Source organism: Eleftheria terrae (genome assembly GCF_030419005.1).
GTDB lineage: Bacteria > Pseudomonadota > Gammaproteobacteria > Burkholderiales > Burkholderiaceae_C > Caldimonas > Caldimonas terrae.
The window spans coordinates 1,201,939-1,257,757 of record NZ_CP106951.1 but is presented as its reverse complement, the minus strand read 5'-3'; the positions used below and the strand labels follow the sequence as shown (position 1 = coordinate 1,257,757).

General features: G+C 69.0%; 50 protein-coding genes and 3 tRNA genes (1 of these 53 cut by a window edge). 28 read left to right on the top strand and 25 right to left on the bottom strand.

What is annotated here, in order from left to right:
- Positions 1–899: the 3' portion of a Gfo/Idh/MocA family protein gene (locus N7L95_RS05600; RefSeq protein ID WP_301260079.1), read on the top strand. Its footprint begins 232 nt before the window's first position; the window shows 899 of its 1,131 coding nt (coding positions 233–1,131); the start codon falls outside the window, past its left edge; the stop codon is at positions 897–899.
- 269 nt (positions 900–1,168) lie between these two features.
- Positions 1,169–1,738 (top strand): RNA polymerase sigma factor, encoded by a 570-nt coding sequence (locus N7L95_RS05595; RefSeq protein ID WP_301258831.1) that lies wholly within the window; start codon positions 1,169–1,171, stop codon positions 1,736–1,738.
- Positions 1,739–1,751: 13 nt separating this feature from the next.
- Here the strand turns inward: N7L95_RS05595 and N7L95_RS05590 are convergent, their stop codons facing one another.
- A complete protein-coding gene (locus N7L95_RS05590; RefSeq protein ID WP_301258830.1) occupies positions 1,752–3,737 on the bottom strand; it encodes an ATP-binding protein in 1,986 nt (661 codons plus the stop codon).
- Between the two features lie 125 nt (positions 3,738–3,862).
- On the bottom strand, positions 3,863–5,263 hold the full coding sequence (locus N7L95_RS05585) for a sigma-54-dependent transcriptional regulator (RefSeq protein WP_301258829.1): 1,401 nt from the start codon (positions 5,261–5,263) through the stop codon (positions 3,863–3,865).
- Between the two features lie 359 nt (positions 5,264–5,622).
- Here N7L95_RS05585 and N7L95_RS05580 point away from each other — a divergent pair, with 359 nt between their 5' ends.
- The 8 genes from N7L95_RS05580 (at position 5,623) to N7L95_RS05545 (ending at position 14,819) form a co-directional block, all read left to right on the top strand.
- The gene (locus tag N7L95_RS05580; RefSeq protein WP_301258828.1) at positions 5,623–6,006 is read left to right on the top strand and encodes a DUF3455 domain-containing protein; all 384 of its coding nucleotides are present in this window, start codon (positions 5,623–5,625) and stop codon (positions 6,004–6,006) included.
- A 230-nt stretch (positions 6,007–6,236) separates the two neighbouring features.
- On the top strand, positions 6,237–7,067 hold the full coding sequence (locus N7L95_RS05575) for a response regulator transcription factor (RefSeq protein ID WP_301258827.1): 831 nt from the start codon (positions 6,237–6,239) through the stop codon (positions 7,065–7,067).
- 114 nt (positions 7,068–7,181) lie between these two features.
- Positions 7,182–9,890: a glycoside hydrolase family 3 protein gene (locus N7L95_RS05570; RefSeq protein WP_301258826.1), complete on the top strand. Its 2,709-nt coding sequence runs from the start codon at positions 7,182–7,184 to the stop codon at positions 9,888–9,890.
- A gap of 429 nt (positions 9,891–10,319) precedes the next feature.
- Positions 10,320–11,354 (top strand): LacI family DNA-binding transcriptional regulator, encoded by a 1,035-nt coding sequence (locus tag N7L95_RS05565; RefSeq protein WP_301258825.1) that lies wholly within the window; start codon positions 10,320–10,322, stop codon positions 11,352–11,354.
- A 191-nt stretch (positions 11,355–11,545) separates the two neighbouring features.
- Complete coding sequence (locus N7L95_RS05560) at positions 11,546–12,274, top strand: hypothetical protein (protein ID WP_301258824.1); 729 nt, start codon at positions 11,546–11,548, stop codon at positions 12,272–12,274.
- Positions 12,271–12,906: an RES domain-containing protein gene (locus N7L95_RS05555; protein ID WP_301258823.1), complete on the top strand. Its 636-nt coding sequence runs from the start codon at positions 12,271–12,273 to the stop codon at positions 12,904–12,906. The genes N7L95_RS05560 and N7L95_RS05555 overlap by 4 nt, the downstream gene beginning before the upstream one ends.
- 339 nt (positions 12,907–13,245) lie before the next feature.
- On the top strand, positions 13,246–13,860 hold the full coding sequence (gene trhA, locus N7L95_RS05550) for a PAQR family membrane homeostasis protein TrhA (protein WP_301258822.1): 615 nt from the start codon (positions 13,246–13,248) through the stop codon (positions 13,858–13,860).
- 32 nt (positions 13,861–13,892) lie between these two features.
- Positions 13,893–14,819 (top strand): DHH family phosphoesterase, encoded by a 927-nt coding sequence (locus N7L95_RS05545; protein ID WP_301258821.1) that lies wholly within the window; start codon positions 13,893–13,895, stop codon positions 14,817–14,819.
- On the opposite strand, the gene N7L95_RS05540 is transcribed toward N7L95_RS05545, so the two are convergent.
- Positions 14,801–15,349 (bottom strand): M15 family metallopeptidase, encoded by a 549-nt coding sequence (locus tag N7L95_RS05540; protein ID WP_301258820.1) that lies wholly within the window; start codon positions 15,347–15,349, stop codon positions 14,801–14,803. The genes N7L95_RS05545 and N7L95_RS05540 overlap by 19 nt on opposite strands.
- A 20-nt stretch (positions 15,350–15,369) precedes the next feature.
- A complete protein-coding gene (locus tag N7L95_RS05535) occupies positions 15,370–15,576 on the bottom strand; it encodes a hypothetical protein (RefSeq protein WP_301258819.1) in 207 nt (68 codons plus the stop codon).
- A 317-nt stretch (positions 15,577–15,893) separates the two neighbouring features.
- Here N7L95_RS05535 and N7L95_RS05530 point away from each other — a divergent pair, with 317 nt between their 5' ends.
- Positions 15,894–18,776, top strand: coding sequence for a TonB-dependent receptor (locus N7L95_RS05530; protein ID WP_301258818.1), 2,883 nt, complete (start codon positions 15,894–15,896; stop codon positions 18,774–18,776).
- Between the two features lie 364 nt (positions 18,777–19,140).
- Here N7L95_RS05530 and N7L95_RS05525 read toward each other — a convergent pair whose 3' ends face one another.
- From N7L95_RS05525 to N7L95_RS05495, 7 genes are all read right to left on the bottom strand, one after another.
- Entirely contained in the window at positions 19,141–19,716 is a 576-nt protein-coding gene (locus N7L95_RS05525; RefSeq protein WP_301258817.1) for a hypothetical protein, read from the bottom strand.
- A complete protein-coding gene (locus N7L95_RS05520; protein ID WP_301258816.1) occupies positions 19,713–20,198 on the bottom strand; it encodes a C40 family peptidase in 486 nt (161 codons plus the stop codon). The genes N7L95_RS05525 and N7L95_RS05520 overlap by 4 nt, the downstream gene beginning before the upstream one ends.
- Positions 20,199–20,427: 229 nt before the next feature.
- A complete protein-coding gene (locus N7L95_RS05515; protein WP_301258815.1) occupies positions 20,428–20,952 on the bottom strand; it encodes a tautomerase family protein in 525 nt (174 codons plus the stop codon).
- 179 nt (positions 20,953–21,131) lie between these two features.
- Entirely contained in the window at positions 21,132–22,127 is a 996-nt protein-coding gene (locus tag N7L95_RS05510; RefSeq protein ID WP_301258814.1) for a GlxA family transcriptional regulator, read from the bottom strand.
- Between the two features lie 185 nt (positions 22,128–22,312).
- Positions 22,313–22,388 (bottom strand) — tRNA-Asn (locus N7L95_RS05505).
- 129 nt (positions 22,389–22,517) lie between these two features.
- Positions 22,518–22,593 (bottom strand) — tRNA-Asn (locus N7L95_RS05500).
- A 33-nt stretch (positions 22,594–22,626) separates the two neighbouring features.
- Entirely contained in the window at positions 22,627–24,768 is a 2,142-nt protein-coding gene (locus N7L95_RS05495) for a TonB-dependent siderophore receptor (RefSeq protein WP_301258813.1), read from the bottom strand.
- Between the two features lie 512 nt (positions 24,769–25,280).
- Here N7L95_RS05495 and N7L95_RS05490 point away from each other — a divergent pair.
- Positions 25,281–25,616, top strand: a complete 336-nt coding sequence (locus N7L95_RS05490) for a hypothetical protein (protein ID WP_301258812.1) — start codon at positions 25,281–25,283, stop codon at positions 25,614–25,616.
- 272 nt (positions 25,617–25,888) lie between these two features.
- Here the strand turns inward: N7L95_RS05490 and N7L95_RS05485 are convergent, their stop codons facing one another.
- From N7L95_RS05485 to N7L95_RS05445, 9 genes are all read right to left on the bottom strand, one after another.
- A complete protein-coding gene (locus tag N7L95_RS05485; protein WP_435870062.1) occupies positions 25,889–27,025 on the bottom strand; it encodes an NAD(P)/FAD-dependent oxidoreductase in 1,137 nt (378 codons plus the stop codon).
- Positions 27,026–27,046: 21 nt separating this feature from the next.
- Positions 27,047–27,370 carry a ferredoxin FdxA gene (gene fdxA, locus N7L95_RS05480; RefSeq protein WP_301258810.1) on the bottom strand — a complete coding sequence of 108 codons (324 nt, stop codon included), beginning with the start codon at positions 27,368–27,370 and terminating at the stop codon, positions 27,047–27,049.
- A gap of 118 nt (positions 27,371–27,488) precedes the next feature.
- Complete coding sequence (gene cobA, locus N7L95_RS05475; RefSeq protein WP_301258809.1) at positions 27,489–28,265, bottom strand: uroporphyrinogen-III C-methyltransferase; 777 nt, start codon at positions 28,263–28,265, stop codon at positions 27,489–27,491.
- Between the two features lie 20 nt (positions 28,266–28,285).
- Positions 28,286–29,590 carry a sulfate adenylyltransferase subunit 1 gene (locus tag N7L95_RS05470; RefSeq protein WP_301258808.1) on the bottom strand — a complete coding sequence of 435 codons (1,305 nt, stop codon included), beginning with the start codon at positions 29,588–29,590 and terminating at the stop codon, positions 28,286–28,288.
- A complete protein-coding gene (gene cysD / locus N7L95_RS05465; protein ID WP_301258807.1) occupies positions 29,590–30,549 on the bottom strand; it encodes a sulfate adenylyltransferase subunit CysD in 960 nt (319 codons plus the stop codon). Before cysD ends, N7L95_RS05470 begins: the two co-directional genes overlap by 1 nt.
- Positions 30,546–31,298, bottom strand: a complete 753-nt coding sequence (locus N7L95_RS05460; RefSeq protein WP_301258806.1) for a phosphoadenylyl-sulfate reductase — start codon at positions 31,296–31,298, stop codon at positions 30,546–30,548. Before N7L95_RS05460 ends, cysD begins: the two co-directional genes overlap by 4 nt.
- Positions 31,295–31,780, bottom strand: a complete 486-nt coding sequence (locus N7L95_RS05455; RefSeq protein ID WP_363324862.1) for a DUF934 domain-containing protein — start codon at positions 31,778–31,780, stop codon at positions 31,295–31,297. Before N7L95_RS05455 ends, N7L95_RS05460 begins: the two co-directional genes overlap by 4 nt.
- Positions 31,781–31,790: 10 nt before the next feature.
- On the bottom strand, positions 31,791–33,503 hold the full coding sequence (locus N7L95_RS05450) for a nitrite/sulfite reductase (RefSeq protein ID WP_301258805.1): 1,713 nt from the start codon (positions 33,501–33,503) through the stop codon (positions 31,791–31,793).
- Positions 33,504–33,512: 9 nt separating this feature from the next.
- Complete coding sequence (locus N7L95_RS05445) at positions 33,513–34,280, bottom strand: sulfite exporter TauE/SafE family protein (RefSeq protein WP_301258804.1); 768 nt, start codon at positions 34,278–34,280, stop codon at positions 33,513–33,515.
- Between the two features lie 167 nt (positions 34,281–34,447).
- Here N7L95_RS05445 and N7L95_RS05440 point away from each other — a divergent pair, with 167 nt between their 5' ends.
- Positions 34,448–35,428 carry a patatin-like phospholipase family protein gene (locus N7L95_RS05440; protein ID WP_301258802.1) on the top strand — a complete coding sequence of 327 codons (981 nt, stop codon included), beginning with the start codon at positions 34,448–34,450 and terminating at the stop codon, positions 35,426–35,428.
- Positions 35,429–35,661: 233 nt separating this feature from the next.
- Here the strand turns inward: N7L95_RS05440 and phaP are convergent, their stop codons facing one another.
- A complete protein-coding gene (gene phaP / locus N7L95_RS05435; RefSeq protein WP_301260077.1) occupies positions 35,662–36,216 on the bottom strand; it encodes a TIGR01841 family phasin in 555 nt (184 codons plus the stop codon).
- A 287-nt stretch (positions 36,217–36,503) separates the two neighbouring features.
- On the opposite strand from phaP, the gene N7L95_RS05430 reads away from it, so the two are divergent.
- Genes N7L95_RS05430 through N7L95_RS05405 form a run of 6 tightly spaced genes read left to right on the top strand, consistent with a single transcriptional unit; the run spans position 36,504 to position 41,869 of the window.
- Positions 36,504–37,463 carry a histone deacetylase family protein gene (locus tag N7L95_RS05430; protein ID WP_301258801.1) on the top strand — a complete coding sequence of 320 codons (960 nt, stop codon included), beginning with the start codon at positions 36,504–36,506 and terminating at the stop codon, positions 37,461–37,463.
- Positions 37,444–37,893 (top strand): acyl-CoA thioesterase, encoded by a 450-nt coding sequence (locus N7L95_RS05425; protein WP_301258799.1) that lies wholly within the window; start codon positions 37,444–37,446, stop codon positions 37,891–37,893. The genes N7L95_RS05430 and N7L95_RS05425 overlap by 20 nt, the downstream gene beginning before the upstream one ends.
- Positions 37,894–37,904: 11 nt before the next feature.
- The gene (locus N7L95_RS05420) at positions 37,905–38,336 is read left to right on the top strand and encodes a DnaJ family domain-containing protein (RefSeq protein WP_301258798.1); all 432 of its coding nucleotides are present in this window, start codon (positions 37,905–37,907) and stop codon (positions 38,334–38,336) included.
- Positions 38,305–39,351, top strand: a complete 1,047-nt coding sequence (locus N7L95_RS05415; RefSeq protein ID WP_435870061.1) for a 2-hydroxyacid dehydrogenase — start codon at positions 38,305–38,307, stop codon at positions 39,349–39,351. Before N7L95_RS05420 ends, N7L95_RS05415 begins: the two co-directional genes overlap by 32 nt.
- Positions 39,352–39,391: 40 nt before the next feature.
- Positions 39,392–40,687 carry a DNA recombination protein RmuC gene (locus N7L95_RS05410; protein WP_301258796.1) on the top strand — a complete coding sequence of 432 codons (1,296 nt, stop codon included), beginning with the start codon at positions 39,392–39,394 and terminating at the stop codon, positions 40,685–40,687.
- A gap of 9 nt (positions 40,688–40,696) precedes the next feature.
- Positions 40,697–41,869, top strand: coding sequence for an MFS transporter (locus N7L95_RS05405; protein ID WP_301258795.1), 1,173 nt, complete (start codon positions 40,697–40,699; stop codon positions 41,867–41,869).
- On the opposite strand, the gene mnmC is transcribed toward N7L95_RS05405, so the two are convergent.
- From mnmC to earP, 3 genes are all read right to left on the bottom strand, one after another.
- Positions 41,863–43,797, bottom strand: a complete 1,935-nt coding sequence (mnmC, locus tag N7L95_RS05400) for a bifunctional tRNA (5-methylaminomethyl-2-thiouridine)(34)-methyltransferase MnmC2/FAD-dependent 5-carboxymethylaminomethyl-2-thiouridine(34) oxidoreductase MnmC1 (RefSeq protein WP_301258794.1) — start codon at positions 43,795–43,797, stop codon at positions 41,863–41,865. The genes N7L95_RS05405 and mnmC overlap by 7 nt on opposite strands.
- A gap of 80 nt (positions 43,798–43,877) precedes the next feature.
- Positions 43,878–44,432, bottom strand: a complete 555-nt coding sequence (gene efp, locus N7L95_RS05395) for an elongation factor P (protein WP_301258793.1) — start codon at positions 44,430–44,432, stop codon at positions 43,878–43,880.
- A 230-nt stretch (positions 44,433–44,662) separates the two neighbouring features.
- Positions 44,663–45,739 (bottom strand): elongation factor P maturation arginine rhamnosyltransferase EarP, encoded by a 1,077-nt coding sequence (gene earP / locus N7L95_RS05390; RefSeq protein WP_301258792.1) that lies wholly within the window; start codon positions 45,737–45,739, stop codon positions 44,663–44,665.
- A gap of 76 nt (positions 45,740–45,815) precedes the next feature.
- Here earP and uvrC point away from each other — a divergent pair, with 76 nt between their 5' ends.
- The 4 genes from uvrC (at position 45,816) to N7L95_RS05370 (ending at position 49,994) form a co-directional block, all read left to right on the top strand.
- The gene (gene uvrC / locus N7L95_RS05385) at positions 45,816–47,735 is read left to right on the top strand and encodes an excinuclease ABC subunit UvrC (protein WP_301258791.1); all 1,920 of its coding nucleotides are present in this window, start codon (positions 45,816–45,818) and stop codon (positions 47,733–47,735) included.
- Between the two features lie 33 nt (positions 47,736–47,768).
- Positions 47,769–48,254, top strand: coding sequence for a hypothetical protein (locus N7L95_RS05380; protein ID WP_301258790.1), 486 nt, complete (start codon positions 47,769–47,771; stop codon positions 48,252–48,254).
- A gap of 271 nt (positions 48,255–48,525) precedes the next feature.
- Positions 48,526–49,095, top strand: coding sequence for a CDP-diacylglycerol--glycerol-3-phosphate 3-phosphatidyltransferase (gene pgsA / locus N7L95_RS05375; RefSeq protein ID WP_301258789.1), 570 nt, complete (start codon positions 48,526–48,528; stop codon positions 49,093–49,095).
- Between the two features lie 38 nt (positions 49,096–49,133).
- The gene (locus N7L95_RS05370) at positions 49,134–49,994 is read left to right on the top strand and encodes a DMT family transporter (RefSeq protein ID WP_301260076.1); all 861 of its coding nucleotides are present in this window, start codon (positions 49,134–49,136) and stop codon (positions 49,992–49,994) included.
- Here the strand turns inward: N7L95_RS05370 and N7L95_RS05365 are convergent.
- The gene (locus tag N7L95_RS05365; protein ID WP_301258788.1) at positions 49,977–50,930 is read right to left on the bottom strand and encodes a LysR family transcriptional regulator; all 954 of its coding nucleotides are present in this window, start codon (positions 50,928–50,930) and stop codon (positions 49,977–49,979) included. The genes N7L95_RS05370 and N7L95_RS05365 overlap by 18 nt on opposite strands.
- A 70-nt stretch (positions 50,931–51,000) precedes the next feature.
- Here N7L95_RS05365 and N7L95_RS05360 point away from each other — a divergent pair, with 70 nt between their 5' ends.
- The 5 genes from N7L95_RS05360 (at position 51,001) to N7L95_RS05340 (ending at position 55,776) form a co-directional block, all read left to right on the top strand.
- On the top strand, positions 51,001–51,879 hold the full coding sequence (locus N7L95_RS05360) for an alpha/beta fold hydrolase (protein ID WP_301258787.1): 879 nt from the start codon (positions 51,001–51,003) through the stop codon (positions 51,877–51,879).
- Position 51,880: 1 nt separating this feature from the next.
- Complete coding sequence (locus N7L95_RS05355; protein ID WP_301258786.1) at positions 51,881–52,981, top strand: tartrate dehydrogenase; 1,101 nt, start codon at positions 51,881–51,883, stop codon at positions 52,979–52,981.
- A gap of 234 nt (positions 52,982–53,215) precedes the next feature.
- Entirely contained in the window at positions 53,216–53,488 is a 273-nt protein-coding gene (locus N7L95_RS05350) for an HU family DNA-binding protein (RefSeq protein ID WP_301258785.1), read from the top strand.
- Positions 53,489–53,501: 13 nt separating this feature from the next.
- A tRNA-Val gene (locus N7L95_RS05345) sits at positions 53,502–53,577 on the top strand.
- 291 nt (positions 53,578–53,868) lie between these two features.
- Positions 53,869–55,776 carry a SurA N-terminal domain-containing protein gene (locus N7L95_RS05340; protein ID WP_301258784.1) on the top strand — a complete coding sequence of 636 codons (1,908 nt, stop codon included), beginning with the start codon at positions 53,869–53,871 and terminating at the stop codon, positions 55,774–55,776.
- Positions 55,777–55,819 lie beyond the last annotated feature (43 nt).

Genomic DNA, 55,819 nt, shown 5'->3' with positions numbered 1-55,819 from the left:
TGACCCCCAACCACCTGCACTACCCGGTGGCACGCGCCTTCACCGAAGCCGGTTTCCATGTGGTGTGCGACAAGCCGCTGGCCAACAACAGCGAGCAGGCCCGGCACCTGGTGGCGCTGTGCGAGCGCGAGGGCACTGTGTTTGGCGTCACCTACAACTACACCGGCTACCCGATGGTGCGCCAGGCCAGGGCGCTGGTGCAGGGCGGTGCCATCGGCGAGGTGCGCAAGGTAGTGGTCGAGTACAACCAGGGCTGGCTGGCGCGCGACGTGGAGCGCAGCGGCAACAAGCAGGCCGGCTGGCGCACCGACCCGGAGCGCAGCGGGCGGGCGGGGGCGATCGGGGACATCGGCTCGCATGCCGAGAACCTGGTGGCCACGGTCACCGGGCTGGAGATCGAAGCGGTGTGCGCCGACCTCAGCACCTTTGTGCCGGGCCGTCGGCTGGAGGACGACGGCAACCTGCTGCTGCGCTACAGCAGCGGCGCCTGCGGCGTCTTGATGGCGACGCAGGTGGCGGCCGGCTGCGAGAACGACCTGAGCCTGCGCGTGTTCGGCAGCGAAGGCTCCCTGAGCTGGCGCCAGGAAGAGCCGAACCAGCTGCTGCTGTGCCCGGCCGACGGGCCGCGCCAGCTGTTCACCCGCGGCTCGCCCTGGTTGCATGAAGCGGCACGCCGCGCGACCCGCTTGCCAGCAGGCCATCCCGAGGCCTTCATCGAGGCCTTTGCCAATGTCTACATCGGCGTGGCCGAAGCCATCCAGGCCAGGCGCGAGGGCCGCATTCCTGTGGCGTGGGAGGCCGATCACCCGACGGTGCAGGACGGGGCGCGTGGCGTGTGGTTCATCGAGAAGACCGTCGAATCGTCGCGCTCGGCGCAGAAGTGGACCTTCTGGGAGTGAGCACGGGAGCCGACGTCCGGCCGGGCGCGACCTTTCAAAAATGAAAGATTCCCGACCGGCGCCGCTTGCATCCGTGCCAGGTGCGGCACCGGGTGCCCGCCACCCTGCGGGAAAAAGCGGTTGTGGATCAACGACTTCAAGCGCTCGCGGTGGCCTGGTACGGGCTTCGCTAAGGTCCGTCTCAAGCCGCCCTGCCGCAGCCGATGGTTGCCGGTCGGGCCTCCGGACAGCAGCCCCGGGCTGCCAGCGACCTTGGAAAGACCTGACGCATGACCACCGCTCGCCGCCGTGAAGACGATCCCTCCTGCCGCTGCCGCCGCAATGAATTGCTCGGCTCCCTGTTCGCACAACGCTACCAGCGGCTCTACCACTTCGTGCTGGCCCGTGTGCGCGACGCAGACGATGCCGCCGAGATCGCCCAGCAGGCCTTCACCGAGGCGCTGCAGTCGTACCAGGACTTCCGCGGCGACTCCGAGATCCATACCTGGGTTTACAGCATCGCCCTCAACCTGACGCGCAACTACCTGTCGCGCTCGCCACGCCGCCGCTACCAGTTCGACGGCGAGGAGGTGCTGGCCGAGCACCCCGCGCAGCATGCGGACCCCCTGGATCAGCTGGATGCACAGCAATGCATCACCATGCTGCAGCGCCACCTCGGGCAGCTGCCACAGGAGATGCGCGAGACCTTGCTCTATGTGACGCTGGACGACAATTCCTACGGCGAGGCGGCCGAGGCGTTTGCGGTGCCGGTGGGCACGGTGCGCAGCCGCGTCTCGCGGGCGCGCTCCATCCTGCGCCACCAGCTGTCGCAGGACGGCCTGGCCCTGCAGGCTGCCTGAGGCGTCGCTGCGCTCAGTCGCCCTGGCCGCCGGGCTGCGGCGGCACGGCCTCGGGTCGCGCGTCCGGCTGTGCGCGCGGCAAGCGCAAGGTGAACTCCGCACCACCGTCGGGATGGTTGCGCCCGCTCAGCTCGCCCCCCATCTCGCGGGCGAGCTTGGCGGAGAGTGCCAGCCCCATGCCCAGCCCCTGGCCGGCCGCCTTGGTGGTCACGAAGATCTCGAACAGGTGCGCCTGGGCCTCGGCATTCAAGCCCGGCCCATGGTCGCGCACCCGCACCAGCACCGACCGGCTGTCCTTGTCGCGCAGCGAGACGTGGATGCGGCGGTCGGCCGCGCCGGCGGTCGCCTCGATCGCATTGCTGAGCAGGTTCACCAGGATCAGCCGCACCCGCTGCGCATCCACCAGGGCCCAGGCATCGTTGCCATGGACCAGCACCCGGTGCGTGCCACCATGCAGCTGCGGCTCCAGCACCCGCAGCGCCTGCCGCAGGCAGTCGCGCAGGCGCTCGGGCAGCGGGTGGTAGGGCTGCTTGCGCGCGAAGTCCTCCAGCGAGCGGGTGAGCTCCGTCAATTGGTCGGCCAGCTGCACCAGGTCATGCAGGTTGCGGCGCACACGCTCGGTCTCGCCGCGCTGCAGCAGGGTATCGCTCAGCTCCGCCAGCATGCGCATGCTGGCCAGCGGGCGCTTCACTTCATGGTTGACGCCGGCCACCATGCGACCCAGTGCCGCCATCTTGCCGGTGTGGAAGGCCGCTTCGGCATTGCGCCTGCGCTCTTCCTCCATGTCGAGTTCTGCAGTCAGCTGGCGCACGCGGCGCTCCACTGCACTGCCTTGCGCACGCTCGGCCAGGGCCTGGGCATGCCTGCGCCAGCGCGCGGCCGGCTCCGGCAGGCCCAGGCGATCACAGGCCTGCAGCAGCTTCTGGCACAGCCGGCGTGCCTCCTCCGGCATGCCACCGTCTTCGAAACCCGCCATCGAACGCTGCCAATGCACCAGGGCGCGGTCTTCGCGACCCTGGCCATGGCGGATGTCGCCGAGGCATTCGTGGGCGGCCGCCATGTGGCGTGGCAGCCGCCAGCGGCGCGCTGCGGCCAGTGCCTGCAGCGCCAGCTTCACCGCCTCACCGGCATTGCCCAGCGCGCTCTGCATGGCGCTGGCCCGCAGCGACAGCGCGGCATGGGTGTGGTCGGCGCTGCGCCGTGCGCTGCGCGCATCGCGCCACAGCCAGTAGCCCACCAGCATCACGCCGGCGAAGGACGTCGCCAGCACGAACAGCAGCGTCAGGTGGGCCTGCGACTCGGCCAGCGCATCGACCCGGTCCACCGGCACATGCACCTCCACCGCACCCAGCAGCTGGTGCAGCTTGAAGACACGGCCTTGCTCGACGCCGTCCGACACCCGGCGGGCCAGCACCTCCGGCAGGCGCTCCATGCCGTTGTGGCAGGCAACGCAGCCTTGCTCGGAGGCGGGGTCGGCCCGCATGTAGCGCAGGGTGCGGCGGCCGCCGAGCGTCTCGAAGCGCCAGGCCGGCTTCCATTCGATGGGCCGCGGCGGGTCGGGCCGGTCCTGCGCCTGCAGCTGCTGCCAGGCCCAGCGCTGGAAGTCGTCGCGCAGGCCCTGGCTGGCCTCGAGGTTCCAGCGGCTCAGCGGCCGGTAGCTGTAGAGGCCGCTGTTGTGCCGGGTGATGTCGCGGCCCACATACTTGAGGAACTGGGCCGGAATGGGCGCGAAGCCGGGGTGGACCTTGTAGTCCGGCGTGCTGCCGAAGCCGTCGCCGGCCAGCTTGGCCACCACCTCGCGGGAGTACACGCTGCGCGCCACCAGGGCCTGGCTCGCCACGATCTCGGCAACACGGACCGCCTCATGCTCGATGATGTGTTCCTGCGAGCGCACCAGGATGGCGTAGTGCGCGGCCCCCAGCACCAGCAACACGCCCAGCAGGATCAGCACCTTGTAGCGCGCCGGGCGCCCGACGCGCGCGCGGATCCACTTCGTCATCCGCTCACCTCCCTTTGCTGCGATGGCGCCGTTTCGGCCAACCGGCTCTCCTTGTCGGCGCGCAGCGATGTTAGGTGCGGCCTGCCGGCCGATTGTTATGAGGTGTAGGGTCGTGCGGCGGCCGTTCAGGCGCTGCGGCGGAAGCGGGCCAGGTCGATGTTGTGCGCCTTCATCTTGCGGTAGAGCGCCGAATAGTTGATGCCCAGTGCCTTGCAGGCCTCGCTGGCCGAGCCGCCGTGGCGGCGCAGCGCGTCTTCGATCAGCCCCTTCTCGACCGAGGCGAGCGTCTGGTCGAGCAGGCGCTCGCCCTCGGCGGCGGCCGCGCAGGCGCCGAGCGAGGGCGCGATGCCCAGCTGCACCTGCTCGGCCACATTGCGCAGCTCCCTGACGTTGCCGGGCCACTCGTAGCCAAGCAGCCGTTGCATCAGCTCGGGCTGCGGGCTCGCCACCGGCTGGTCGAAGCGTTGTGCCGCTTCCTGCAGGAAGTGGGCGAACAAGGCCGGGATGTCGTCGCGCCGCTCGCGCAGCGGCGGGTTGCGCAGCGGCGCCACGCTGAGGCGGTAGACCAGGTCGAGCCGGAAGCCGCCCTGGTCGCTCAGGGCCTTCAGGTCCACCTTGGTGGCGGCCACCACCCGCAGGTCGACCGGGATGGGCTGGTTGGAGCCGAGCCGTTCCACCTGGCGTTCCTGCAACACCCGCAGCAGCTTGGCCTGCAGGTGCAGCGGCATCGCCTCGATCTCGTCGAGGAAGAGCGTGCCGCCGCTGGCGAACTCGATCTTGCCGATGCGTGCCTTGGTGGCTCCGGTGTAGGCCCCGGCCTCGTGGCCGAACAGCTCGCTCTCGAACAAGGCCTCGGGTATCGCGGCACAGTTGATCGCCACGAAGTTGCCCTTGCGGGTGCCGAACTGGTGCAGCGAGCGGGCCACCAGTTCCTTGCCGGTGCCCGTCTCGCCGAGCACCAGCACGTCCACCGGTGCCGGGGCGATGCGCAGGATCGCTTCGCGCAGCTCCCGCACCGGGGTGCTGTCGCCACGGATCACCGAGGCGATGCCCAGCGCCTCGGCCAGCCGGCCCTTGAGCGCCCGGTTCTCGCTGGCGAGGCGGCGCTGCTGCACCGCCCGGCCGAGCAGGGTGACCAGCTTCTCGATCGGAAACGGCTTCTCGAGGAAGTCGTAGGCGCCGTTGCGGATGGCGTCGATCGCCATCGGGATGTTGCCGCGCGCACTCAGCACCACCACCGGCAGGCCGGGGTCCAGGGCCCGGCATTCCGCCAGCACGTCGAGGCCCGACATGCCGGGCATCATCATGTCGGTGAGTACCGCATCCGGCTGCAGCAGCGTCAGCCGTGCCACCGCCTCGCGGGGCTGGCGAAACAGCGAGACCCGGAAGCCATGCACCGACAAGGACTCGGAGAGGATGCGCGAGAAGTCCTTGTCGTCCTCCACCAGCATGACATGGCAGCCGGCCGGCGGAGCCAGCGGCGCAGGGTCGGGCAGGGAAGGGGCGGGGCCGATGGGGTGGGGCATGGACACGCCTTGCGGGCTCGCAGCTGTGAAGGTGCGGCTCATTATCAGGACGCAGTGGGTGTCGCTGCCTGCTCTTGCATCCCGATACACCGCCGCGGGCACTGGCCGTGAACACTCCAGCGGCTGCCGTCACTAAGGCCGGTACGGCGCTGCTGCCGGGCGGGGCGTCCGGGGCGGGCGCTGCTCTGCGGGAGTGCATGATGTTGGACCTTGCTGGCCGGCCCCCTGCCTGTTGCCGCCTTGCCGGGACGCTTGCCCGGGGCGGGGCCGGCCGGCGCTTGCGCACGCTGTGCCTCGCGGCGGCCACCTTCGGCGCGCGGGCGGCCGACGGGCCGGCCCTGCCCGCCGATGCGGTACCCATGCTGAGACTGCAGGCGGGCGGCGTGCTCATCTATGAATGCCGGGGGCGCCCCGCAGGCCATGGCTGGACGGTGCTGGCGCCCGAGGCGGTGCTCTTCAACGAGCAGGGCGCGACCGTCGGCACCCTGCACGCGGGGCCGACGTTCCAATGGGCGGACGGCAGCCTCGTGCGGGTCGCATCCGGGCCCGGGGTGCTGCAGCCGGGGGCCGTCCTGCCGGTGCGGCAGGTGTCGGCCACCGGCAGGCTGGCGTCGGTGACCGCCATCGTCACCCTGCAGTCCTCCGGCGGGGCCGCGCCAGGGCTGCCCTGCGATGCCACGCATGCCGGCCGGCAGGCCCGGGTGGATTTCAGCGCCCTTTACGCGGTACACGGCAGGCCGTAGCCGGGAGCAGGCGCCGGCCGCGTCGCGGCAGACGGGTCAACCCCTGGTTCATACCCCCCTAATCTGTACCCTCTTTGGTGGGAACCTCGGCGAAGTGGGAGTTCCTTAACGGGTACATCAACACGGGAGCCCAGCATGCCGAAGTTCGATTGCAGGATGGATACGGCCGGCCGCCAATTGCCCACTGCCTCCAGGCGCCATGGCCAGCACGGTCTGCCACGGGAGGCAGCATGAAGATCGCACTGCTGTTCGGTCGACGCCTCTCGCATCTCCTGGTCACCGAAGCGCTGCAGCAGGCCGGCATGCAGGCCGCGGCGTTCACCGATGTCCAGGCCCTGTTGGGCGCCCTGCGCCGCGAAGACTTCGATGCGGTGGTGCTCGAAGACGATGAAGAGCAGACCTCGCTGTGGCTGTGCATGCTGCAGATGCAGGGGGCGGCCGGCCTGCCGCGCATCGTGGCCGGTGGGCTGGGCGGCGCCGGGGTGGCCAGCGCGCTCCAGCACGGCGCCAGCGACTACGCCAACATGCAGTCCGGCGCAGCGGAGCTGGTGTCTCGACTTCACGCGCATGTGCTGCTGCGTCGCAACGCCGGTGGACAGCGCCGCCTGTGCACGGCCGGCTTCGTGCTCGATGCCAAGACCCAGGTGCTGGCCGGCGAGGGCGTGGAGGTCTGCCTCACCGGCCGCGAGTTCGCGCTGGCGTGGACCCTGTTCGCCAACGCCGGCCGCGTGGTCAGCCTGCCGGCCCTGGGCGCCCAGGTGTGGGGACGTTCGGTCGACGTCTGCAAGCGCACCATCGAGCAGCATGTGTACAAGCTTCGCCGCAAGCTCGCCAGCGAAGGGATACGGGGCGTGCGCATCCAGGCCGCCTATGCGGTGGGCTACCGGCTCGACCTGGACGAAGCGCCCGCCACCGCCGGCCGCCCCGACCCCGCCGACCATGTGCCGGGCCCGGGCAGCGGGCGAGCGCAGCGCCGCTCGCCCGCCCTTCCAGGAAGGCTCGCGATGGAAACGTCTTCACACGTTTCTCATCAGAAGATAACCGTTCAGCTAGAAAGTTAATGTCTCGTTCAACAAAGTGCTTGTAAACGTTTACACGATTCTTTATGGTGTGCGGGCGCGTGGCGGCCGCTGCGGCGGTCGGCACGGCGCCCCGACAACCATGGAGGATGACAAATGCAGAAGGAACGAGCGACAAGGCGGGCCTGGTCCGCGATCGCGCTGGGCTGCCTGGCGGCATGCCTGGTCACCGCTTGTGGCGGTGGAGGTGGCGGCGACGGTGACGGCGGCCGCCCGGGTGGTGGTGACGGCGGTCCGCCACCCGGCGGCGACACGGTGCTCAAGGACTGGCCCCGGGTGGAAAGCCGCATCCCGCGCGACCCGGCGATCGAGGCCCGGGTGGAAGCCCTGCTCGCCACGATGAGCCTGGAGGAGAAGGTCGGCCAGATGACACAGGTCGAGATCCAGGAAGTGACGCCGGAGGAAATCCGCCAGTACCACATCGGCTCGGTGCTGAACGGCGGCGGCTCCTTCCCCAACCAGGACAAGGGTGCGGCCGTGGAGGACTGGCTGGCGCTGGCCGATCGGCTGTGGGAGGCTTCGATGCATCCCGACAACCCGCATCGCATCCCCTTGATCTGGGGCACCGACGCCGTCCATGGCCACAACAATGTGAAGGGCGCGACGCTGTTCCCGCACAACATCGGCCTCGGGGCGGCGCGCGATCCGGAGCTGATCCGCCGCATCGGCGCGGCGACCGCCCGCGAAGTCGCCCGCACCGGCATCGACTGGGCCTTTGCACCGACGCTGGCGGTGGTGCGTGACGATCGCTGGGGCCGCACCTACGAGGGCTATTCCGAAGACCCGGAGATCGTGGTGTCCTATGCCGGCGCGATGGTCGAGGGCCTGCAGGGCCGGCTGGCGCAAGACAGCCAGCCCAATGAGCGCGTGGTGGCCACCGCCAAGCACTTCCTGGGCGACGGCGGCACCCGGGACGGCAAGGACCAGGGCATCACCCAGGTCACCGAGAGCGAACTGCTGAACCTGCATGCGCGTGGCTACATCCCGGCGCTGGAAGCGGGCGCGCAGACGGTGATGGCCTCCTTCAACAGCTGGCAGGATGCCGCTCAAGGGGAGGGGGCCAAGGCCTACAAGATGCACGGCAACCGCTACCTGCTGACCGGCGCGCTCAAGGAGAAGATGGGCTTCGACGGGCTGGTGGTGTCCGACTGGAACGGCATCGGCCAGGTGACGCGCGACAACAGCGACTCGCCCACCGACTGCAGCAACAGCGACTGTCCGCAGGCCATCAATGCCGGTATCGACATGGTGATGGTGCCCTACCGGGCGGACTGGAAGCCGTTCATCGAGAACACCCTCAAGAGCGTGCGCAGCGGCGTGATACCGCAAGCCCGCATCAACGATGCGGTGCGGCGCATCCTGCGCGTGAAGCTGCGTGCCGGCCTGTTCGACAAGCCCAAGCCGTCGGCCCGCCTCGCTTCTCGAGAGGTGGGGAGCGCCGAGCACCGCGCCCTGGCCCGCGAGGCGGTGCGCAAGTCGCTGGTGCTGCTGAAGAACAACGGCCGGGTGCTGCCGCTGGCGCGCAATGCGCGCGTGCTGGTGGCCGGCAAGAGTGCCGACAGCCTGACCAACCAGACCGGCGGCTGGTCGCTCACCTGGCAGGGCACCGGCAACAGCAACGCCGACTTCGGCGGCGGCACCACGCTGTGGCAGGCGATCCAGAAGATCGCGCCGCAGGCCGAGCTCGACACCAGTGCGGACGGCGCCATGGGCAGCCCGGAGCACGATGCCGCCATCGTCGTGATCGGCGAGACACCGTATGCCGAGGGCGTCGGCGACATCGGCCGCAGCCGCACGCTGGAGCTGAGCAAGCTGCGCCCCGAGGACATCAAGGTGATCCAGGGCCTGCGTGCCCGCGGGGTAAAGAAGATCGTGACGGTGCTGTTGTCGGGCCGGCCGCTTTACGCGAGCAAGGAGATCAATGCCTCGGACGCCTTCGTGGCGGCCTGGTTGCCGGGCAGCGAGGGCGACGGTGTCGCCGATGTGCTGTTCCGTGCGGCCGATGGCAGCGTCAACCAGCCTTTCACCGGCAAGCTCTCGTATGCCTGGCCGCGCTCGGCCTGCCAGACGCCGCTGAACCGCGGCGACGCCGGCCACGATCCGCTCTACCCGTACGGCTACGGCTTGCAGTACGGCAGCGAAGCCGACCAGGGCGTGCACGACGAGACCAGCGGCACCACCGGCTGCGGCCAACAGGACGGTGGAGGCGGTGCGACCGAGCCGCTGCCGCTGTTCGAGGGCGGCGCCGCGCAGGGCGACTGGGTGATGCGCATCGGCGCGCCATCGAACTGGGGCGTGCAGGTCACGCTCAGCAGCAGTGCCGCCACCAGCACGCCGGGCGGCGAGCTGCAGGCAGTGCCGGTGGACGACAAGGGCGGTCGGCAATGGGCGGCCATCAAGGCCACCTGGCGCGACAGCGTGGGGCAGATCTACCTGCAGAGCGCCGACCAGAACAACAAGCGCGACCTGCTGTCCTACCAGGGCTCGGGCGGCGCCCTGGTGTTCGACCTGCGCGTGCTCAGTGCCCCGACGCATGCAGTGAAGCTGCGGGTGGACTGCGGCTATCCCTGCCTGGGCGAGATCGACGTGACACCCATGGTGCAGGCCCTGCCGGCCAACAGCTGGACCGAGGTGGCCGTGCCGCTGCAGTGCTTTGCCGATGCCGGCACCGACATGACGCTGGTCAACACGCCTTTCCTGATGTCCACCGAGGGCCGTTTCGAAGTGGCCCTGGCCAACATGCGCTGGGAGCCGAAGCGCACCGCGACGGTCCAGTGCGACGGCACGCCGGCAGCGGCACCGTAGGCGGCTGAGGGGCCGGCGCAAGGGCCTTGCGAAGGGCCCGGCACGCCGGCCTGCTTCCCGGCGGGAACAGCGGCGCAGGAGCACGCGCCGGCGACCACCGGCAGGCACCGGCAGGGGCCGGCTCCACCTGCCGCAGCCCGATGCTCAGCCGGAAGCCGGACAGCCTGCGGGCGGGCCGCAGGCTGTCCGGTCGCCTCCACGCGCATGTGTTCGGCCTATTCGCGGCTCAAGCGGGACGCGCTCGGGGGCGCCATCGTGGTCGCCAGCCGGCCGAGTTCCGCTTTCGCCGCGAACCGGGCGGTTCTCGCAAACGGCGACGGTTCGCCCGCAACCGCCATGAGCGTCGAGGGCAGGGCGGCCATCGCTCGCACGACGGCCGCCTCTCGACTGCCGGGCCCATCGATACAATCGCGCGGCACCGAGCTGCCCATGAACGCCAGAGCCCCGCGCCGCAAGCCCCCCACCGCCGCTGCTGTCACCACGGTGGAGGTGGCGCGTGCCGCGGGCGTGTCGGTGGCCACCGTATCGCGCTTCCTCAGTGGGGCCACGCCGGTCTCGCCAGCCAAGCGCGAGGCGATCGAGGCCGCCATCGCGCGGCTCGACTTCAAGCCCAACCTGCTGGCCCGCAGCCTCAAGCGGGGCCGCTCGATGACCGTGGGCGTGCTGACGCAGGACGTCAACAGCCCCTTCTTCACCGAGACCGTGCTGGGGGTGGAATCGGCCCTGCAGGGCAGCGGCTACGAGCCGCTGGTGGGCAGCGTGCACTGGAACCCCGCCGAAGAGGCGGACCGCATCCGCCGCTTGATCGCGCGCCAGGTGGACGGGGTCATCGTGCTGGTCGGCAGCCTTGACGATGCGCAGCTGCTGAAGCTGGCCGAAGATGTGCCGATCGTGCTCACCGGTCGCGCCCTCCAGTCAGGCAGGGCCTGGGGGCTGCGGCTGGACAACGAGGCCGGCGGCTACCTGGCCACGCGGCATCTGCTGGAGCTGGGCCACCGCGAAATTGCACACATTCAGGGTCCGGCGCACAGCATGGACACCGTCGAGCGGGTGGCAGGCTGGCGCCGTGCCTTGCAGGAATTCGGCCTGCGGCCCGACAAGCACCTGCTGGTGCAGGGCAATTTCAGCGAGACCGGCGGGCTGCTTGCCATGAACCGGCTGCTCGACAGTGGTCGCAGCTTCAGCGCCGTGTTTGCAGCCAATGACCAGACCGCGTATGGCGCGCGGCTGGCACTCTACCGGCGCGGCGTGCGGGTGCCGGATGATGTGTCGCTGATCGGCCTGGACGACCTGCCTGCCTCGGTCTTCACCACACCACCGCTGACAACCGTGCGCCAGCCGATGTTCGAGGTCGGCCAGCTGGCGGCCCGGGCGCTGCTGCAGTTGATGGATGGCCAGCCGGTGACCGTGCAGGTGCCGCAGCTGAGCCTGGTGGTGCGGGAGACCACGGCGCGGGTGAGATGAGGACCGGGGCTTCGTGCTCGCCCTGCGCGTCACGCTGGCGGCGGAGGCCGCCAGGGTGGCAGGAGCCGTCGCGGTGCTGCCGCCCGAGGGCGCGCGGAAGCTGGACCCGGTCCCGCGGCTGCCACCCTGGGTGGCGGCGGCAGCGCTAGACTGGACCGACCCTGGATTCCACGGCCTGAGCCGTCCTGCTCGTGAAGCTTGCCTCTCCCGCTGCCCCGCCTGCGCCCGGCCGCAAGCGCGCCACGTCCGGGCCGCTGCCCGTGGTGGACAGCCGCGACGCGACCCTCATCGCCGACTTCGCACGCCAGCTGCACCGCCGCCTCGACGCCCCCGGCCGTGCAGTGCTGCGCGCCTGCGTCGAGGACTGGCAGCAGGCCGCCCAGCACCACCGTGACCGCCGGGCACAAGCACTGGCCGCCGCCTTGGCGCAGGCCTTGCCGGCCTCCCGCAGCCGGTCGGCCCGCGCCCGCCCGGCCGCTGCCACGCCACTGCCGGAAGCGCCGCTGCGGCTGTTGGAGTCGGTGTCGGCACGGGAAGCCGCCGGCCGCCTGCAGGCGCCCCTGCCGCAAGTGCAGGAGCGCCTGGCGCAGGGCCGGCTGATGGCCATCCGGCCCTCCGGCAGCGCGCGTGGCGTGCGGCTGCCTTGCTTCCAGTTCGAACTCGCGGTGCCGCCCCGCGCGGTGCCTGCGTTGGTGCAGCTGTTCCGCGAACGTGGCATGGAGCCCTTGCTCTGGAGCTTCGTCCAGGCGGCCGATCCCCAGTTGGCCGGCTTGTCGCCGGCCGAGGTGCTGGCGGCCAAGGCTTTGCGCGCCGCGCAGCTCGACGAAGTCCAGCAGCACCTGCTGGCCGGCACCGGCCCCCGCCGGCAGAAGGCGGTGCTGGAGGCCGCGCGCGCCTACCTGGCCGACCTCGCCGCATGAGCCCCGCCTTCGACGCCCGCTCGCTGCTCGACGCCCAAGGCTGGCTGGGCCGCGGCCGGGTCGACCTGCTGGGCCTGCCCGCCGGCACCCGGCTGCACCGTGTGTGCCGGCCGGGTGCCGCCCCCTTGGAGCCCGCACCGCCTGCCTGGCGAGATGGCCGGCTCGACCCGCCGGCGGGCCACAAGGAGCGCTACGGCGTGCTCTATACCGGCAGCAGCCGGCTCGGCGTGTGCATCGAGGCCCGGCGGCTGGTGCAGGCGCGTGACAGTGACCGGCTGCAGGTCAGCGACCCCCTGCCGCCCGGCCGCCTGTGCACCCTGGCGGCGCGCAAGAGCCTGTTGCTGGTGTACCTCGACACGCTGAACAACGCCCAGCTCTTTCGTTGCCCCGACAGCCAGCGCAGCCACTACGCGCACTGGCAACGGGTGTCGCTGCGCATCTGGACGCTGCTGCAGCGGCATCCCCACCGCTTCGGGCCGGTGGCCGGCATTGCCTACCGCTCCTTCCACCGCAACAGCCCCTGCCTGAACGTCGCTGTCTTCGAGCCGGCCCGCGCGGCGCTGCAGCTGGTGGGCCGCCCGCGCTCCCTCACGCCGGCGTTGCTGCAGCAGGTGCTGGCCGAGGAGGGCTGAGCCGCGGGCAGGGCGCTGTCCGCTACCCGATGGCCGCTACCCGATGGCCGCTACCCGATGGCCGCTACCCGATGGCCGCTACCTGATGGCCGCTACCTGATGGCCGATGACCTGGCACCGGCGCGCGGTTTGCTTCGGCCTTCTTTGACGTCGGTTCAGATGTTCTTCATCGAAACCATGCATCCTGCGCCGGGGCGGGAATCCTTCCAAAGGAGGAGGGATGCCTGCGGGATTCCTGCGTATTGGGGATGTCGGGACGGCAGGGCGCGGCGTAATGTCCGTGCACCGGTGTCGAAACCGGTGCCATCCCCGTCTTCCTTCTTGCGTTCTGGAGCGGTCATGTATCACGGCGAACGATTCAACAGCTGGACCCATCTCGCGGGCTTTGCCCTGGCCTCGGCCGGTGCGGTGGTGCTTGTCGACGCGGCGGCCCGGCAGGGGGACGTCTGGAAGCTGGCGAGCTTCAGCGTGTTCGCCGCGACCATGGTGATCCTCTACGCGGCATCGACCCTCTACCACAGCGTGCGCGGGCGCATCAAGTCGCTGCTGGCCAAGGCCGACCACTGCGCCATCTTCCTGCTCATCGCCGGCACCTACACTCCCTTCACCCTGGTGACGCTGCGCGGACCCTGGGGCTGGACGCTGTTCGCCGCCGTCTGGTCGCTCGCACTGCTGGGAATCGTCATCGAAGTGCGCAAGGGCCGCGACTCCGAGCCCTGGGTGCCGCTCTACCTGATGATGGGCTGGCTGGTGGTGCCGGCCGCGGTGCCCCTGCTGGAGCGGCTGGCCGCCGAAGGGCTGGCCTGGGTGGTGGCCGGGGGCCTGCTCTACAGCGTCGGTGTCATCTTCTATGCGAAGAGCGAAGCGTGGCGCCATGCACATGGCATCTGGCACCTCTTCGTGCTGGGTGGCAGCGCTTGCCACTATGTGGCGGTGCTCAACTTCGTGGGCTAGAGCCAGCGGCTGCGGCCCGCTACCATGGGCACATGAAGCAGTACAGCCATTCCCTCGCAGTGCCGGCGGTGCCGGACCGCCAAGACCCCGCGCCCCTGATCATCTACCACGGCCGTTGCCCCGACGGCTTCGGTGCCGCGCTGGCCGCCTGGCGGTTCTTCGGCGGCCAGGCCGAGTTCCTCGGCTTCGAGCACCGCCAGGAGCCGCCGGACGTGACTGGCCGTGCGGTCTACATCCTCGACTTCTCCTTCCCGCTGGAGGTCATGCTGCGGCTCGATGCGCAGGCGGCCAAGCTGGTGATGCTCGACCACCACAAGAGCGCGGCCGACAAGCTGGGCGGCTTCCGCTGCCGCTGCGGCGCCATTCATTTCGACATGAAGAAGTCGGGCGCCCGGCTGGCCTGGGAGTTCTTCTGCGCCGACGCGCCGCTGCCCGACCTGGTGCGCTACATCGAGGACCGCGACATCTGGAAGTGGGAGTTCCCGGAGAGCCGCGCCTTCCTCGCCGCGCTCGACATGGAGCCGCAGGACTTCGCGCGTTGGTCGGAGATCGCCGCCTTCACGCCCCTGCAGGTGGCTGCCTTCATCGAGCGCGGCCGGGCCATGGACGAGAAGTTCCAGCGCCTGGCGCAGGAGATCGCGTCGGCCGCGCTGCCGATTCGCTTCAACGGTGCCGACGGCCTGATGGTGAACGCCCCGGGCGCCTTCCACAGCGACATCGGCAACCTGCTGGCCGAGCGCTGCGGCAGCTTTGCGCTGCTGTGGAACATCGCCAGCAGCGGCAAGGTCAAGGTGGGCCTGCGCTCGGTGGGCGAGTTCGACACCATCCCGCTGGCCGAAAGCATGGGCGGCGGCGGCCACCGCAACGCCACCGGCTTCGTGATGGAAGTGCAGCGGCTGCCGGAGCTGCTGTCCGGCGTGTTCGAAGCCGTGCCCCGCGCTCAGCCGGACGGCGGCTGACGCTCGGCCTCGCCGTGGTAGCACCAGTGCCACGGCTCGTAGTCGTAGCCGCCGGCATGGCCGCGTGGATAGGACAAGCAGAAGCCGAAGCGTCCGGCATGGCGGCACAGCCAGCCGAAGGCCGGCGTCTGCTCGAAGGCCTCCTGTAAGGGCCTGCTGCCTGGCGTGCCGAGGTCGACCGCGCAGCCACCATGGTGTTCGCTGTAGCCGGGCGGTGCGTTGACCCGCAACACCGCTTCAATGCTGGCGCCTGCCGCCAGCTTGCGCCGGAAGATCTGTGCCTGGCGGTCGATGCTGCGGAAGGCCGATACCAGCTGCAGCTCGATGCCGTCATCGCGCGCGGCGGCCTTCATGCGTCGCCAGGCCTGTGCCGCGGCCGGTAGCAGCCGGTGCTCGCGGCCGTCGTCGCCGCGCTCGACCACCTCGAGCTCGGTGGCTTCCGGGCACACCTGCAGCCCGCGCAGCGCCGGCAGCTGCGGCGAGAAGCCGAGCTCCTCGGCAATGGCCTGCAACTGCTCGGCCAGCGTCATGGTGGTGGCAGGCGGCGGCTTCAGCCGGCCGTGCCGCAGCGCGGCTGGCAGACCTTCTCCACACGCCCCAGCAGGCGGCGCGACATCAAGGCCGCGGCGCTGCGGTGGCGGCCGCACAGAAAACACGAGCGCAACTGGCCCATCCCGCGGAACGGGGAGCCACCGGCCTTGCTGTGATAGCGCAGGCCATCGTCGGCCACCTGAGTGATCTCGGGATTGTTCAACACACGGACCTCCAGCGGATGGTGCCGGAGGGCGGCAGCAGGGGCCGCACCGGCGCCTTGCAGCGTAGCACTGCCGCGTGACAGGCTCGCGGCACGGCGCGCACCGTGGCGTGCGGCTTGGCCCAACAGGAGCGGCACAGCCTGAGCTTCACAGCAGGAGCGGCACAGCAGGAGGGCACTGCGGCAGGGCCTGCAGCGGCACGCGGCCTGGCCACTGTTGCATCGGGAACAGCGCTGAACACAAGGTAACGCCGTCGGCGGTGAGCGGCTCCTAGCATGCCCGAAAGCAGGGGGTGGGCGGGATCTAGAAAGGCTGGAGTGTGAGAGACAACACCCGTTTCCAAGTGCGTGCGCTGGCCGCCGCCGCGCTGGTATGTGCGGCCGCCGGCGCGGTGGCCCAGGTCAGCAGCGCCACGGTGCGCGGCGTGGTGCGGGCCGAGGGCCAGCCGCGGGCCCAGGTCACGGTCACCGCCACCCGGGTGGCCACCGGCCAGGCCACCCGCACCACCAGCCGCAGTGACGGCAGCTACGTGCTCACCGGGCTGGGGCCGGGGGAGTACCGCATCGAGGCACGGGGTGAGGGTTTTCCCGGGACAGTGCAACAGGTTGAGCTTCGGGTGGGGCAGGTGCTGGCCCTCGACCTGGGTCCCACGGCGCAGTCGCAGGTGTCGCTGCAGGCGGTGGTCGTGACCGGCTCCCGGCTGGTGGACAACAAGACATCGGAGGTCGGCACCTATGTGACGCCGCGGCAGATGGAGCGGCTGCCGCAGGTGACGCGCAACTTCCTGAGCTTTGCCGAGCTCGCACCCGGCGTCAGCTTCACCACCGCGGACGAAGGCAGCACCCGGCTGCAGGGGGGCGCGCAGCGCTCCAGCGGCGTGAACGTGTTCATCGACGGCGTGAGCCAGAAGAACTACGTGACCCAGGGCGGCATCAGCGGCCAGGACTCCAGCCGCGGCAATCCCTTCCCGCAATCGGCCATCAGCGAATACCAGGTGCTGACGCAGAACTACAAGGCCGAGTACGACCAGGTGACCAGCGCCGCCATCAGCGCCGTCACCAAGTCCGGCACCAACCGCTTCCAGGGCGAGGTGTTCGTCGACCACACGCGCGGCAGCTGGCGCGCCTCGACCCCGCCCGAGAAGAAGTCCGGCGAGAAGGTCGACAGCAGGCAGACCCAGTACGGCCTGACGCTGGGCGGACCCATCGTGAAGGACAAGCTGCACTACTTCATGGCCTACGAGCGCAAGGACAACCGCGATCCGCAGACGGTGGAGGTCGGCGCCGGCCGTTCGCTGGCCGACCTGCCGCGCCAGTACCACGGGCTGGTGGGGCCGGTGAGCGTGCCTTTCAAGGAAGACCTCCTGTTCGCCAAGCTCGACTGGGCGCTGGACGATGCCCAGCAGGTCGAGCTGTCCTTCAAGTACCGGGACGAGCGCGAGACCACCAACCTGAAGCAGCAGAACAGCGAGCCGTGGTCGACCCACAAGAACAACGACGAGACCCGGCTGGCCCTGAAGCACCAGTACACCGCGGATGCCTGGGTCAACGAGGCCCGGCTGAGCTATGAACGGTCCTACTGGAACCCGGTGGCCGCCCATCGGGGTCCGGGATTCCATTTCACCACGCGCAGCCTGAACGACCAGGGCGAGTTCACCAACGAGCAGTCGGTGCTCAACGTGGGCGGCGGCGAAGACTACCAGCGCAAGGGCCAGAAGGGCTGGGCGCTGCAGGATGATCTGACGCTCACCGACCTGCAGGGACATGGCCGCCACGTGGTGAAGATGGGGGTGAAGCTGAAGTCGATCGAAGTCGACGCGCGCGAACAGCAACCGTACAACCCGCAGTACTACATCGACGTCGCCAATGGCGATCCCAATCCCTACAAGCTCAAGGCCGGCACCGTGCTGCCCGGCTCGGCCAACGGCGGCGCGCGTTCGCGCAACACCCAGATCGGCGTGTACGTGCAGGACGACTGGGACCTCAATGCCCACCTGACGCTCAACCTCGGTATGCGCTACGACTACGAGCGCAGTCCCAGCTACCTCAAGTACCGCACGCCCGACGCCGTCGTGCAGGCCTTGACGCGCGGCGAGTATGCCGAGGCCCTGCGCCGCGGTGGCGTGGACGTCAACGACTACATCAGCGACGGTCGCGAGCGCAAACCCTTCAAGAAGGCCTTCCAGCCGCGCCTCGGCTTCTCCTGGGACCTGGATGCCGACCAGCGCCAGGTCATCTATGGCGGCTATGGCCGGGCCTATGACCGCAACCTGTTCGACTGGCTGCAGCTGGAGCGTACCAAGGGCAGTTTCCCGACCCGGGAGGTGCTGTTCGGCCCCGGCGAATGGAACGACAGCTACCTGACGCCCGAGGGCCTGGCCGGCCTGATCGGCACGCAGTCCAAGCCCGAGATCGTGTTGATGAACAACAAGCTCAAGGTGCCTCACTCCGACCAGTTCAGCCTGGGTTTTCGCAAGGCGCTGGGGCAGTGGAGCACCGACATCGGCCTCTCCCATGTGCGCAGCAAGAACGGCTTTGCCTTCCTGTTGGGCAACCGGCGGCCGGATGGCCGCTTCTTCGCCCCCGGCACCAGCTGGGGGGCCCCCTTCGGCCACCAGCCCGCCAGCTACGGAAGCGTGCTGCTCGGCACCTCCGGCCTGGAGTCTCGCACCACCGCCCTGTATGTGCAGGCGCAGAAGCCCTATACCCGGCTGAGTGGCTGGGGGCTGACGCTGGCCTACACCTATTCCCGTGCGAAGGAGAACCGCGACTTCGAGCAGCACTACGCACTCGACTATCCGGACCTGAAGGGATATGGCTGGAAGCCCTCATCCGCGGTGTCCAAGCACAAGCTGGTGGCGGCGCTGATCCGCGACCTGCCGTGGTGGGGCCTGGAGGGCTCGGTGCGCCTGAGCTATGCCTCGGGCCGGCCCCAGTACTACGTCAACGAGACGCGGGGGGCCAACCACTTCTTCATCGACCAGTTCAAGCGTGGCAGCACCCGACAGGTGGACGTGGCGCTGGGCAAGGAATTCCCGGTGCGCGAAGGCGTGAAGCTGCGGTTGCGGGCTGACGTGCTGAACCTGTTCAACGCCCGCAACTACCACCTGTACAAGACCTCGCAGGCGGAGTTCGGCCGTCCGGATGGCAGCCTGTCCGGGCCGCCGCGGACGGTGAAGCTGTCGCTGGGCGCGAGTTGGTGAGAGAGGAGGGGGCATGTCCTGCGGACACGGGCCCGGATGCGTGGACACCGGCGGAGCCAGCGCATCATCGGGGTGGCCGCAGGCCGCACGGTGTGCGGCCAGGCCCCTGCAGACCTCTCCCGACCCGAGCTGCACGGCCGGCTGGCCGCGGCAGGGAGCAGCGTCCGAGGCGCCATGGCAGGCGGATGATGCCGACCCGTGGCCTGCACACCGCCCGTGCCCCGGGGGGGCGACGCCGCCGTACCGCCGAGTGGATCGGCCGTTGACCCGGCGGCGCTCGAGCGACTGCCGAAGGGCAGGTGCGCAGCTCCAGGCGGCAGCCGGCCTTTGAGCAGGCTTTCAAGCTGCCCAAAGGCCTCGCTGCTTAGCGCAGCTCGATCACCGACTGCTGCTCGAACAGCACCAGCACCCGGCCCGGCTCCACCGACAACAAGGTGGCCAGCGGCGATTCCAGCTTGTCACTGGTGCAGTTCACCGAGCCGGTCTTGACCGGGTCTTGGCGCAAGCCGAGCTGGCGCGGCGTCAGCTTGGCCTTGCGCGGCGGCAGGCCGAGGTTGACACGCTGCGCGACGTCCTTGGCTGGCAGGGACTGCAGGCGCACGCTCAGCTGGCCATCGCAACTGTCGGCGAAGGGCGCGGAGAAGGTCTGCTCACCGAGCGCCACCTCCTTGCCTTTCAGGCCATCGAGAAAACGCCGCGTCTCCTCGCTGCAGCCGGCCGGGCAGCTCACCGCCTCGATGCGCCAGGCCGTTTTCGAGAAGACGGCGTCCGGCGCTTGCCGGTCCTCGGGCACAGGCGCGCTGTCGCTGTGGCTGGCGACCTTCATCCCATGCTGATGCTGCGCACCGTGCGCCGCCTCGCAAGCCTGAGCCGGACCGAGCGCCAGCAGCAGGCCGGACAGGGCCACGGCAAGGGTGGGAGCCAGACGGCGTCGGGTCATGCGTAGGCTCCGAAGGACATCGACATCCGGCCCAGCGTCGTCGCGCTGGGCGAGTTCGCCTTCAGGCGGCGGTACTTCTTGGTGCGGCCGCCCCAATAGGTGTTCTTGAACTTCACCTTTGCGACGCCGGTGCTGGACTGTGAGCCAATCCAGTGGTCGGCATCGAGCACGAAGCCGATGTGGTTCACGGCGCCACCCGAGGCCGGGAAGATGATGATGTCGCCCGGCTGGCGATTGGCTTCGTCCACGTCTTCGAACAGGCTGCTGTTCATGTAGCCCGCCACGTTCGTCTCGAATGCAGAAGCGGCGTTCGGATAGAGCTGCTTGAGCACGTGGGCCACGAAGCCCGAGCAGTCGAAGCCGTCCGTCGTCTTGCCGCCGTAGACATAGGGCTTGCCCGCCACGAGCTGGGCCACCTCGGTGGCCTTGGTTGCGATGCCTTGTCCGTCGACGGCTGCGATGCTGGGAGTGATGTTTGCCATTTGATTCTCTTCTAAACCACCGCCCCACCTCCTCTGGTGCGGCGAAAGCGAAAGTCTAGCGAGGCGTTACAAAAGGGTGTATTCCTCCTTCTAGGGGGGCGGGTACGAAAAGCGCACACTTCTGCGCCTGGCTGCCTGGCTGCCTGGCTGCCTGCATGCGTGCAGGCGCCCACCCCGCGCGTGGCGACGCGGCCGCGGCACCCGGCTTGCCGCCCGCCGGATCGGTCGTTCACCCATGGCCGCGCGCCGCGCCGAGTGCCGCTTCCAGCAGCGCGATCGCGTCACCGCGGCGCTTTCTGGCAAGGCGCTCCACGCCCACCGCCCGGGCGTCGGCACCTCCGAAGAACGCCATGATGTCGGGCAGCCGCCGTATGACACCTCGGCTGCCCCAGCCTCCATCCTCGACCTCCGTCGGAAACACCCAAACCCGGGCGCCGACCTCCTCGAGCGGTGAACCTTCCGCCCTGGCGACCGCGGCGGTGACGTCGCGCACGAGGCCGGCGCGTGCCTCGTCGGTGTACTGGCCCTCGGGAACCGTTGGCGTGATGCGGTAGATGGGGGCGGGCGCCGGAGCGCCTGAGCGATAGATCTGTGCCGGTCGGTGGACGAAGATCCAGGTGACATCGCGAACGCGCTCCTGGGTCGGGTCCATGCCCTCGTGGCGAATCAGGAGGTCGGTGAGCTCGCGCATCAGGGTCGCCTCGGAAGCCGGCTCCAGGGCCCCGTCCGGAATGTACACATCGATCATCGGCATGGCGGTTCCTTTCCTTGTGGGTACGTCGTTGCTGTGGACTGCTGCCAGTGCAGCCTGCAGAACGAGTATCAAGAAGGGGGCGCCTTGGCAGAAGTGGCCGGAATGCCATCTTCGGGGGCGATTCGGCCAACCAACCCCGGGGCGCGTCGTCCTTCGTCCTGAGGACCGGTCTTTGCCGCTCAGCGCCGGCCAAAGCGTCGGCGGTACTCGCTGGGGGTGACTCCCGTGTGGCGCTTGAACAATTCGCGGAAGGTGGCGACATCGCTGTAGCCGATCCGTCCGCAGACCACCTCAGACGTGGCCCGTGTGGTCTCGAACAGTCGCTTGGCCATCTCGATGCGAAGCGACTGCAGGTGTTTGACAGGCGGCTCGCCGAGTGCCTGCTTGAACCGGCGGTTCAAGGTGCGCTCGCTGACGGCCAACTGGCGACTGAGCTCGGAGATGCTGATGCCCTCCTTCAGGCGCTTGGCCATCCACCGCTGCGCCTGCGCAACGAGGTCGTCCCCATGCTCGAAGGCTCCCTGCAGCCCGCCGGCGTAGGGGCTCTGCAGATCCCGGTGCCTGTCGATCAGCATGAGCTTGGCGGTGTCCATGGCCAGCTTGGCATGCGCCAGTTTCTCCACCAGGCGCAAGGCGAGGTTGTGGTAGGACGTGACGGCAGCGCTGCACAGGATGCCTGCCTGTTCAGTGACGATCTCTTCGGGTTTCAGCCGCACGTCGGGATAGCGTGAGCGGAAGGTGGCGGCTTGCGACCAGTGCGTGGTGGCCGCCTTGCCATGCAGCAGTCCGGCCTCGGCAAGGAGAAACGAACCGGTGCAGTAGGTCGCCAGCAGGGCGCCGCGCTCGTGCTGGCGCTGCAATGCAGCCAATAGCGGATCCAGGGCGTGGCGGGAGGCAAGAAATCGGATGGCGTCCGGGACAAAGGGGCCGGTCAGCCAGATGGCGTCCGCACTGGCACTTCCACTGATCTGTCCGTCGACCGGGAGGATCTGGCCCGAGGCGGTCCTGACCGGCTTTCCATCGAGGGACTCCACCTTCCATTGCAACAGGCGGCTTTGCGGCGCCGGGTCGCTGCCGAGCGTCGCCAGATGGTTGGCGGCCAAGAAGATGTCGACCGGCGCGGCGACGCCCGAGGAAAGCGCGCCGTCTACGGCCCAGATGCGTACAAGCGGCATGGTGGGTCAGGAGCGCCGTGCCTGTGCCAGATCCACTGTATGAGGAGGGCGCGGCCGGCAGCGGTGGGCCCATTGCGCAGGGCCGATCGCGCGGTGCCAATTGTGCCCGTCGGCACCCGCAGCGCTCATGCGCCACGACACACCAAGAAAAAAGCCACAAGTCCTTGCGAACTTGCGGCTTTGTCTGGCTCCCCGACCTGGGCTCGAACCAGGGACCTACGGATTAACAGTCCGGCGCTCTACCGACTGAGCTATCGGGGAATGGAGGCATGAATTATAAGCCTGACTCTTTTTCTCTCACCCTTGGCCTCCGGGAGAGAAAAAGCCTTGCGATCAACGCAAGGCCTTCAGTCGAGGAAGCCTGTTCGGTACAGGCTCACTCAGCATTCTTGGCTCCCCGACCTGGGCTCGAACCAGGGACCTACGGATTAACAGTCCGGCGCTCTACCGACTGAGCTATCGGGGAATCGAGACCGAGATTATAGGCAGATTCTTAAGATCACTGCAAGTCAGTTTGCAAGGAAACAAAAAACGTTCTTGGCGCCATCGGGTAGAGGTAGACGTGGCCGAACTGGTTGGGCGACTCGCGCCACGCCCGCTTGTCGGTCACGTTCTGCACGCCGGCGCGCCAGCGCAGGGTGCTGCCTTGCCACTTGTTCTCCTGCACCAGGCCGACGTCATAGCGGGTCCAGGAGGGGATGTGGATGCTGTTGTCCGGTAGCACCTCGCGATTGCTTTCGTGAACCAGCGCAGCGAGCAGGCTCAAGCCCTCCCACTGGGGCACCCGGTAGCGGGCCTGGGCCTTCAAGGTGCGCTCGGGCACGTTGACCGGGCGCTTGCCGCGCAGGCTGGTGTCCAGGCTGCCGCGGCGCTCGGCATCGAGGAACATCGCGCTGGCGTCGAAGCGCCAGCGCTCCCATTGCATGCCGAAGTTGCCTTCCAGCCCGCGGTGGCGCGCCGTGCCGTCGAAGCGCCAGGTGCACGGGCTGTCGGCGCTGCAGCCGGCGATCGGGCGGTCAATGTCGAACAGGCTGACGCCCCAGTCGATGCGACCCGCATTGGCCTTCACACCGAGCTCCACCTGTCGGCTCTTCAGGGGCTTCAGGGCTTCGCCGGCGTTGGTGTACCGGTCGCTGCGGTTGGGCGTCACTTCCGACTCGACGCCACGGCCCCAGCTGGCATAGGCGTGGTGCTGAGGCGCGAACTCATAGCTCAGCGCGGCCCACGGCGTGGTGAAGGACTGGTCGTAATCCGTGGGCCGGGAGCCGTCGGTGCGGACGCTTTCGCGGTCCAGTCGCGTGTGCCGCAGGCCCAGCCAGGCGGTCCAGCGGGGCGCCAGCTCGATGGCGTCGTTCAGGTAGAACTCGGTGGATCGCTCGGTGCGGTCGGTGAACTGGTCCGGCCCTCCCGCGGAGCGCGGGACTTGGGTGCGGCCATCGACGGTGCCGGTCCCGGCGATGTCGTTGACCTGTACCGGCCCGCGCACCTTGTGCCGCGAGACCAGCACGCCGGCCCGCGCCGTGTGGCGCAGCGGCCCGGTGCTGAAGCGGCCATCGGCGAACACGTTGGCCGACCGGGTGCGGCGGCGCTCGTTGTCGCTGACGAACTCCCACACGGTGAAGCTGCCGTCTTCGGCATATCGGTCGCAGGGGTTGCAGTTGTAGTCCGCGTCGTACACGCCGTAGGGAAAGGCCAGCCGGTCGTCGGTTTCCAGGTGCTGGAAGCCATAGTGCGCAGTCAGCTTCCAGTCGGCATTGAGGCGGTGCTGCAGGCGCAGCGATCCGGTCGCGCCTTCCATCACCACCGGCTGTGTCCACGACTGGTTGTTGAGGTTGATGCGCGGGTTGACCGGGCGCGGCAGCCGGTCGCCCAGCAGGCTGAAGCCGGGCTGGCTCGGCTGGCTGCGCTTGCTGAGCTCCACTTCGGCCTCCAGCACGGTGTCGGGGGTGAGCTGCCAGTCGCCGGCGACGGCGAGCAGGCGGCGATGGCCCTCGGCGTCCCGCAGGTGCGGGTCGAGGTGCTGGTAGGCCGCGTTGATGCGCAGGCCGAAGCGCTGTTCGCTGCCGAAGCGCTCGCCCACATCGGCTGCCAGGCCGAAGGTGCCGGGGCTCTCGTAGCCGATCTCGAGGCTGCGCACCCGGCCCTGCGGACGCTTCACGACATGGTTCACCAGTCCGCCCGGTGCGCTGGTGCCGGCCTGGATGCCGCTGGTGCCCTTGAGCAGTTCCACCGAGGCCTTGTTGTCCAGCGGGATCGAGGTTTCGGCGCTGATCGGCAGCCCGTCGCGGCGGTAGTTGTACTTGTTGTCCAGCGTGAAGCCCCGCACGCTGAGGTAGTCCCAGTAGCCCTGCGAGTTGTAGGAGTCGCTGACGCTGGCGTCCAGCAGCGTCAGGTCGGACAGGCGGGTCAGCCCGCGATCCTTCAAGTCGTCCAGCGGCACCACACGGGCCTGGAAGGGCGACTTCGCCAGGGGCAGGTCGCCGAAGCCGGACACCGCGGCCCGTGAGGTCGGTGCCTGCCCGCGCACGGTGACCTCGGGCAGTTCGGCCGGGCCGGAGGCTTGCGCCATCGCCGCCGGGGCCAGCAGGCAGGCCAGCGCCACGGGCGTCAGGCGCAGTGAGTACGGGTGGTGGTTTGCCATCGTGCAGTCCTTGTTCGATGGCAGGGGAGAGGTCGGCCACGGCGGCGACTGATGCGGGCCGTGGATGCCAACAGCTTCCCTGCGCGAGGATTACCTCGGGCCTGCCAGGTGAACGTTCCGGCGGGCTCAATCAGGTTCAAAGGGTTTTTCTCAGCCGGCCCGACCAGGCCAGCACCCCCAGCAAGTGCCATCAGCGGTGCTGATGTGCGGGCCGCATTCTAGCCAGCGCCTCGCAGCAAGAAGAAGCGGCCGGCCTGGCCTGTGGCGAAAGTGCTGATGCCGGTCAAGCGCTTTCGGTGCCGGCGTCCGCGCCGCTGGCGTCCGGTGCCGGCCATCGCAACTTCTCCGTGGCGGCGCTCATCCTGGGCGCGCCTTGCGCGCCGTCGTGGGCGGGCGGCCGGCGCGCAAGTGGCGGGGAATCACCCCCGTTCCTTGCATCCACGCGCTTTGATCAGGCCGGCAGACTACCTATACTCGCCCGACAACTTCAAGCCGTAGAAAGGCACGGTTGTATGCTCGACGGCAGCGAGGTAGGAGAGCGTGACGGCACACTGGATGCCATTGTCATCGCGGCCGAGGGCCGGGCGGCGGTGTGCGAGCAGCGTGTCTTGCGTCTGCGCGAGGCCGGGGGCGACTCCCGGTACGCAGAAGCAACGCTGGCACTGTCTCGGGAGCATCTTGCGATCGTGCATCGCATTCGCGCGAACCTGCTCGGCCTGTCACAGCAGGCCCGAGAGCTGGAGGTGCTGAGCCGGAGCGCCCAACTGCAGTTCCAGCTGATCGCGAAGCCAAGTCACGCCGAAACCGCCGCGGCGCGCCGGCCTTTGACCGGTCACTTGATCGGCTGATGCCGGCGTTGCAGCAGCGCCGGTGATCGCCCTCCCGAAGTACCGCGCTTCACCGTGCCGGATCGGGCCAGCGTGGAGCAGGAGCGAAGTCGGCGAGCCGTTTCCCCGCCTCTCCATCGCTTCATTCACTGCCCGTAGCGCCACCAGGAACGCGCGGCCGAACCGCAGCGGGGCGCCACCGGGGGCACAGCGGGCCGCTGCACCACAGCGCTGGGCACTGGAGCGCCGCGCCAGGCGGGGCGCGGTCAGGCCGGGAGGCACGGGCCGCTGGCTCAGTCGTCGAATACCGGTGTTTCCACACCGAGCACCTTGTGCAGCTTCGGACTGGTGGTGGTGTATTGCAGCTGCACCCGCTTGTCGGGGAACACATAGGGGGCCGCACCAAAAGCCGCCAGTGCTGCTTCGTGGAAACCGGACAGGATGAGCTTCTTCTTGCCCGGGTAGGTGTTGATGTCCCCCACCGCGAAAATGCCCGGCACGCTGGTTTCGAACTTCTCGGTGTCCACCACCACTTGGCGGCGTTCGAGTTCGAGCCCCCAATGGGCGATCGGGCCCAGTCGCGGGCTCAGGCCGAAGAACACCAGGAGCATCTCCAGCGGCACGATGCGGGTCACGCCGTCGCTGCCGGTGACCTTCAATCCGGTGAGCCGGCCGTCACGCTCCTCGATGCCGGTGGCCTGGCCGATGATGAGCTGCATGCGGTGCTCGTCGCACAAGGCGCGCATGCGCGATACCGAGGCCGGCGCGGCACGGAAGTCGTCGCGTCGGTGGATCAGGATGACGCTGGCTGCCTGCTGTGGCCCGTCTTGCGCGAAGTTGAGCGCCCAATCCAGGGCGGAGTCGCCGCCACCGATGATGACCAAGTGCTTGCCGGCAAACTGGGAAGGACTGCGCACGCGGTAGAACAGCTGCCGCTCCGCGTAGGCCTCGATGCCTTCCACCTTCAGCGTGCGCGGCTGGAAGGCACCGACGCCCGCCGCGATGAACACGGTCTTGGCGATGAACCGGCTGCCGCGAGAGGTCTCGAGGTCGAAGCGACCGTCCTCGCGTCGGTCCAGGGCCGCCACTTCCTGGCCCAGATGCAGGGTGGCGCCAAACGGCTCGATCTGCTGCAGCAGGCGTTCTGTCAGCTCGCGGCCGGTGCACGCCGGGACCGCGGGAATGTCGTAGATCGGCTTGTCGGGATACAGCTCGATGCACTGACCGCCAGGGTAGCCGAGCGAGTCAATGACATGCGCCTTGATTTCCAGCAGGCCCAGCTCGAACACCTGGAACAGGCCCACCGGGCCGGCGCCCACGATGACGGCATCGGCCTCGATGGGGGCCGGGCGGGCGTCGCCGCTGCCCGGGCCGGGCTCATGCGCGCTGACAGCGCCGGTGGTCGGCGGGGCGTCGGACATCGGCTCCATGGGGGCGGACACCGATGCGGCTCAGCGCTGCAGCTCGGGCAGCTTGCCGGTCTTGTCCTTCCACTCCTCGGCGTCGGGCAGGGCGGCCTTGCGCTTGGTGATGCTGGGCCATTGTTTGGCCAGGTCCGCATTCAGCTGGATGAAATGCTGCTGGTCACCCGGCACGTCTTCCTCCGGCAGGATCGCGTTGACCGGGCACTCGGGGATGCACACCGCGCAGTCGATGCACTCGTCCGGATCGATGGCCAGGAAATTGGGGCCCTCCCGGAAACAGTCCACCGGGCACACGTCCACACAATCGGTGTACTTGCAGCGGATGCAGGCCTCGGTCACTACGTGAGTCATACGGGTCTCGTCTGTGGTTGACAGTTGTTCTGGCGGGCGCCACTGGGGGCGCTTTGGCGTGGGGCCCCGGACGTGCCGGCCGGGCCGGCGCGCCGCGCGGGAAATCGAGCGGCCGATTTTAAGGCTTGAGGGTTTTCTCGGGGGCTTGATGCGGCGCAATGACCTCGCAGGCGGCCGGCTCGCCAGGCTGGCCCTCGGCCGCGGGCAGCGGGGTCGCGCCGGCCCCCACCACCACCACGGTGGGGCGCCCGGCATGCAGCACGCCGGCCTGCACGAGTTGCTCCACCGTGTGGTCGCTCTGCAACTGGTCGGGCCAGCCGGCACGCGACACCACGCTGGCGGGTGTGTCGGCCGGCCAGCCAGCCTCCTGCAGGCGGCGGGAGAGCGCGGCCAGCTGCTTGCCCGCCATGTAGAACACCTCGGTGTCGGCGCTGCGGCTGGCATGCAGTTCGCCGCTGCGTGTCATCGCGGTGGCCAGGCTCACGCTGCGCCCGCCACCACGCCGCGTGAGCGGACGGCGGGTGCCCGCCGCGGCGGCCAGCGCGGCCGTGACGCCAGGCACCACTTCAGCCGCGAGGCCGGCCGTGGCGACGGCAGCCAGCTCTTCCTCCAGCCGCCCGAAGACGCTCGGATCGCCGCCCTTCAGGCGCACGACCAGGGCATGTTCGCGCGCATGGCGCACCAGCAGGGCGTTGATCAAGGCCTGGCCGGTGCTGTCGGCGAAGCCGCGCTTGCCCACATCCAGCCAGCGGGCCTGGGGCGCCAGCTCGCGCAGGGCCGGATCGGTGAGGGCATCGAACAACACGACATCGGCCTGGGCGAGCAGGCGCGCGCCGCGCAGCGTGATGAGGTCGGCCGCCCCGGGCCCCGCGCCGATGAAGACGACCTTGCCCATGCCCACGCCCCCGGCCCGTTTCAGCGGGCTGCCTGGACCAGCAAGGCGCCGCTGGTGCGGTTGCTGGTCGGATCCACGATGATCAGCGCGCCGCCCACCCGGTTGTCCTGGTAGGACTCGACCGGCAGTGGCTGCTGGGTCTCGATGACGACGTTGCCGATGTCATTGACGGCCAGCTCATGTGCTTCGCTGGCCTGCAGGCTGTGGATGTCCAGCCGGCTTTCGATGCTGGCAATGCGCGCCTGCACCCAGCGGTTGCCATGGCGCACCCAGTACTTGCGCCCGACCACCGCTGGCTCGGTGTCCAGCCAGGCCAGCGTGGCGGCGAAGCGGTTGCTGGCGCTGATGGACTGGGGGCTGCCGATCCAGTCGCCGCGCGACACGTCGAGCTGGCGGTCCAGCACCACGCCGGCCGATTCACCGGCAACGCAGGCGTCCACCACCTCGCCAGCGCGGCGCACCTCGGCCACGGTGGCGAGCTCGCCGCTGGGGAACAGCTGCACCTGGTCGCCCGCCTTCACGCTGCCGTGCGCGATGCGGCCCCACAGCGTGCGCGGCTGGTTGCCGGTGCCTTCGCCTTCGCGGGCCACGTACTGGACGGGCAGCAGCAGCTGGCCGGTCTTGCGCTCCTGCGTCGTCGGCAGCGACTCAAGCAGCTGCAGCAGCGAAGGGCCCTGGTACCAGTCGGCCTGCAGTGGCGTGGTGACGTTGTCGCCGCGCAGCGCAGAGACCGGGATGATGCCGGCCACCTGGATGCCGGCCTGCTCGCAGAAGGCCAGCAGTGCCCGGCGCACCGCATCGAAGGCCGGCGCCGGGTCGGCGACGGCATCGAGCTTGTTCACTGCAAAGACGATGCTCGGCACCCGCAGCAGGTGGGCCAGCAGCGCATGCCGGCGGGTCTGCGGCAGCAGGGCCACCGCTTGCGCCGTGGTGTCGAGCTTGGTGATGTCGACCAGCACCACGGCTGCATCGCTGCCCGCAGCGGCGGTCACCATGTTGCGGGTGTACTGCTCGTGGCCCGGTGCGTCGGCAATGATGAACTTGCGCGTCTTGGTGGCGAAGTAGCGGTAGGCGACGTCGATCGTGATGCCTTGCTCCCGCTCGGCCTCCAGGCCGTCGGTCAGCAGCGAGAGGTCGATAGGCTGGCCGGCGGCACGCCGCTCCAGCGTGTCGAGCTGGTCGGCCAGGATGGCGCGGCTGTCGAACAGCAGGCGGCCGATCAGGGTGCTCTTGCCATCATCGACGCTGCCGGCGGTCAGGAAACGCAGGGCGCGGTGGTCAGCCTCTTGTGCGACCGGGCTGGTGGTGTGAACGGCGGCAGACATCAGAAATACCCTTCTTTCTTGCGGCGCTCCATCGAAGCGTCGGAGGTGCGGTCGTCCATGCGGGTGGCGCCGCGTTCGCTCACCGTGACGGTGAGGGTCTCGGCCACGATCTCGGCTGGCGTGGCGGCGTCGCTCTCCACCGGGCAGGTGCAGGTCATGTCACCCACCGTGCGGAAGCGCACCTGCACCGTCTCGGCGGCCTCGCCGGCTTCCACGGGCGTGACCTCGGTCACCGGCACCAACAGGCCCTTGCGGCGCACCACCTGGCGGTCGTGGGCGTAGTAGATGTGGGGCAGCGGGATGTTCTCGCGGGCGATGTAGAGCCACACGTCCAGCTCGGTCCAGTTGCTGATGGGGAAGGCACGCATGTGCTCGCCCGGCTTGATGCGGGTGTTGAACAGCGTCCACAGCTCGGGCCGCTGCTCCTTGGGCTGCCATTGGCCAAAGCTGTCGCGGTGCGAGAAGATGCGCTCCTTGGCGCGGGCCTTCTCTTCATCGCGGCGGGCGCCGCCGATCAGCAGGTCGAAGCGATGTTCCTCGATCGCTTCCAGCAGGGCCACCGTCTGGTGTCCGTTGCGCGACTCCAGCGGGTGCGACAGGCGCACGGTGCCGCGCTTGATGGAGTCTTCGAGGTGGCCCACCACCAGGCGCTCACCCATCTCGGCGATGCGGCGGTCGCGGAACTCGATCACCTCGGGGAAGTTGTGGCCGGTGTCCACGTGCAGCAGCGGGAAGGGCAGGCGGCCTTTGAACTGGCCCTGGCCCAGGCTGTTCTTGAAGGCCTTCTCGGCCAGGCGCAGCACCACGCAGGAGTCCTTCCCGCCCGAGAACAGCAGGGCAGGGCGCTCGAAGGCGGCCACCGTCTCGCGCAGGATGAAGATGGCTTCTTCCTCCAGCCAGTCAAGATGTCGGCGGTCCAGTTCGGGCAGCAGTTGGTTGACGCTCACAGGGGCGTTCATGCTCGGGCTCCAATGATCGAAACGGCAGCGGGTGCGTCTTGCTTGACGTGCAGCCCGCATTCCTTGGCTTTTTCATCTTCCCACCACCAGCGGCCGGCGCGGAAATCTTCTCCGACGGCGATCGCGCGGGTGCACGGGGCGCAGCCGATGCTGGGATAGAACTGGTCGTGCAGCGGGTTGTAGGGCACCTCGTAGGTGGCGATGTAGTGCCACACGTCGTTCCAGGTCCAGTCGGCCAGCGGGTTGAACTTGATGCGACCCTGGTCGTCGGCCTCGCTGAAGGGCACCACCCCGCGGTTGGCCGACTGCTCGCGCCGCAGGCCGGTGACCCAGGCGCTGCGGCCCTTCAGCATGCGGGCCAGCGGCTCGAGCTTGCGGATGCCACAGCACTGCTTGCGCAGGTCGATGCTCTCGTACATGGCCTTGTCGCCATGCCGGTCGACGAAGTGCACCACCGATTCCGCCACCGGCCGGTACACCTCCACCGCCAGGCCATAGCGCTGCTCGATGCGCTCGATCAGCGCCACGGTCTCGGCATGCAGCGCGCCGGTTTCCAGCGTACCGACAGCAATGCCGATGCGCTCGCGGGCGATCAGGTCGGTCAGCACCATGTCCTCGGCGCCCAGGCTGGTGGCCTGGACCACCGTGCCGGCATGCTGGCTGGCCGCCGCCTGCAGCAGCGCCTGGGTGTGGGCGAGCTTGGCGGCGAAATCGACCGAGGGGCGGGCGTACAGCGAGATCGCGTTCATGCGTTCACCTTGTCCTTGCGCACGAACAGCGGCTGGTGCTGCCGCACGTCGCCCTGGTAGTAGGCCGGGAAGAAGCCGAGCGTGCGTTGTGCGACTTCCACGCTCTGGCCTTCGCGCAGGACGGCGGTGTCGAAGCCGGTGCGTGCCATCAGCGGCGTCATGTCGACCACCACGTCGCCGGTGCCGCGGATCTCGCCGCGGTAGCGGTAGCGGCTGCGTAGCAGGCGCGCCTGGCTGTAGGCGCGGCCATCGGTCCACTTGGGGAAGTGCAGCACGACGAGCTCGAGCCGGGCCAGGTCGTCGGCCAGGACCTCGATGTCGGCATCGTTCGGGAAGGACACGCCCACTGGCAGCCCGGCGGGCCACTGCTCGCGCATGTGGCGCCATTGGGCCCAGCTCAGCAGCGTGTGGGCGGCCGGGGTCACCGGCCGGTCTTCCGGGATCAGTGTCCAGCGGTCGGTGGCGGCGGAGATGAATTCCATGTCGTTCTCCTCAGGCGGCCAGGGCCTTGTGGCCGGTGGTGCGGCGTACCGCATTGGTCGCCGTCTTGAACGGGTCCAGCCCGATGCGCTTGACGGTATCGATGAAGCGCTCGTTGGCGGCACGCTGGCTGCGATAGGTCTCCACCACCGCCTCGATGACGTCCGGCACCTCGTCGGCCGCGAAGGACGGGCCGATCACCTTGCCGGCGACGGAGGCGCCGCTCTGATGCGTGCCATCTGAGCCCCCCAGCGTGATCTGGTACCACTCGGAGCCGTCCTTGTCGACGCCGAGGATGCCAATGTGGCCGGTATGGTGGTGGCCGCAGGAGTTGATGCAGCCGCTCATGTGCACGTCGATGTCGCCGATGTCGTACAACTCGTCCAGGTCCTGGTAGCGCTCTGCAATGGCTTCGGCGATCGGGATCGAACGGGCATTGGCCAGGGCGCAGAAGTCGCCACCTGGGCAGGCGATCATGTCGGTCAGCAGGCCGATGTTGGGCGTGGCGAAGCTGGCCGAGCGGGCCGCCTGCCAGAGGGCGTAGAGGTCGGACTCGCGCACCCACGGCAGCACCAGGTTCTGGTCATGGCTGACACGGATCTCGCCGGCGCTGTAGCGGTCGGCGATGTCGGCTGCGGCTTCCATCTGCGCGTCGGTCACGTCGCCCGGCGCCTGGCCGACTCGCTTGAGCGAGAGGGTCACGGCACGGTAGCCGGGGAAGCGATGCGGGTGCACATTGCGCTCCAGCCAGCGCTGGTAGGCGGGCGGGGCGTCGGTCACGGCGCTGCCGAGCGCGTCGTTGGCGGCCTTGAATTCCACCCCGGCCGGCACGTCGAAGTACTGCGCCACACGGTCCAGTTCCTCGAGCGGGATCAGGTGGGCGGTGCCGTCGACGTCATGCTCCAGGATCTGCAGGAACTCTTCTTCCACGGCCTTGATGAAGCGCTCGCCTTCGGCCTTCACCAGGATCTTGATGCGGGCCTTGTACATGTTGTCGCGGCGGCCGTAGCGGTTGTAGACCCGCACGATGGCCTCGATGAAGACCAGGATCTGCTGCCACGGCAGGAACTCGCGCACCACCGTGCCGGTGATCGGCGTGCGGCCCATGCCGCCGCCGGCCAGCACCTTGAAGCCGACCTCGCCGGCCTCGTTGCGCAGCAGCTGCAGGCCGATGTCGTGCCAGGCGATGGCGGCGCGGTCCTCGGCCGCCCCGCTCACCGCGATCTTGAACTTGCGGGGCAGGAAGGCGAACTCGGGGTGCAGCGTCGACCACTGGCGCAGGATCTCGCAATAGGGCCGCGGATCGATGAGCTCGTCCGGGGCGATGCCCGCGAAGGCATCGCTGGTGATGTTGCGGATGCAGTTGCCCGAGGTCTGGATACCGTGCATCTGCACCTCGGCCAGCTCGTCCATCACATCGGCGGCACGGTCCAGCGGGATCCAGTTGAACTGCATGTTCTGCCGCGTCGTGAAGTGGCCGTAGCCGCGGTCATAGGTGCGGGCGATGTGGGCCAGCTTGCGCAACTGGCGCGTGCTCAGCTCGCCATAGGGCACCGCGATGCGCAGCATCGGCGCATGGCGCTGGATGTACCAGCCGTTCTGCAGGCGCAGCGCGCGGAAATCATCTTCGCTGAGCGTGCCGGCGAGGTTGCGCTCCAGCTGGTCGCGGAATTGCGCGGCGCGTTGCTTGACGAAGCGATCGTCGAACTCGGTGTATTGATACATCGTAGGTTCTCAGTGAATGACCTTCAGGCCGGCTGCCACCAGCGAGCCGCACAGCAGCGTGCGGACGAGGCGTTCCGGCATTTTTCTAGTGAGTTGTGCGCCCAGCCAGATGCCCGGGATGGAGCCCACCAGCAGTGCGCCCAGCAGGCCCCACTCCACATGGCCGAGCGTCGCATGGCCGATGCCAGCCACCAGGGTCAGCGGCACCGCGTGGGCGATGTCGGTGCCCACCAGCCGCTTGGCGTCCAGCTGCGGGTAGAGAAAGAGGATCAGGGTTGCGCCGATGGCACCGGCGCCAATGGAGCTGAGCGACACCAGCACGCCCAGCACCAGACCGGCGAGCACCGTCAGCAGCGGCTTGCGATGCTCCGGCGTCCAGCGTTGCAGACGCAAGGCGACCGAATGCCAGGTTTTCTTGAACGCCACCGTCACTGCCGTGAGCAGCAGCGCGATGCCCAGCGAGAGCGTCAGGGCGCTGGCCCAGCCCTTGGTGACGCCGGTGAAGTGCATCAGCGCCACGGTGCCCACCGCGGCCGGGATGCTGCCCGCCAGCATCAGGCCTGTGATGCGGTAGTCGACATGGCCGTGCTGGTGGTGGGCGAGGGAGCCGGAGCTTTTCGTGATGGCGGCAAACCACAGGTCAGTCCCGATCGCGACGGCCGGATTCAGCTTGAACACCGACAGCAGCAGCGGCGTCATCAGCGAGCCACCGCCGACACCCGTCATGCCGACGATGGCGCCCACTGCGAACCCGCCGAGAACCGCAACCAGATCCATGTCTACCTTTCTTGTGGAGAACCCGCGGCGAACCGGCGGTCCACCTCGGGAGTTCGCACTTTATGAGGGCGCTATATAAAAACGAACTACTGTTTGGTTGGTTGTTTATCGAATATCGTTATTTGGCGCGGCAGGGGCGGGAGGCAGGCTGGCTAGAATTCGCCGCCATGCACGCCCTCGCTTACCCCGCCGGGTCAGAACGACCGGCCCTTCCCGCTGTTTCCCCTCGCTCCTTGTTGCGACGCCTGACCGGCGCCCTGGGCATTGCCGCCGCCCTGGTGCTGGCCGGCTGCCAGACGCCACCCGCCGCGCCGCCGGTACCAGTGCAGCCTCCGATACCGCCCGCCGCAGTGGTCAAGCCGCCGCCCAAGCCGCCACGCATCGGCATTGCCCTCGGCGGTGGGGCGGCACGCGGCTTTGCCCACATCGGTGTGCTGCAGGTGCTGGAAGAAAACGGCATCAAGCCCGATCTGGTGGCCGGCACCTCGGCCGGCAGCCTGGTGGCGGCGCTCTACGCCGCCGGCAAGACGCCCACCCAGTTGGCGACGCTGGCTGATTCGATGGACGAGCTCAGCATCACCGACTGGTCGTACCCCTTCCGCGGCCTCTTGCGGGGCGACGCACTGGCCAAGTACGTCAACCAGCAAACCGGCAACAAGCTCATCGAGCAGATGCGCCTGCCGCTCGGCATCGTGGCGACCGACCTGGGCAACGGCCAAGCCATCCTCTTTCAGCGCGGCGACGCGGGCCTGGCGGTGCGGGCGTCCAGTGCGGTCCCGGCGGTCTTCCAGCCGGTGCGCATCGGCAATCGGGAATATGTGGACGGTGGCCTGGTGTCCCCGGTGCCGGTGCGCTTCGCTCGCCAGATGGGGGCCGACTTCGTCATCGCGGTCGACATTTCCTCGCCGCCCGACGGCAATGCAGTGAGCGATGCGGTCCGCATGCTGCTGCAAACCTTCGCGATCATGGGTCGCAGCATCAACCAGTTCGAGCTGAAGAACGCCGACGTCGTGCTGACCCCCAAGCTCACCGGTGTTTCCGGCGCCGATTTCACGGCCCGGGGCCGGTCCATCCAGGCCGGCCGGGAAGCCGCGCAAGCGGCACTGGCCGAGTTGAAGGCCAAGCTGGCGGCGAGGCAGTCGCACTGAGGCCGGCTTCCCGGGACGCGGACGGCCTGCGTCCGCACCGCACGCCTGCGGCGCAGCCGCCATGCTGCGGGCATAAAAAAGCCCGACGGCAAGCCGTCGGGCTGAAGGTACCTTGAAAAGAGGGTTTCGAGAGGTACCGAGGAGACAACCTTTCAGGGAGACCGTGAACAATCACGGTACTTCCACAGATCGGGGCTGGCAGAAGAAGTTCAACCCCGACACAAAACCTTACTTCAAGCGACGGGCCGCTTGGCGGCCTTGGCAGCTTGGGTGGCCTTCACCGCCGAGTTGGTGACGGCCTGGAAGTTGGCTTCCGCCACATCAGCGGCCTGCTTGGCGGCCTTGTGCACGCTTTCGAATGCATTGTTGGCGGCGGCCACCGCCGACTTCACCAGGGCCACCGCGTTCTCGGTGCCGGCCGGCGCATTCTTGACGGCGGTGTCGACCACGGCCAGGAACTTGCGCTGGGCTTCCGCCAGCTGCGCCTCGGCCACGCGCGTGACTTCGGCATTGGTGGACTGGGCGATGTCATAGACATGGCGGCTGTAGGCGGCCGCCTTCTCGGCCGCAGGCTGCAGCAGCGAGGCCTGCAGCGCCAGCAGTTCCTGCGCGTCCTTGACGGACAGCACGGCCTGCGCATGCTCCGCCACTTCGCCCAGCGAAGCCTTGGCAACCTGCACATTCAGCTCAACCAGCTTCTCGACGCCTTCGAAGGCCTTTTGCGTCAGGCCGAAAAGCGTTTCGACATTGGTCTTCTGGGCGGCAATCAGTTGTTCAGCGGTGAGCATGTTGGGGGACCTCCTGAGGTGGCAGAACGGGTACGAGCGGTGATGGGTTGAATCAGCTGCTTTTGTTGCGATGCAGCATGAAGGCCAGTATAAAGATTCGACGCAAGCTTGCAAGGCTTCCATGTTGCATTGCAGCAATCTAGGGCCCATCCTCTATTTACAGGGGTTGGAGGGGGGGATGGGCCTGCACTTTGCTGCAGGTGCGTGACACCCAGGCGACGAAGCGGGGCCCGCGGCGCGGGCACAATTCGACGGCTGTTGTCTTTCCACCCAGCGTGCGGCCGCCAGTGCAAGCGTTCTACTCCGACCATTTCGTGCTCCCCTTGCCTCCCGGGCACCGCTTCCCAATGGCGAAGTACCGGCTCTTGCGCGAGGCGCTGGAACGGGAGCTGCCGGAGGTGGTTTTGCAGGAAGCCCCGGCGGCGAGCGACGGCGAGCTGGCACTGGCGCACGAGCCGTCGTATGTCTCCGCCGTCTGTGAAGGCTGGCTGGATGCTGCCCAGCAGCGCGAGATCGGCTTTCCCTGGTCGCCCCAGATGGTCGAGCGCGCACGCCGCTCGGTGGGCGCGACAGTGGCTGCAGCGCGAGTGGCGCTCCAGCAGGGCATCTCGGCCAACCTGGCAGGGGGCACGCACCACGCCTACGCCGACAAGGGCAGCGGCTACTGCGTCTTCAACGATGTCGCAGTGGCCGCGCGCCTGATGCAGGCGGAGTGGCATCGCTGGCACCGGCGGCTCCTGCGCGTGGCGGTGATCGACCTGGACGTGCACCAGGGCAACGGCACCGCCGCCATCTTTCGCGACGACAGCACCGTCTTCACCCTGTCGCTGCATGGCGAGCGGAACTTCCCGTTCCGCAAGGAGGCCAGCGATCTGGATGTCGAGCTGCCGGACGGCTGCGACGACAGCGGCTACCTGCATGCGCTGGATGCCGCGCTCGCCACCCTGTGGCAGCGCCACGGCGACACACCGCCCGGCCTGCTGTTCTACCTGGCCGGGGCGGATCCATATGAGGGCGACCGCCTCGGCCGCCTCAAGCTGAGCGCCGCCGGGCTCGCGGCACGCGACGCGCGCGTCTTCGCGGCGGCACGCGAGCGCGGCATCCCGGTCGCCGTCTCGATGGCTGGCGGCTACGGCCATGTGATCGAGGAGACCGTGGCACTGCAGCTGCGCACCCTCCGCCTGGCTGTCGAACACCACCGAATCTTGAACGCCTGCGAGCAAGCCCATGTCCCGACTGCAGCCTGAGACCCGAGAGGACTACCGCCATTTCCTGCCGATCAGCACCCGCTGGATGGACAACGATGTCTACGGCCACCTGAACAACGTCGTCTATTACAGCTATTTCGACACGGTGGTGAATGAGTACCTGATTGCCCGGGGCGCACTGGACTTCCATGCCGGCGAGGTCATCGGCCTGGTGGTCGAGACGCACTGCAACTACTTTGCGTCCCTGGCCTTCCCCCAGCAGGTGGACGCCGGTCTGCGGGTCGCGCACATGGGCAGCTCCAGCGTGCGCTACGAAATTGGCCTGTTCGCCCGGGGCGAGCGGCAGACCGCGGCGCGCGGGCATTTCGTGCACGTATATGTCGACCGCGCCACCCGGCGGCCGGCGGCCTTGCCGGCGCAGCTGGTAGCGGCGCTGGAGCTGCTGCGCACCGATGCGATCGTCCGGTGAGGGCGGCAGCCATGTCCATCTTCGACCGCATCGCCGAGGAACGCATCGCGCGTGCCATCGAGGCGGGCGAGCTGTCGGGCCTGCCCGGCGAAGGGCAGCCGCTGGAGCTGGACGACGACGCCCTGGTGCCGCCATCCCAGCGTGCGGCGATGCGCGTGCTGAAGAATTCGGGCTATGTGCCCGAAGAGGTGCGCCAGCTCAAGGCCTTGCGCGAGATGGAGCAGGCCCTGCGCCGCCTGCCGCCCGGCGCACAGGAGGCCGAAGCCCTGACGCGGCGCCTGCTCGGCGTGCGCCTGGCCCTCGAGCGGGCAGGCTTGTCGGTGGGCAACCAGGCGGACTGGGCGCGTTATGCCGGGCCGCTGGGCCGGGCCCTGGCAACCGGGAAGCCGGATCAGGATGCACAGAACGACGATGGGTCAACCCCGGGGCCGCGGTGCCCCTGATCAGGAGAGCGGATCGATGAAGCCCAAGGTGCTGGTCACGCGCAAGGTATTTCCCGAGGTGCTGGAGCGGCTCGGCGCGCATTTCGAGCTGGAAGTCAACGACACCGAGCGACCCTGGACGGCGGACGAACTGCTCGCCCGCGTGCAGGACAAGGCCGGCATCTACCTGACGCCGACCAATCGCGTCGATGCGGCGGTGCTGGACGCCGGGCCTGGGCTGAAGGTGGTCGCCAACATGGCCGTCGGCTTCAACAACATCGACGTGGCCGCCTGCACTGCGCGCGGCGTGCTGTGCACGAACACGCCGGACGTGCTGACCGAAACCACCGCCGACTTCGGCTTCGCCCTGCTGCTGGCCGCTGCCCGCCGGCTGACGGAATCGGAGCGCTTCCTGCGCGCCGGGCAGTGGCGCAACTGGAGCTTCGACATGATGATGGGCCGCGAGGTGCACGGCAGCACGCTGGCCATCCTCGGCATGGGGCGCATCGGCCAGGCGATTGCCCGGCGCGGCGCATGGGGCTTCGGCATGCAGGTGATCTACCACAACCGCTCGCGCCTGCCTGCCGACACCGAAGCGGCGCTGAAGGCGACGCATGTGAGCAAGGAAGCGCTGCTGCGCCAGGCGGACCACCTGATGATCGTGCTGCCTTACTCGGCCGAGACCCACCATGCGGTGGGCGCGGCCGAGCTGGCCCTGATGAAGCGGTCAGCCACCCTGACCAACATTGCCCGGGGCGGGGTGGTCGACGACGCGGCCCTGGCCGGGGCGCTGCGGGAGCGGCGCATCGCCGCTGCGGCGCTGGACGTCTTCGAGGGCGAACCACAGGTGCATCCGGCGCTGCTCGACCTGCCCAACGCCGTGCTCACGCCGCACATTGCCAGCGCCACCGTGCAGACGCGACGGGCCATGGCGCAATTGGCGGCCGACAACCTGATCGCCGGGCTAGGCTGCGGGCCGCAGGCCGGCCGGCCGCCCACGCCGCTCAACCCGCAGGTCTTGGCACAGGGCGGTTGATGCCCGGCACCACCGCCGGGGCGCTGCCACAATGGCGGCGATGAATCCGAACCTCTGGTGGCTGGCGGCACTGGGCCTCGCCAACCTGTTCCTGCTGGTAGCCCTGTTGGCGATGGCGCGGGCCCGTACCGCCGGCACCCCGCGGGAGGAGCTCGACATCTTGCTGCGCCTGCAGGCCGACGGGCTGGTCAGGCTGGAGCGAGAGCTGCGCGACGAAGTGGGCCGCAACGGCCAGGGCACCCGGCAGGAGCTGGGCAGCACGCTGGCGCATTTCCAGCAGACCCTGCTGGCCCAGCAGGGCGACATGGCACGCACGCTGAACGCCCAGCTGCGGGCCCTGTCAGACGCCAACGAGCGGCGCCTGGGCGAGGTGCGTGCCGCGGTCGAGCACAAGCTCTCGGCCCTGGCGGCGGACAACGAGCGCAAGCTCGAGCAGATGCGCCAGACCGTGGACGAGAAGTTGCACGCCACGCTGGAGCAGCGCCTGGGCGAGAGCTTCCGCCACGTGGCGGAGCGGCTCGAGCAGGTGCACCGGGGCCTGGGCGAGATGCAGACCCTGGCGCAGGGCGTGGGCGATCTCCGCCGCATGCTGACCAATGTCAAGACGCGCGGCATCTTCGGCGAGATGCAGCTGCAGGGCCTGCTGGAGCAGGTCTTCACGCCCGAGCAGTACGCCGCGAACGTGGCCACCGTGCCGGGCAGCCGCGAGCGGGTGGAGTTTGCCATCCGCCTGCCGGGGCGGGGCGAGGAGGGCGGGCCGGTCTGGTTGCCGCTGGACGCCAAGTTCCCGCGTGAGGACTATGAGCGATTGCTCGACGCCCAGGAGCGTGCCGACCGGGAGGCCGCGGAGCTGGCCGCCAAGGCGCTGGAGCTGCGCATCCGCGACGAGGCCCGCACCATTGCCACCAAGTACGTGGCACCGCCGCACACCACCGACTTTGCGGTGCTCTTCGTGCCCACCGAAGGCCTGTACGCCGAGCTGCTGCGTCGGCCGGGCCTGGTCGAAGCGCTGCAGCGCGAGCACCGCGTCACCCTGGCCGGACCGACCACCTTGCTGGCCATGCTCAACAGCCTGCAGATGGGTTTCCGCACGCTCGCGCTGGAGCGGCGCTCGTCCGAGGTGTGGCGGGTGCTTGGCGCGGTGAAGACCGAGTTTGCCAAGTTCGGCCAGGTGCTCGACAAGACCCGCCGCAAGCTGGAGGAGGCCAGCCACACCATCGAGGCGGCCCAGACCCGCACGCGGGTGATGGGCCGTGCCCTCAAGGAGGTGGAGGCACTGCCCGATGCAGAGGCGCATCGGCTGCTGCCGGCAGACGCGGCGGGCGGGGCCGACTGAATGTCGGGCATGCCGCCGGCGCTGCGCGCGGTGATCGCGGGCCAGGTGTGCGTGCATGCCTGCATGACCGGCACCCGCCTGGCCGCTCCCCTGCTGGCGCTGCAGCAGGGGCACACGCCATGGGCCGTCGGGGTGCTGATGGCCTTGTTCGCGGCGGCGCCGGTGCTGCTCTCGCTGGCGGCGGGGCGCATGGCGGATCGCCATGGCTACCACCGGCCGGTCGCGATCGGCGTGACGCTGGCCTTCGCCGGGGCGCTGCTGGCCTTGCTGTGGCCGACCTATCCGGTCCTGTGCCTGGCCGCGCTTGCCACCGGCGGCGGCGCCTCGTTCGCGCTGGTCGCCATCCAGCGCACCGCGGGCCGCAGCGCCCGCGATGGCACCGAGCTGAAGCGCATCTTCAGCTGGCTGGCGCTGGCGCCGGCCGTGTCCAACTTCATCGGTCCCTTCGTGGCGGGGCTGCTCATCGACATCTGGGGCTGGCGTGCCGCCTTCGCCTTCCTGGCCGCCTTGCCGCTGGCCACGCTGCTGTGGGCGCGCCGGGTGCCGCGTGAGCGACCGGCGGCAACGGCCTCCCAGGTCCAGCGCAGCTCCACCCTGGCGCTGCTGCGGCATGGGCCGCTGGTGCGGCTGTTGCTGGTGAACTGGAGCCTGTCCACCTGCTGGGACGTGCATACCTTCCTGGTGCCTGTGCTGGGGCATGAGCGCGGCTTGAGTGCCTCGGCGATCGGCACGATCCTCGGCATCTTCTCGGTCGCGACCACCGGCGTGCGGCTGCTGATCCCCTTGCTTGCCGACCGGTTGCAGGAGTGGCAGGTGCTGCTCGGCGCGATGCTGGCGACCGCGCTGCTCTTCATCGCCTACCCCTTCACCGTCGGGGCGTGGAGCATGGGGCTGTGCTCGGTGCTGCTGGGTGCAGCGCTCGGCTCGGTGCAGCCGATGATCATGTCGGCGCTGCACCAGGTCACGCCGGCCCAGAGCCACGGCCAGGCGCTGGGCCTGCGCATGATGGCCATCAACGCATCGAGCGCGGCCATGCCGCTGCTGTTCGGCGCGGCCGGGACGCTGGCGGGCGCCGGCCTGCTGTTCTGGGCCGCTGGCGCCCAGGTGGCCGCGCTGTCATCACAGGTGGGCCGTATCCGCCGCGACCTGCAGGCGGCCGCGCAGCGATCCCCCTCTCACTGAGCCGGGCGCCGCCGGGCGGCGCGGCTGACGAAACGGGCCGCGTCCAGCGCATCGCGCAAGTCGGACTCCACCGGGCAGGGATCGCCGCTCATCCAGCTCGCCAGCAGCTCGGCGCCGAGCAGCGACCAAGTGATGCCGCGAGATGCCAGCCCGGTGTAGAGGTAGAGGCCCCGGCGGCGTGGCACGAAGCGCGCATGGTCCAGCCGCAGGCCGGCTTGGTCGAGGGCGCTTTCGTCGGCCGCCGGGCCGATCACTGGCAGGCGGTCGTCGCTCACGCAGCGCCAGCCCACCCGGCCTTCGAGCGGCTGGCCGGCGGTGTCGGGCAGGGACCCGCTGAGCCGTGCCAGCTGGGCCAGGTTGTGCGCCTGGTCGGCCGGCCTGAGCTGCGGGTCGAAATCACCGCTGTGGGTGGTGGCGCCGCACAGCACGCGGCCCTCGTGCGCCGGCAGCACGTAGCCGGCGCCGGCCACCGGCAGGCGCGGCGGGCGCAGTCCCGGCAAGCCGGCCGGCAGCACGGTGGTCTGGCCACGCACCGCGGTGAGGGGCCAGTGCCGGGGAGCCAGCAGCCGCGCCGCATCGACCGAATTGGCCAGCACCACCACCGCGGCCCGGGCCAGCAAGCAGCCGCTGTGGTCCAGCACCTCCCAGCCCTGCCCGGTTTCGCGCAGCGCGTTTGCGATGCAACCGCCCTGCCAGTGCAGCTGCTCATGCTTCAGCAGGGCCATGCTCAGGTCGGCAGGCCGCAGCCAGCCACCACCGGGGTAGTACCAGGCGGGCGAGGCCAGCGGCAGCCCACACAGCGCGGCGGCGGCATGGGCGTCCAGTGCCTGGAGGTAGTCGGGCGGCAGGCCCTGAGTTGCCAGCAGGGCCTGCATGGCCTCGACGCTGGCGCCGGGAGCCAGCCGCAGCAGGCCTTCTGCCTGGCCGGCGATGGTGTGGTGCTGTCGCAGCAGCGGCAAGGCCCGCTGCAGGTGCAGCGCCGCGGCGCGATTGAAGCGGGCGTGGGCGCCGTCATGCGGGTTGACGATGCCGTGGTACAGGCCGCCCAGGTTGCCGGACGCCTCCTGCGCCGGCCTGGCATGGCGGTCGAGCACGGTGCAATGCCAGCCTCGTTGGGCCAGCGCGGCGGCGGCGGCGCAGCCGGCCAGGCCGCCGCCGACGATCACGGCGTCCGCCGGGCCGTCGGGCGCGGCCTGCCAGGCCACCGGTCGCGGTGGCCGGAAGCGCGGCTCGTGGCGGGCCACCGTCATGTCGCGCTTGCCGCCGAAGCCGGCTGCCGCCTCGACCCGGAAGCCGGCTTCCGACAGGCCGTCGCGCACTCGGCGTGCGGCGCTCCAGGTGGCCGCGGTGGCCGCCGGCGCGGCGAGCCGGCCCAGCTGCTTGAAGATGCGCGGCTCCCACATCTGCGGATTCTTGGCGGGGGCGAAGCCGTCGAGGAAAAACGCGTCCACCTCGGCGGAGAGTTCGGGCAGCACGGCAGCCGCGTCGCCGAAGGCCAGCAGCAACGTCACCCGGCCGCCCTCGAAGGACAGGCAGTGCAGGTTGGGGGTGGCGGGCGGCCAGTGCGCCACCAGCTGCGTCGCGAGTGCCGGCAACTCGTGGGCCGCATGAACGCGGGCCAGGTCGGTGGCCCCCAGCGGGTGCTTCTCAATGGACACGAAGGTCAGCCGCTCGCAGCGCCCGGCGTCCTCGCGCCATGCCTGCCAAGTAGCCAGGAAGTTGTTGCCCAGCCCGAAGCCGGTTTCCAGCACCACGAAATGCCGGCGCTGCCGCCAGCGGCCCGGCAGGCCGTTGCCGCCCAGGAAGACATGCCGGGCCTGGGCCAGCGCGCCGGCACTGCTGTGGTAGACATCGCCGAATTCCGGCGCGCACGGAATGCCGGCGTCGTCGAAGTCGATCCGGGCAGGGCGCAGCGCTTCGGTCTTCATCGGGGGGCAGGGGATCGGCGTTGGCGGGGCAGAAAAGACAAAGGGCACCCGTGGTGCCCTTCATCGATGCGCGGCGTCGTTCAGACGCGCTTGCGGTACTCGTGGGTCCGGGTGTCGATTTCGATCTTGTCGCCCTGGGCCACGAAGATCGGCACCTGGATTTCGAACCCGGTGGAGATCTTGGCCGGCTTCAGCACCTTGCCCGAGGTGTCGCCCTTGACGGCCGGCTCGGTCCAGGTGACTTCACGCACCAGCGAGGTCGGCAGTTCCACCGAGATGGCCTTGCCGTCGTAGAACACGACTTCCACCGGCATGCCGTCTTCCAGGTAGCTGATCGCGTCGCCCATGTTCTCGGCCTCGACCTCGAACTGGTTGTACTCGGTGTCCATGAAGACGTACATCGGATCGGCGAAGTAGGAGTAGGTGCACTCCTTCTTGTCCAGCACGATCTGGTCCATCTTGTCGTCGGCCTTGAAGACGACTTCGGTGCCCGAGTTGTTCAGCAGGCTCTTGAGTTTCATGCGCACGGTCGCTGCATTGCGGCCACCGCGGCTGTATTCGGTCTTGAGCACGACCATCGGGTCCTTGCCCTGCATGATCACGTTGCCGGCGCGAATTTCCTGTGCGATTTTCATATCAGTCCCTTTTGGGGTCGGTCGAAAGATTGAGGGCAGATGGGGGCGCGCATGGATCGATACAAGGCCCGGCCGGTGGTGCTTCGCAGCCGGCACCGGGGCCGACCCGCCGGCAGTGGGGCTCGAAGCTTCCTGAGCCGATCGGTGATCTGCTGTCCCTGTACAGGCCATCTGCCGCCCCGAGCCGATATCTGCTCGAGGTCCCGGGGACGCGCGCAAAGCCGGGCATTTTACTCTGCCCGGGAGACAAATCCGATCAGCTGTGAAGAAAGATCGGCCTGCGCGAGCAAGGCTTCACGCCAGCCCAGTGCGAGCGCCTGCCATTCGGCCAACGCGGGCCAGGCGCCGGGCAGTGCGGCGGCCCCGTTCCAGCCCCGCCACCAGGCCCGCACCCCGGCGGCCAGCGGAGGCGCGGCGGCCGGCAGCAGCCGGTCCAGGAAGGCCTCGGCCTTCGCCAGGTGGGCGCCATCGTCCTGCGGATACAGCTGCCAGACGAAGGGCCGGCCGGCCCACATCGCGCGCACGGCCGAGTCTTCGCCGCGCACCCAGTTGAGGTCGCAGGCCCACAGCAGCCGGTCGAATTCGGGCTGTGGCAGCGCCGGCAGCCACGCCACCCGCAGTCGCCCGCACGTTGCCAGGCGCCCGGGCTCCGGCGTGAGGCCGAGCTGCTCGGCCACCTGCGCCGTCGCCAGGCCGGGCGTGACGAGCAGCAGGTTCGGCCGTGCGCCGAGCTGGGCCAGCAGGGCGGGCAGGGCGGGGTTGCGGTAGCAGAACAGGCTGTGCACCGTCTCCCCGGCCTGGGGCGCCACGCCCATCCGCTGCAGCCAGGCGCGGCCGTCGAAGCCGGCCTGTTGCTCGAGCAGGCCGGGCTCGCGCAGGAGGCCGCCGGTGCGGGCAGTGAAGCCAGGGTAGTAGAACCGCTTCACCAGGCCCGCCCCGGGGCCGGCGAACTGCGGCGAACGCAGCCCGTGCGAGCGTTCCACGTAGCCCTCGGCGCTCAGGTATTCCAGGTTGATCCAGGCCGGCGCCGGCGAGCGGCGGGCCATGGCGGCCACGAAAGGCGGTGGCAGCTCGCAGCCGAAGGCTTCCACCACCACGTCGCCCGCCTCGCCGTGGTGGCCGGCGTCCGTCCACGCGCGCAGCTCCACACCGGCGGCGCCGGCCGGCGCCATCCAGGCCAGCGCGCTGGCATCGTCGGTCCACAGGCGCACTTGGTGGCCCCGCGCGGCCAGGTCGGCCGCGAGGCGCCAGCACACACCGATGTCGCCGAAGTTGTCGATCACCCGGCAAAACAAATCCCATTGCATGGGCCGATTATTTATTGAAGATCGAAGCCGTTCGCCAGCGCGGGACAGCGGCCCGGCCGCTTGGCACAATTTCGGCATGACCGAAACCGCCGAAACCGTTCCTGAACCGGTCGACCCGGTGCGCGAGAAGCTGCTGGCCGAGGTGGCCGCCTTGCCGGCGCTGCCGGGCGTCTACCGCTATTTCGATGCCGAGGACCATGTGCTGTACGTGGGCAAGGCCCGCAATCTCAAGAAGCGCGTCTCCAGCTACTTCCAGAAGAACCACGGCGGCACCCGCATCGGCCACATGATCTCCAAGATCGCCCGGATGCAGACCACCGTGGTCCGCTCCGAGGCCGAGGCCCTGCTGCTCGAGAACAACCTCATCAAGACGCTCAATCCGCGCTTCAACATCCTGTTCCGCGATGACAAGAGCTATCCCTACCTGAAGATCGCCTCGCACGAATTCCCGCGCATGGCCTACTACCGCGGTGCGGTGGACCGCAAGCACGCCTACTTCGGGCCTTACCCGAGCGCCTGGGCAGTGAAGGAATCGATCCAGCTGCTGCAGAAGGTGTTCCGGCTGCGCACCTGCGAGGACACCGTGTTCAACAACCGCACGCGGCCCTGCCTGCTGTACCAGATCAAGCGCTGCAGCGGCCCCTGCGTGGGCCATGTGTCGGCCGAGGACTATGCCCGCGACGTGGCGCATGCGCAGCGCTTCCTGCAAGGCGAGCAACAGGAGCTGATGGACACCCTGCAGTCGCAGATGATGGGCCATGCCGAGCGCCTGGAGTTCGAGAAGGCGGCCGAGATCCGCAACCAGCTGGGAGCGCTGTCGCGCGTGCTGCACCAGCAGGCGGTGGATACCGGCAGCGACAAGGATGCCGACGTGCTCGCGGTGCGCGTGCAGGGCGGCCGGGCCTGCGTCAACCTCGCCATGGTGCGCGGTGGCCGCCACCTGGGTGACCGGCCGTACTTCCCGGCCCATGTGGAGGACGCCACCGCGGTCAGCGCCGAAGCAGCCGACGAGGGGGGTGGCGAGGAGCGTCCGCCGGTGGAGGTGCAGGTGCTGGAGGCCTTCATCGCCCAGCATTACCTGAACGGTGGCGTGCCGCCCCTGCTGGTGCTCAGCCATGCGGTGGACAAGGCGCTGGTGGACGCGCTCTCCGGCCAGGCCGGCATGAAGGTGACCGCCCAGCACCAACCCCGCGAGCAGCGCCGGGCCTGGCTCGACATGGCCATCAAGGGCGCCGAGCTGGCGCTGGCGCGCCTGCTGGCCGAGGAGGGGTCGCAGCAGGCCCGCACCCGAGCGCTGGTGGAAGCGCTGGACCTCTCGCCCGAGAACCTCGATACCTTCCGCATCGAGTGTTTCGACGTCAGCCATACCGCCGGCGAGGCGACGCAGGCATCCTGCGTGGTCTTCGAGGGGCACAAGATGCAGTCCTCCCAATACCGGCGCTTCAACATCGAGGGTGTGGTCGGCGGCGACGACTATGCAGCCATGCGCCAGGTCCTCACCCGCCGCTATGCCAAGCTGGCCGAGGCCGCCGAGAAGGGCGAGGCCCGGCTGCCCGACCTGGTGCTGGTGGACGGCGGCCGCGGCCAGGTCGCCATGGCGCGCGAGGTGTTCGAGGAGCTCGGGCTGGACCTGGGGCTGATCGTCGGCGTCGAGAAAGGCGAGGGCCGCAAGGTCGGCCTGGAAGAACTGGTGTTTGCCGATGGCCGGGACAAGGTCTACCTCGGCAAGGACTCGGCGGCGCTGATGCTGGTGGCACAGATCCGCGACGAGGCCCACCGCTTCGCCATCACCGGCATGCGGGCGCGGCGCGCCTCGGTGCGCACCGGCGGCTCGCGGCTGGAGGACATTGCCGGCGTCGGCCCCAAGAAGCGGGCCAAGCTGCTGCAGCGCTTCGGCGGCCTGCGCGGCGTGAGCAACGCCAGCGTCGAGGACCTGCTGTCGGTGGAAGGCATCTCGCGCGACCTGGCCGAGGAAATTTACCGCGCCCTGCATTGAGCACGGCGAACCACCAGAGAGAGCGAGGGTGACATGAGGTCGGAAAACAAGCGTCAGCGCGGCGTCGCCGCCGGCGGGCTGCTGCTGGGCCTGCTGGCCGCCACGGCGGCCGGATTGTTCGGATGTGCACAACAGCTGCCGCGGCCGCAGCTGCCCACCCCGGGCAGCCCGCCGCCCGGCCAGGCCGAGGCGCCCGCGCGCAACTGGGAGCAGTACCGCCTGCGTGCCGGGCAGCGCATTGCGCAGGCCAACGCCGGCAGCGTGTACCTCGATACCCCGCCCGACATCCTGCTCGCCATTCCGGTGCTAGAGATCGACCTCCATGCCGACGGCAGCATCCGCCGCATCAACGTGCTGCGCCGCCCTGGGCAGGCGCCCGACACCACCCAGCTCGCCATCGACGCCGTGCGCCGCGCCGCGCCGTTCGGTGATGTGTCGCGCTTGCCCAAGCCGTGGCGCTTCCCGGAGACCTTCCTGTTCCGCGACGACCGCAAGTTCAAGCCGCGTTCGCTGGATTGAGGCAGGCCGGGCCGCCGCGGCGGCGGGAACAGGCGCGCCCCAGGGCGCCGGGTGGCGGGCAGGCGATGCAGCTCGACAAGCCGGCGCGAGCCGGCTCAGCCCCGCCCGGCACGCGCTGCGGCCGCAGCGGGGCCGGCGCCGCCCGTGCCGGGCCGGGTGGGGCCCCTGCCGCGCTTGCGCGCCAGGGCGCGGGCCTGCTTCAAGGCCTTGCGCGACGGGGTGGGGCGGCCCCCATGGCCGGTGTCACACGACTTGAGCCACAATCCTGCGCATGTTCTTCAATCTCCCCACGCTCTTGACCTGGGCGCGCATCGTCGCCATCCCACTGATCGTGGGGGTCTTTTACCTTCCCTTCGACGGCCCGGTGCGCAACCTGGCGGCGACCGTGATGTTCGTCGTCTTCGCCCTCACCGACTGGGCCGACGGCTGGCTGGCCCGCCGCCTGAACCAGACCTCGTCCTTCGGCGCCTTCCTCGACCCGGTGGCCGACAAGTTCCTCGTTTGCGCCTCGCTGCTGATCCTGGTCGAGCTGGACCGGGTCAACGCCCTGGTGGCCCTGGTCATCATCGGCCGCGAGATTGCGATCTCCGCCCTGCGCGAGTGGATGGCGCAGATCGGCGCACTCAAGAGCGTGGCCGTGCACATGCTGGGCAAGGCCAAGACCATGACCCAGATGATTGCGATCCCCTTCCTGCTCTACGACGGCCCGGTGTTCGGCGTCATCGACACGCACATCTGGGGCACCGGCCTGATCTACATCGCGGCCGTGCTCACCATCTGGTCCATGGTCTACTACCTGCAGAAGGCCCTGCCCGAGATCCGCTCCAAGACCAGCCGCTGACCGTGACGCAGGACCGCCAACGCGCGCTGCTGCGCGCCATGCCGTGGGTGTTCGTGCTCGTCTGGAGCACGGGCTTCATCGTTGCGCGCTACGGCATGCCCTACGCGCCGCCACTCGGCTTCCTGGCCTTGCGCTATGCCTTCTCCATCGCCTGCTTCCTGCCCTGGGTGCTGCTGGCTCGCGCGCCCTGGCCGCGAAGCCCGAGCCAATGGGGGCACCTGGCAGTCACCGGCGCGCTGATGCAGGCGGGCTACCTGGGCGGCGTGTGGGCCGCTGTGAAGGCTGGCATGGGCGCCGGCACGATTGCGCTGATCGTCGGCCTGCAGCCAGTTCTGACCGCCCTGTGGCTGGCCTCCCGTGGCGACGGCCAGGGGCGGGCCAGCAGCCGGCAATGGCTGGGCCTGGCACTCGGCTTCGCCGGGCTCGCCTTGGTGGTCGGGCGCAAGCTCGGGCAGGGCGAGCTGAATGCGCTCAACCTCGGGCTGGCCCTGTTCGCGCTGCTGTCCATGACCGCGGGCACGCTCTACCAGAAGCGCCATGTGCAGCCCTGCGACGTGCGCACCGCCATGACGGTGCAGTTGCTCGCGGCCTTGCTCGTGTCGGCGCCGCTGGCCTGGCTGGAGCGCGAGTCCATCGTGCTGCACCCGCATTTCGTCGGCGCCATGGCCTGGTCGGTCTGCGGCCTGACGCTCGGCGGCAGTTCCTTGCTGTACCTGCTGATCCAGCGCGGCGCCGCCACCAGCGTGACCAGCCTGCTCTACCTGGTACCGCCCTGCACCGCGGTGATGGCCTGGCTGCTGTTCGGCGAAACCCTGGGCTGGATGGCCTTGGCGGGCATGGCCTTGACGGCAGTGGGCGTGTGGCTGGTGGTCAAGCCGGCTTCAGCGCGGGCGGCCTGAGCCGGGCTGCAGCCAGGGCGGGGCGGCGAACCACTTCGCCAGGTGGTCCTGCAGTAGCCGAAGCCGCAGTGGTGCCGCCTGGCCCTGCGCGCGCTGCGGTGCGATCCAGTGCACGTCCGCATCCAGCATTGCGTAGCCCGGCAGCAGGTGCACCAGGCGGCCCTGCTCCAGCGCTTCGTGCACGTCCCACAGCGAGCGCAACATGATGCCGTGGCCGGCCAGGCACCAGTCGCGCACCACCTCGCCGCTGTTACTCGACAGCGGGCCGTGCACCCGCACCGTCACCGGCCGCCCGTCACGGCGCCGTTCCACCGCGGACAGCCGCCAATGCGTGGGACTGCCGCTGTGCTCGCGCACCACCAGGCAGTCGTGTTGTTGCAGGTCCGCCGGCGTGGCCGGGCTGCCGCGGCGGGCCAGGTAGCCAGGTGCGGCCACCAGCACGCGCCGGTTCGCGGCCAGCTTGCGCGTCACGGCAGAGGCGTCCTGTGGCGCCCACAGCCAGACGGCGGCATCCAGCCCGCCGGTGGTCAGGTCGGGCAGCTGTTCTGTCAGGTGGAGCTGCAGCTCTACCTGGGGATGGCGTTGCTGGAAGGCGCTCAGGGCCGGTGCCAGCCAGGTGCGTCCGAAGCCGAACGACGAGGCCAGGCGTAGCGTGCCGCGTGCTTCCTTGTGGCGCTCCTGCAGGCGATCTTCCAGCTGCTGCAGGCCGTCGAGCAGCGGGCGCGCTTGCTGGCAGAACAGCTCACCCTCCTCGCTGAGTGCCAGCCGGCGCGTGGTTCGGTGGAACAGGCGCACACCCAGCCGCGCCTCCAGCGCCGCCAGTCGCTTGCTGACGGCGGGCGGCTCCAGTTCGAGTTGCCGGGCGGCGCCTGCCAGGCTGCCCTGGGCGGCCACTTGCAGCACCAGTTCAAGGTCGGGGCGATCGATCCGATTCATTCCTGCCAGGAAAGAGACGATTGGCGGATTATTGCTTGTCCTCGCGGTGGGCATTTGGACAATGGGCGCCATGTTCACCGGCTATTCCTCGCAGTTGATCGACACCGGCTCGGGCCGCCTGCATGTGCGGGTGGGCGGGCAGGGGCCGGCGCTGCTCCTGTTGCACGGCCATCCCCAGACGCATGTGATGTGGCACCGCGTCGCCGGCACGCTGGCGCAGCGCCATACCGTGGTGCTGATCGACCTGCCTGGCTATGGCGACTCATGGCGCCCGCCGGCCGGTGCAGAACATGTGCAGCACAGCAAGCGCCGCATGGCGGCCGAGATCGCAACGGCCATGCAGTTGCTCGGCATCGGCCGCTATGACGTTTGCGCGCATGACCGCGGCGCACGGGTCGCGCACCGCCTCGCCATGGATGCCCCCGCCCAGGTGCGCCGGCTGATGCTGCTCGACATCGCGCCAACGCTCGCGATGTACGAGGCCACCACCGCGGAGTTCGCGAGGGCCTACTGGCACTGGTTCTTCCTGATCCAGCCGGCTCCGCTGCCGGAGCGCCTGATCGAGCAGGACCCGGTTTTCTACCTGCATGCCGTGATGGGCCGCCGGCATGGCGGCCTGGCCGTGTTCGACCCGCTTGCGTTGGCCGAGTACGAACGCTGCCTGGCAGTGCCGGGCAGCGCCACGTCGATCTGCGAAGACTATCGCGCCGCGGCCGGCATCGACCTGGTGCATGACCGCCTGGACCTTGCTGAAGGCCGGCAGCTGAGCCAGCCCGTGCGGGTCCTGTGGGGCCGCCACGGCGTGGTGGCCCGCTGCTTCGACGTCCTGGCGCTGTGGCGGGAGCGTGCGCCCCAGGTGAGCGGCCAGGCGCTCGACTGCGGACACTACATCGCGGAGGAGGCGCCCGCCGCGTTGCTTGAAGAAATGTACGAGTTCTTTAAGGAGTGAAATGATGGTGAGCCAACGCAAGTTCCGTATCGCCGCGATCGCCGGCGACGGCATCGGGCAGGAAGTGATGCCCGAGGGCCTGCGTGTGCTCGATGCCGTGGCGCGCCGGTTCGGCATCGGGCTGGAGGTCGATGAGTTCGATTTCTCCAGCTGGAGCTACTACGAGCGCCACGGTCGCATGCTGCCGGAGGACTGGAAGGAGCGCATCGGCGGGCATGACGCGATCTTCTTCGGTGCGGTGGGCTGGCCGGAGAAAATCCCCGACCATGTCTCGCTGTGGGGGTCACTGCTGAAGTTCCGGCGCGAGTTCGACCAGTACGTCAACCTGCGCCCCGCGCGCCTGATGCCTGGCGTGCGCTCGCCGCTGGTGCGGCGCGACGGCTCGCCGCGGCAGGCCGGTGAGATCGACATGATGATCGTGCGGGAGAACACCGAGGGCGAGTACTCCAGCATCGGTGGCCGCATGTTCGAGGGCACCGAGCGCGAGGTGGTGATCCAGGACACGGTGATGACCCGCACCGGCATCGACCGGGTGTTGAAGTTCGCCTTCGAGCTGGCACAGTCGCGGCCGGCCAAGCACCTGACCTCGGCCACCAAGTCCAATGGCATTTCGATCACCATGCCCTACTGGGACGAGCGCGTCGAAGCCATGGCGCGGGGCTATGCGGACGTCAAGGTCGACAAGTTCCACATTGACATCCTCACTGCACATTTCGTCCAGCGGCCCGAGCACTTCGACGTGGTGGTGGCCAGCAACCTGTTTGGCGACATCCTGAGCGACCTCGGCCCGGCATGCACCGGCACCATCGGCATCGCGCCCTCGGCCAATCTCAATCCCGACCGACGGTTCCCCTCGCTGTTCGAGCCGGTGCACGGCTCCGCCCCCGACATCGCGGGCCGCGGCATTGCCAACCCGGTGGGGCAGATCTGGTCGGGTGCGCTGATGCTGGATTTCCTCGGCCACCGCGAGGCTCACGATGCCGTCTTGCATGCCATCGAGACCGTGCTCGATCCCGCGAACGGGGGCCCTCGCACCCCTGATCTGGGCGGCTGCGCAAGCACCGCCGATGTGGGAAAGGCTGTCGTCCAGGCCCTGGCGTGAACCGAGGCGGGAGGCGGCCTGGCGGCCCATTGTCAAGCGTGGATGCACGCAGGATGCTTCACTGATGAAGCGCCGCGATTGGACATAGAATCCGCAACCGCGCTTGACACTGAGTAGGGCGGTGGCTGTAATTGGTCGCGCAGTAGACGACAAACGGGCGCGCGGCCTCTTGCAAAGCGCATTCAACCGGCAGCGCCGAGATCCATCTGAGACACCTTTGAGAGGGGGTACTTCGTGAACAAGACCGAGCTGATCGAGCACATCGCCAAGCAGGCCGACATTTCCAAGGCAGCGGCCACGCGCGCCCTGGAAGCCATGATCGGCGGCGTGAAAACCACGCTGAAAAAAGGCGGGACGGTCTCTCTGGTGGGCTTCGGCACGTTTGCGGTCGGCAAGCGTGCAGCACGCAGCGGTCGCAATCCGCGCACCGGTGCCGCCATCAAGATCAAGGCAGCCAAGGTTCCGAAGTTTCGCCCGGGCAAGGCGCTCAAAGACGCATTAAACTAACGCTCTTTTCTCGGGGTGCTTAGCTCAGTTGGTAGAGCGGCGCCCTTACAAGGCGTAGGTCGGGGGTTCGAACCCCTCAGCACCCACCACCGGGAAACGCAAGGACGCAAAGCACCGCACGGAAGTTGTGGTGCAGTTGGTTAGAATCACTGGCTGTCACGCCGGGATCGCCGGAAGAGTTCCGGCCACTGCGCCAACCGTCACAGCGTCCGCGACGCCAGCGATGGCCACATGATGAAGGCGAACCTCGGTGGTTCGCCTTTTTTGCATCTGGCGGCGCGGTGCCATCGAGTGCCGTGCGAGCCGAGCATGGCGAGGCTCTGGTATTGGCTCCGCGCTGCGGCGCGGTTCACCACCGACTGAAAGTCGAGGTTCGTTCGATGTTTGATTTCGTTCGCGACAACACGCGCGTCCTGTTCTTCGTGCTGCTGTTGCTGATCATTCCCTCCTTCGTCTTCTTCGGCGTCCAGGGCTACACGCAGTTCCGTGAAGGCGGCGAGAGCGTTGCCAAGGTGGCCGGGCACGAGATCTCGGCTGCCGAACTCGATGCGGTGCACCGTCGCCAGGTGCAGCAGGCCCAGGCGCAGATGCCCGGCATCGACGCGGCCCTGCTCGACACGCCGCAGATGCGCCGCAACACGCTGGAGCAAATGGTGCGCGAACGCGTGATCGCCGCAGCCGCCGAGAAGCAGCACCTGATCACCACCGACGACCGACTGCTGCGGCTGTTCGCGCAGGACCCGCAACTGAGCCAGGTGCGCAAGCCGGACAACAGCCTCAACAAGGAACTGCTGCAGGCGCAGGGCATGAACCCGCAGGCCTTTGTCGAAAGCCTGCGGCAGAACTACTCGCTGCGGCAGGTGATGCAGGGCGTCTCCGAGAGCGCCATGGCGTCCAAGGCGGTGTCCGACGCCGCACTCGACGCCTTCATGCAGCAGCGTGAGATCCAGGTCGCCCGCTTCGAGGCCAAGGACTACCTTGCCCAGGCCAAGCCCACCGATGCCGACTTGCAGGCCTACTACAAGGACCCGGCCAACGCCACGCAATTCCAGTCTCCCGAGCGGGCCAAGGTGGAATACGTGGTGCTCGACCTGGAGTCGCTGAAGAAGGACGTGACGCTGCAGGAAGCCGACCTGCGCAAATACTACGACGAGAACATCAAGCGCTACGGTACGCCCGAGGAGCGGCGTGCCAGCCACATCCTGGTGAAGGTGCCGGAAGGCGCCAGCCCGGAACAGCGTGCTGCTGCCAAGGCCAAGGCCGAGCAGTTGCTGGCGCAGGTGAAGGCCCAGCCCGATACCTTTGCCGACGTGGCGAAGAAGAACTCGGAAGACACCGGCTCGGCCGTCAACGGCGGTGACCTGGAGTTCTTCGGGCCGGGCGCCATGGTGAAGCCCTTCAACGACACCGTGTTCGCGATGAAGAAGGGCGAGATCAGCCCGCTGGTGGAGACCGAGTTCGGCTACCACATCATCCGGCTCACCGATGTTCGTGGCGGCCAGACGCAAGCCTTTGAAGCGGTGCGCCCGGCCATCGAGGCCGAAGTGCGCGGGCAGCTGGCTCGCCAGCGTTATGACGAGGCTGCGCAGAAGTTCAACGACATCGTCTACGAGCAGGCCGACAGCCTCAAGCCGGTGGCCGACCAGCTCAAGCTGACCCTGCAGACCGCCGACAACGTCACCCGCACGCCGCAGCCTGGTGCGGAAGGCCCGCTGTCCAACCCGAAACTGCTGGCGGCCTTGTTCGACGCAGAGTCGCTGCGCAGCAAGCGCAACACCGATGCAGTCGAGGTGGCGCCGCAGCAGTTGGCCGCGGCGCGGATCATCGAGCATGTGCCGGCCCGCACCTTGCCGTTCGAGGAAGTGAAGCAGAAGGTGCAAGAGCGGGTGGTGGCCCGCCAGGCGGCTGAACTGGCACGCAAGGATGCCGAGGCCAAGCTGGCGGCTTGGCAGAAGGCACCGGACAGTGCGGCGCTGGGTGCGCCGCTCAATGTGTCGCGCGTGCTGCCCAATCAGCAGAGCCGCCAGCTGGTCGAGGCCGCGCTGAAGGCCAAGGCCGACAAGCTGCCGGCCTGGACCAGCGTGGACCTGGGGAACCAGCAGGGGTGGGCGGTGGTGCGCATCAATGCGGTGGCCGGACGTGCCGAGACGCCGGGTGCCGATCAACTGCCGCAGCAGTACGCCCAGGCCTGGGCCGCTGCCGAGAGCGAGGCCTATTACGAAGCGCTGAAGAATCGCTTCAAGACCAAGATCACCTACGCTCCGAAGCAGGAGACCTCCGCTCCGTGAGGGAGCAAGGTGGCGGCGCACCGGGCGCCGTCGCTGAATGAAT

Excerpts from the sequence above, each read along its gene's own strand:
- N7L95_RS05405 (WP_301258795.1), top strand. The coding sequence starts at position 40,697 with ATGCCGCCGGCGCTGCGCGCGGTGATCGCGGGCCAGGTGTGCGTGCAT.
- phaP (WP_301260077.1), bottom strand. The coding sequence starts at position 36,216 with ATGCTCACCGCTGAACAACTGATTGCCGCCCAGAAGACCAATGTCGAA.
- trhA (WP_301258822.1), top strand. The coding sequence starts at position 13,246 with ATGTATCACGGCGAACGATTCAACAGCTGGACCCATCTCGCGGGCTTT.
- N7L95_RS05495 (WP_301258813.1), bottom strand. The coding sequence starts at position 24,768 with ATGGCAAACCACCACCCGTACTCACTGCGCCTGACGCCCGTGGCGCTG.
- N7L95_RS05515 (WP_301258815.1), bottom strand. The coding sequence starts at position 20,952 with ATGCCGATGATCGATGTGTACATTCCGGACGGGGCCCTGGAGCCGGCT.
- N7L95_RS05410 (WP_301258796.1), top strand. The coding sequence starts at position 39,392 with ATGAATCCGAACCTCTGGTGGCTGGCGGCACTGGGCCTCGCCAACCTG.
- mnmC (WP_301258794.1), bottom strand. The coding sequence starts at position 43,797 with ATGAAGACCGAAGCGCTGCGCCCTGCCCGGATCGACTTCGACGACGCC.
- N7L95_RS05365 (WP_301258788.1), bottom strand. The coding sequence starts at position 50,930 with ATGAATCGGATCGATCGCCCCGACCTTGAACTGGTGCTGCAAGTGGCC.
- N7L95_RS05575 (WP_301258827.1), top strand. The coding sequence starts at position 6,237 with ATGAAGATCGCACTGCTGTTCGGTCGACGCCTCTCGCATCTCCTGGTC.
- N7L95_RS05340 (WP_301258784.1), top strand. The coding sequence starts at position 53,869 with ATGTTTGATTTCGTTCGCGACAACACGCGCGTCCTGTTCTTCGTGCTG.
- N7L95_RS05490 (WP_301258812.1), top strand. The coding sequence starts at position 25,281 with ATGCTCGACGGCAGCGAGGTAGGAGAGCGTGACGGCACACTGGATGCC.
- N7L95_RS05545 (WP_301258821.1), top strand. The coding sequence starts at position 13,893 with ATGAAGCAGTACAGCCATTCCCTCGCAGTGCCGGCGGTGCCGGACCGC.
- N7L95_RS05510 (WP_301258814.1), bottom strand. The coding sequence starts at position 22,127 with ATGCCGCTTGTACGCATCTGGGCCGTAGACGGCGCGCTTTCCTCGGGC.
- N7L95_RS05450 (WP_301258805.1), bottom strand. The coding sequence starts at position 33,503 with ATGTATCAATACACCGAGTTCGACGATCGCTTCGTCAAGCAACGCGCC.
- N7L95_RS05565 (WP_301258825.1), top strand. The coding sequence starts at position 10,320 with ATGAACGCCAGAGCCCCGCGCCGCAAGCCCCCCACCGCCGCTGCTGTC.
- N7L95_RS05595 (WP_301258831.1), top strand. The coding sequence starts at position 1,169 with ATGACCACCGCTCGCCGCCGTGAAGACGATCCCTCCTGCCGCTGCCGC.
- N7L95_RS05460 (WP_301258806.1), bottom strand. The coding sequence starts at position 31,298 with ATGAACGCGATCTCGCTGTACGCCCGCCCCTCGGTCGATTTCGCCGCC.
- N7L95_RS05485 (WP_435870062.1), bottom strand. The coding sequence starts at position 27,025 with ATGGAGCCGATGTCCGACGCCCCGCCGACCACCGGCGCTGTCAGCGCG.
- N7L95_RS05360 (WP_301258787.1), top strand. The coding sequence starts at position 51,001 with ATGTTCACCGGCTATTCCTCGCAGTTGATCGACACCGGCTCGGGCCGC.
- uvrC (WP_301258791.1), top strand. The coding sequence starts at position 45,816 with ATGACCGAAACCGCCGAAACCGTTCCTGAACCGGTCGACCCGGTGCGC.
- cobA (WP_301258809.1), bottom strand. The coding sequence starts at position 28,265 with ATGGGCAAGGTCGTCTTCATCGGCGCGGGGCCCGGGGCGGCCGACCTC.
- N7L95_RS05420 (WP_301258798.1), top strand. The coding sequence starts at position 37,905 with ATGTCCATCTTCGACCGCATCGCCGAGGAACGCATCGCGCGTGCCATC.
- N7L95_RS05555 (WP_301258823.1), top strand. The coding sequence starts at position 12,271 with ATGAGCCCCGCCTTCGACGCCCGCTCGCTGCTCGACGCCCAAGGCTGG.
- N7L95_RS05580 (WP_301258828.1), top strand. The coding sequence starts at position 5,623 with ATGCTGAGACTGCAGGCGGGCGGCGTGCTCATCTATGAATGCCGGGGG.
- N7L95_RS05415 (WP_435870061.1), top strand. The coding sequence starts at position 38,305 with ATGGGTCAACCCCGGGGCCGCGGTGCCCCTGATCAGGAGAGCGGATCG.
- N7L95_RS05440 (WP_301258802.1), top strand. The coding sequence starts at position 34,448 with ATGCACGCCCTCGCTTACCCCGCCGGGTCAGAACGACCGGCCCTTCCC.
- N7L95_RS05520 (WP_301258816.1), bottom strand. The coding sequence starts at position 20,198 with ATGGCAAACATCACTCCCAGCATCGCAGCCGTCGACGGACAAGGCATC.
- N7L95_RS05425 (WP_301258799.1), top strand. The coding sequence starts at position 37,444 with ATGTCCCGACTGCAGCCTGAGACCCGAGAGGACTACCGCCATTTCCTG.
- N7L95_RS05525 (WP_301258817.1), bottom strand. The coding sequence starts at position 19,716 with ATGACCCGACGCCGTCTGGCTCCCACCCTTGCCGTGGCCCTGTCCGGC.
- N7L95_RS05590 (WP_301258830.1), bottom strand. The coding sequence starts at position 3,737 with ATGACGAAGTGGATCCGCGCGCGCGTCGGGCGCCCGGCGCGCTACAAG.
- N7L95_RS05540 (WP_301258820.1), bottom strand. The coding sequence starts at position 15,349 with ATGACGCTGGCCGAGCAGTTGCAGGCCATTGCCGAGGAGCTCGGCTTC.
- N7L95_RS05585 (WP_301258829.1), bottom strand. The coding sequence starts at position 5,263 with ATGCCCCACCCCATCGGCCCCGCCCCTTCCCTGCCCGACCCTGCGCCG.
- N7L95_RS05355 (WP_301258786.1), top strand. The coding sequence starts at position 51,881 with ATGATGGTGAGCCAACGCAAGTTCCGTATCGCCGCGATCGCCGGCGAC.
- efp (WP_301258793.1), bottom strand. The coding sequence starts at position 44,432 with ATGAAAATCGCACAGGAAATTCGCGCCGGCAACGTGATCATGCAGGGC.
- N7L95_RS05455 (WP_363324862.1), bottom strand. The coding sequence starts at position 31,780 with ATGGAATTCATCTCCGCCGCCACCGACCGCTGGACACTGATCCCGGAA.
- N7L95_RS05470 (WP_301258808.1), bottom strand. The coding sequence starts at position 29,590 with ATGTCTGCCGCCGTTCACACCACCAGCCCGGTCGCACAAGAGGCTGAC.
- pgsA (WP_301258789.1), top strand. The coding sequence starts at position 48,526 with ATGTTCTTCAATCTCCCCACGCTCTTGACCTGGGCGCGCATCGTCGCC.
- N7L95_RS05380 (WP_301258790.1), top strand. The coding sequence starts at position 47,769 with ATGAGGTCGGAAAACAAGCGTCAGCGCGGCGTCGCCGCCGGCGGGCTG.
- N7L95_RS05570 (WP_301258826.1), top strand. The coding sequence starts at position 7,182 with ATGCAGAAGGAACGAGCGACAAGGCGGGCCTGGTCCGCGATCGCGCTG.
- earP (WP_301258792.1), bottom strand. The coding sequence starts at position 45,739 with ATGCAATGGGATTTGTTTTGCCGGGTGATCGACAACTTCGGCGACATC.
- fdxA (WP_301258810.1), bottom strand. The coding sequence starts at position 27,370 with ATGACTCACGTAGTGACCGAGGCCTGCATCCGCTGCAAGTACACCGAT.
- N7L95_RS05370 (WP_301260076.1), top strand. The coding sequence starts at position 49,134 with ATGCCGTGGGTGTTCGTGCTCGTCTGGAGCACGGGCTTCATCGTTGCG.
- cysD (WP_301258807.1), bottom strand. The coding sequence starts at position 30,549 with ATGAACGCCCCTGTGAGCGTCAACCAACTGCTGCCCGAACTGGACCGC.
- N7L95_RS05445 (WP_301258804.1), bottom strand. The coding sequence starts at position 34,280 with ATGGATCTGGTTGCGGTTCTCGGCGGGTTCGCAGTGGGCGCCATCGTC.